Annotated in this window: 42 protein-coding genes (2 of these 42 only partly in view); 8 read left to right on the top strand and 34 right to left on the bottom strand. The window is 51.2% G+C overall.

What is annotated here, in order from left to right; genetic code table 11:
- Together D568_RS0105795 and D568_RS0105790 are read right to left on the bottom strand one after the other, a co-directional pair.
- Positions 1-1807, bottom strand: partial view of an ArnT family glycosyltransferase gene (locus D568_RS0105795; protein ID WP_020208641.1) — the 5' portion only. The gene continues 35 nt to the left of window position 1, outside the view; the window shows 1807 of its 1842 coding nt (coding positions 1-1807); the start codon lies at positions 1805-1807; its stop codon lies beyond the left edge, outside the window.
- Between the two features lie 76 nt (positions 1808-1883).
- Entirely contained in the window at positions 1884-3371 is a 1488-nt protein-coding gene (locus D568_RS0105790) for an MATE family efflux transporter (RefSeq protein ID WP_020208640.1), read from the bottom strand.
- Between D568_RS0105790 and D568_RS0105785 the strand changes: the two genes are divergently transcribed.
- Positions 3348-6350, top strand: a complete 3003-nt coding sequence (locus tag D568_RS0105785) for a DUF748 domain-containing protein (protein ID WP_020208639.1) — start codon at positions 3348-3350, stop codon at positions 6348-6350. The genes D568_RS0105790 and D568_RS0105785 overlap by 24 nt on opposite strands.
- 247 nt (positions 6351-6597) lie before the next feature.
- Here D568_RS0105785 and D568_RS0105780 read toward each other — a convergent pair whose 3' ends face one another.
- Positions 6598-8067: an FG-GAP repeat domain-containing protein gene (locus D568_RS0105780; protein ID WP_020208638.1), complete on the bottom strand. Its 1470-nt coding sequence runs from the start codon at positions 8065-8067 to the stop codon at positions 6598-6600.
- A gap of 522 nt (positions 8068-8589) precedes the next feature.
- Positions 8590-8829 (bottom strand): TIGR02647 family protein, encoded by a 240-nt coding sequence (locus D568_RS0105775; RefSeq protein ID WP_020208637.1) that lies wholly within the window; start codon positions 8827-8829, stop codon positions 8590-8592.
- A 374-nt stretch (positions 8830-9203) separates the two neighbouring features.
- Here D568_RS0105775 and D568_RS0105770 point away from each other — a divergent pair, with 374 nt between their 5' ends.
- Entirely contained in the window at positions 9204-10817 is a 1614-nt protein-coding gene (locus D568_RS0105770; RefSeq protein WP_020208636.1) for an FAD/NAD(P)-binding protein, read from the top strand.
- A gap of 114 nt (positions 10818-10931) precedes the next feature.
- Here D568_RS0105770 and D568_RS0105765 read toward each other — a convergent pair whose 3' ends face one another.
- The 3 genes from D568_RS0105765 to D568_RS0105755 form a co-directional block, all read right to left on the bottom strand.
- Positions 10932-13187: a TonB-dependent receptor gene (locus D568_RS0105765; protein ID WP_020208635.1), complete on the bottom strand. Its 2256-nt coding sequence runs from the start codon at positions 13185-13187 to the stop codon at positions 10932-10934.
- An 827-nt stretch (positions 13188-14014) separates the two neighbouring features.
- Positions 14015-15688, bottom strand: coding sequence for a dihydroxy-acid dehydratase (gene ilvD, locus D568_RS0105760; RefSeq protein ID WP_020208634.1), 1674 nt, complete (start codon positions 15686-15688; stop codon positions 14015-14017).
- Between the two features lie 209 nt (positions 15689-15897).
- Positions 15898-18273 (bottom strand): glycosyl hydrolase family 18 protein, encoded by a 2376-nt coding sequence (locus D568_RS0105755; protein ID WP_020208633.1) that lies wholly within the window; start codon positions 18271-18273, stop codon positions 15898-15900.
- A 340-nt stretch (positions 18274-18613) separates the two neighbouring features.
- On the opposite strand from D568_RS0105755, the gene D568_RS0105740 reads away from it, so the two are divergent.
- Positions 18614-19117 carry a protease complex subunit PrcB family protein gene (locus tag D568_RS0105740; RefSeq protein ID WP_020208630.1) on the top strand — a complete coding sequence of 168 codons (504 nt, stop codon included), beginning with the start codon at positions 18614-18616 and terminating at the stop codon, positions 19115-19117.
- Positions 19118-19174: 57 nt separating this feature from the next.
- Here D568_RS0105740 and D568_RS0105735 read toward each other — a convergent pair whose 3' ends face one another.
- Both D568_RS0105735 and D568_RS0105730 read right to left on the bottom strand, forming a co-directional pair.
- Positions 19175-19987: a glycoside hydrolase family 11 protein gene (locus tag D568_RS0105735; RefSeq protein ID WP_020208629.1), complete on the bottom strand. Its 813-nt coding sequence runs from the start codon at positions 19985-19987 to the stop codon at positions 19175-19177.
- Positions 19988-20057: 70 nt separating this feature from the next.
- Entirely contained in the window at positions 20058-20390 is a 333-nt protein-coding gene (locus D568_RS0105730; protein WP_020208628.1) for a zinc ribbon domain-containing protein YjdM, read from the bottom strand.
- Positions 20391-20849: 459 nt separating this feature from the next.
- On the opposite strand from D568_RS0105730, the gene D568_RS0105720 reads away from it, so the two are divergent.
- The 3 genes from D568_RS0105720 (at position 20850) to D568_RS19405 (ending at position 23849) form a co-directional block, all read left to right on the top strand.
- The gene (locus D568_RS0105720; RefSeq protein WP_020208626.1) at positions 20850-21446 is read left to right on the top strand and encodes a gluconate 2-dehydrogenase subunit 3 family protein; all 597 of its coding nucleotides are present in this window, start codon (positions 20850-20852) and stop codon (positions 21444-21446) included.
- A gap of 22 nt (positions 21447-21468) precedes the next feature.
- Entirely contained in the window at positions 21469-23184 is a 1716-nt protein-coding gene (locus D568_RS0105715) for a GMC oxidoreductase (protein ID WP_020208625.1), read from the top strand.
- Between the two features lie 260 nt (positions 23185-23444).
- Positions 23445-23849, top strand: a complete 405-nt coding sequence (locus D568_RS19405; RefSeq protein ID WP_020208624.1) for an SRPBCC family protein — start codon at positions 23445-23447, stop codon at positions 23847-23849.
- Between the two features lie 72 nt (positions 23850-23921).
- On the opposite strand, the gene D568_RS0105705 is transcribed toward D568_RS19405, so the two are convergent.
- The 25 genes from D568_RS0105705 to mnmG all read right to left on the bottom strand — a co-directional run bounded on the left by D568_RS0105705 (position 23922) and on the right by mnmG (position 55900).
- A complete protein-coding gene (locus tag D568_RS0105705; protein ID WP_020208623.1) occupies positions 23922-24440 on the bottom strand; it encodes a cytochrome c oxidase assembly factor Coa1 family protein in 519 nt (172 codons plus the stop codon).
- A gap of 108 nt (positions 24441-24548) precedes the next feature.
- The gene (locus D568_RS0105700) at positions 24549-24842 is read right to left on the bottom strand and encodes a hypothetical protein (RefSeq protein ID WP_020208622.1); all 294 of its coding nucleotides are present in this window, start codon (positions 24840-24842) and stop codon (positions 24549-24551) included.
- Between the two features lie 37 nt (positions 24843-24879).
- Complete coding sequence (locus D568_RS0105695; protein WP_020208621.1) at positions 24880-26412, bottom strand: methyl-accepting chemotaxis protein; 1533 nt, start codon at positions 26410-26412, stop codon at positions 24880-24882.
- 333 nt (positions 26413-26745) lie between these two features.
- Positions 26746-28476, bottom strand: a complete 1731-nt coding sequence (locus D568_RS0105685) for a ShlB/FhaC/HecB family hemolysin secretion/activation protein (RefSeq protein WP_020208619.1) — start codon at positions 28474-28476, stop codon at positions 26746-26748.
- Positions 28466-34648, bottom strand: coding sequence for an MBG domain-containing protein (locus D568_RS20995; RefSeq protein ID WP_020208618.1), 6183 nt, complete (start codon positions 34646-34648; stop codon positions 28466-28468). Before D568_RS20995 ends, D568_RS0105685 begins: the two co-directional genes overlap by 11 nt.
- Before the next feature lie 110 nt (positions 34649-34758).
- Positions 34759-35349: a DUF4136 domain-containing protein gene (locus D568_RS0105675; protein ID WP_020208617.1), complete on the bottom strand. Its 591-nt coding sequence runs from the start codon at positions 35347-35349 to the stop codon at positions 34759-34761.
- A 16-nt stretch (positions 35350-35365) separates the two neighbouring features.
- Positions 35366-36124: a TlyA family RNA methyltransferase gene (locus D568_RS0105670; protein WP_020208616.1), complete on the bottom strand. Its 759-nt coding sequence runs from the start codon at positions 36122-36124 to the stop codon at positions 35366-35368.
- Positions 36124-37953 carry a glutamine--fructose-6-phosphate transaminase (isomerizing) gene (gene glmS / locus D568_RS0105665; protein ID WP_020208615.1) on the bottom strand — a complete coding sequence of 610 codons (1830 nt, stop codon included), beginning with the start codon at positions 37951-37953 and terminating at the stop codon, positions 36124-36126. Before glmS ends, D568_RS0105670 begins: the two co-directional genes overlap by 1 nt.
- A gap of 45 nt (positions 37954-37998) precedes the next feature.
- Complete coding sequence (locus D568_RS0105660) at positions 37999-38766, bottom strand: DeoR/GlpR family DNA-binding transcription regulator (protein WP_020208614.1); 768 nt, start codon at positions 38764-38766, stop codon at positions 37999-38001.
- A gap of 93 nt (positions 38767-38859) precedes the next feature.
- On the bottom strand, positions 38860-41688 hold the full coding sequence (locus D568_RS19395; RefSeq protein WP_020208613.1) for an insulinase family protein: 2829 nt from the start codon (positions 41686-41688) through the stop codon (positions 38860-38862).
- Between the two features lie 18 nt (positions 41689-41706).
- Positions 41707-42540 (bottom strand): undecaprenyl-diphosphate phosphatase, encoded by an 834-nt coding sequence (locus tag D568_RS0105650; RefSeq protein WP_020208612.1) that lies wholly within the window; start codon positions 42538-42540, stop codon positions 41707-41709.
- Between the two features lie 10 nt (positions 42541-42550).
- On the bottom strand, positions 42551-43915 hold the full coding sequence (gene glmU, locus D568_RS0105645; protein ID WP_020208611.1) for a bifunctional UDP-N-acetylglucosamine diphosphorylase/glucosamine-1-phosphate N-acetyltransferase GlmU: 1365 nt from the start codon (positions 43913-43915) through the stop codon (positions 42551-42553).
- Between the two features lie 133 nt (positions 43916-44048).
- The gene (locus D568_RS0105640; protein WP_020208610.1) at positions 44049-44474 is read right to left on the bottom strand and encodes a F0F1 ATP synthase subunit epsilon; all 426 of its coding nucleotides are present in this window, start codon (positions 44472-44474) and stop codon (positions 44049-44051) included.
- Between the two features lie 49 nt (positions 44475-44523).
- On the bottom strand, positions 44524-45903 hold the full coding sequence (gene atpD, locus D568_RS0105635) for a F0F1 ATP synthase subunit beta (protein ID WP_020208609.1): 1380 nt from the start codon (positions 45901-45903) through the stop codon (positions 44524-44526).
- Positions 45904-45973: 70 nt separating this feature from the next.
- Complete coding sequence (gene atpG, locus D568_RS0105630) at positions 45974-46837, bottom strand: F0F1 ATP synthase subunit gamma (protein ID WP_020208608.1); 864 nt, start codon at positions 46835-46837, stop codon at positions 45974-45976.
- A gap of 51 nt (positions 46838-46888) precedes the next feature.
- Positions 46889-48433 carry a F0F1 ATP synthase subunit alpha gene (atpA, locus tag D568_RS0105625; protein ID WP_020208607.1) on the bottom strand — a complete coding sequence of 515 codons (1545 nt, stop codon included), beginning with the start codon at positions 48431-48433 and terminating at the stop codon, positions 46889-46891.
- A 16-nt stretch (positions 48434-48449) separates the two neighbouring features.
- Complete coding sequence (locus D568_RS0105620; RefSeq protein ID WP_020208606.1) at positions 48450-48986, bottom strand: F0F1 ATP synthase subunit delta; 537 nt, start codon at positions 48984-48986, stop codon at positions 48450-48452.
- A 12-nt stretch (positions 48987-48998) separates the two neighbouring features.
- Complete coding sequence (locus tag D568_RS0105615) at positions 48999-49469, bottom strand: F0F1 ATP synthase subunit B (protein ID WP_026286877.1); 471 nt, start codon at positions 49467-49469, stop codon at positions 48999-49001.
- Positions 49470-49519: 50 nt separating this feature from the next.
- Positions 49520-49756, bottom strand: coding sequence for a F0F1 ATP synthase subunit C (gene atpE / locus D568_RS0105610; RefSeq protein ID WP_020208604.1), 237 nt, complete (start codon positions 49754-49756; stop codon positions 49520-49522).
- Between the two features lie 50 nt (positions 49757-49806).
- Positions 49807-50751 carry a F0F1 ATP synthase subunit A gene (atpB, locus tag D568_RS0105605; protein ID WP_020208603.1) on the bottom strand — a complete coding sequence of 315 codons (945 nt, stop codon included), beginning with the start codon at positions 50749-50751 and terminating at the stop codon, positions 49807-49809.
- A gap of 51 nt (positions 50752-50802) precedes the next feature.
- On the bottom strand, positions 50803-51201 hold the full coding sequence (locus D568_RS19390) for an ATP synthase subunit I (RefSeq protein WP_020208602.1): 399 nt from the start codon (positions 51199-51201) through the stop codon (positions 50803-50805).
- 332 nt (positions 51202-51533) lie between these two features.
- On the bottom strand, positions 51534-52445 hold the full coding sequence (locus D568_RS0105595) for a ParB/RepB/Spo0J family partition protein (protein WP_020208601.1): 912 nt from the start codon (positions 52443-52445) through the stop codon (positions 51534-51536).
- 29 nt (positions 52446-52474) lie between these two features.
- Complete coding sequence (locus tag D568_RS0105590) at positions 52475-53281, bottom strand: ParA family protein (RefSeq protein ID WP_020208600.1); 807 nt, start codon at positions 53279-53281, stop codon at positions 52475-52477.
- Positions 53282-53363: 82 nt separating this feature from the next.
- Positions 53364-54005, bottom strand: coding sequence for a 16S rRNA (guanine(527)-N(7))-methyltransferase RsmG (rsmG, locus tag D568_RS0105585; protein WP_020208599.1), 642 nt, complete (start codon positions 54003-54005; stop codon positions 53364-53366).
- The gene (gene mnmG / locus D568_RS0105580; protein WP_020208598.1) at positions 54005-55900 is read right to left on the bottom strand and encodes a tRNA uridine-5-carboxymethylaminomethyl(34) synthesis enzyme MnmG; all 1896 of its coding nucleotides are present in this window, start codon (positions 55898-55900) and stop codon (positions 54005-54007) included. Before mnmG ends, rsmG begins: the two co-directional genes overlap by 1 nt.
- A 552-nt stretch (positions 55901-56452) precedes the next feature.
- Here mnmG and D568_RS19385 point away from each other — a divergent pair.
- Together D568_RS19385 and D568_RS0105570 are read left to right on the top strand one after the other, a co-directional pair.
- Entirely contained in the window at positions 56453-57319 is an 867-nt protein-coding gene (locus D568_RS19385; protein ID WP_020208597.1) for a fructosamine kinase family protein, read from the top strand.
- Positions 57320-57508: 189 nt separating this feature from the next.
- A protein-coding gene (locus D568_RS0105570) for a 2TM domain-containing protein (RefSeq protein WP_020208596.1) crosses the window boundary here: on the top strand, positions 57509-57671 show its 5' portion. Its footprint extends 317 nt past the window's final position; 163 of the gene's 480 nt are visible here — the first part of the coding sequence; its start codon is at positions 57509-57511; the stop codon falls past the right edge of the window.

Raw genomic sequence — 57671 nt, 5'->3', positions numbered from 1 at the left:
ATAGTCCGATCGCCGCTGGGGTCAATGCCAAAAACCTTGCCAGAAACCCTTCGCGGGTAAGCGCATGGGCGGACCAATACAGCAGCGGTACCAGCATCATATACACATAACGAAAATCGGTATTACAGGACAACGGTACTTTGATGCGATACGCCAGGAGCAACAACAGTGGAAACACAATGGTCAGCAACCAGGGCATGGCGCGATATAAGCCGCGAATTCTGGCGCGATTATCCAAAACCGCATTGTGAGTAACGCTGTAATACACCTGTCCGGCCAGCATCAGTAACAGCAAGACACCGTTCACCTTGCCCCAAAGCTTGAAAGAGTCGCCGCTAAAAAAGAACTCGGATGACAAACTGGAGCGCAACACGTAATTCCAAAAATACTGGCGCCCGTAAATATCTTGCCAACTGCTCATAAAGGGCTGCTGAATAAACGTGGCCAGATCAAACACCAAATAATTCGCCGGCCTGTTGGCCACCTGTAAACCCGAATTAATCGTGTTGCTGACATTCGACAGCAGCCAGTCTTCCGACTGACCTTTTGCGTAATACCACAGGTTATCACCCAGGTTGATCCCTACCGCCACGACAAAAAACGCACCCAAGACAAAGGCCGCACCTACTGCCTGACGCCGCCGCCATGGCGACAACAAAAGCCCCTTACCGTGGCGCACAGATCGCAGCCACCACAAACCGCCCAATACCGCCCACAGGGCGAGCGCGTTGGATTTCGTCAACAGCGCACAGGCCGCCCAAAAAGCGGCCCACATTAAGCATTGCCGTGCCCCGGTGCGCCACCAGCGCAAAGTAAAGAAAAAGCCCAACGCGTAGAAGGCGTACAAAGGCACATCATTGCCAATGCGAATACTGTGCACGATGCCCGAGGGCCAGAAACAAAGCGCCACACTGGCCAACAATAGCGCCCACGGATGCACCCGAAACGCGATGCGCAAAGCAGCGAGCGAAGCCCACAAAAAAATGGCCCACAGCCATAAAGCCAGCCATTGGGCCCAGCGATCGTCACCACCGCTGGCATCCACCAGCAGCACTTTTGTGAGCGCAGTAACCATGTAATACAACGGCGGCTGATGGTACTCCCACCCCTCAGAGGCCAAGGGAAAACTCTGATGCTCAATCAGGTAATGAATGTAATCGCGATGGCCGCCGCCCTCGTACACATCAAACGTGCGAGTGAAAGAATCGGTTTGCGATAAATACACGGTGCAGGCAACAAGCCCCGCAGCCACTATGACCCCCTGCCCCCGGCTGATGGGCAAGTGGCGCAACAAGGCAAGCGCCAACAACGCTAAAGCCACAGCCAGCAACACCATCTGCTGGCCGCTCAAGCTTGCGACCGGGCGCACATCAAAGCCCGCGGGGTTACTGGCGTTGCTCAACTCAAATTGCACAATATTGGCAGCGTCGGGCCGCAAATCCCGCAAAGGCAGCACCAGGCCTTTACTGTAATCGCGCCGTTGGCTGCGGGAAAAGCCTTGCAGAGAAACAGGCTGACCATTCACCAGCACCCGGTGCAGTTCATCGTCTGGAATTACCCGTAACGAAAGCGCGCTTTTACCATGAGTGTCCAGGCTAAGTTGCACGGCATAGCGGCCGATTAAAGCGCGGGAAAGCGGCAGGTCAGCGACAGGCAAGTCGCGATTGTCGTAGGTGAGCCGGATGTCGGAAATGCTTAAGTTGCCCAGATTGGCGGCGCTCATTAAACTCCACAAACTGGCAAATAACAGCGCGAGAGTTAAGGCTAAGCGGCCCCAAAAGGTGGTGATAGGGTGCAGTTTTTTCATCCCAACAATCCGTGTAAACCCTTAATCGCTCGCGATTCTACGCCTAAAGTGCGACAAAAAAGTGTTTAAACGCACATTAGGTTAAATTTTTCACCCACACGCCGCGCTTCACCCGCGCGCGAATGGGCAGCCATTTGAGCGCGTCCTCAATGTACATCAGCGCGTAGAGCGCAGCGAAGCTCCAATCGGTAAAAAAGACGCCCGCCATGTACAAGGGCACACCAAAAACCCACATCACAATCACATCCACCACCAGGCAGTAGTGGGTGTCGCCACCGGCACGCAAAATACCCAGAATACGCAGCATGTTCAGCACTTTTACCCACACGCCCAGGCAAAATACCGCCAGAGTTTGATACAGCAGCGCGCTAGTGGCCGGGTCGATATGAGCAAACGCCTGCAGTACCCAGGGCCGGGCCAGCCACAGCACCACCGACATTGCCAGCACCAGCGCGAGGGTTAAGCGATTAAAAAAGCGGTACAGCTGCCAGGCCGCGTCGGGGCGATTTGCGCCTAAACTTTGCCCCACCATCACCGAAGCGGCATTCGCCAAGCCCACAAACAGCGAGAAAAACAAACTTTCAATAGGCACCAGCACGCCCATCACCGCCAGGGCATCGGTACCGGCAAAGCCAGAGGCCACGTGATAAGCGCAGTTACCCACCGCCCAGACAATATGATTGACCAACAGCGGCAGGGCAAACCATAAAAAGCGTTTTAATTCCGGTGTGGTCACCTCCCTCCACCAGCGTTTCATTTTGGGGGCAAACTCGTGTTTGACCGCGTACAACCACGCGAGGGTAAACAGCAATTGCAGCACGCGCGCCAGCAGGGTACCCCAGGCTGCCCCAGCGACCCCCAGCTCGGGAAACCCCCAGTGGCCAAAAATCAGAATGTAGTTAAAAAGGATATTCAGTAGCGCCGCCACTGCGCCCATGGCCAAGGGCACCAGGGTATTGCCAATGGCCCGCAGCGCCGCCTCAAAGACCGTAATAATCTGCGCAATCAGCAAAACCGGTGCGGTAATCCATAAAAATTCGGCGGTTAAGGCCACCACCTGAGTATCGGGGTTAATCAGCCCCAGCCAGCCGCCGGCACTGAAAAATACAGCGGTAAAAGGCAGCATAAAGCACACCCCCACCAGCAGCGCCATGGCCAGTGAACGCTCGGCGCCCCTTGCGTCTTCGGCCCCGGCGTACTGCGCCACCAAAATAGCGCAGGCTGTGGCTACGCCCATCATGGTCACCAGCATCAAAAAGTGCAGCTTGGCCGCCAGGCCCACGGCCGCCACCGCCTCGGCGCCCAGACCGCCCACCATCAGCACATCGGCCATACCGAGAAACGACTGCAACACCATTTGCAGCGCCACAGGTAAAGCCAGCACCGCAACCCGGCGCCACATTGAAGTTTGAGTCTGGGGTAACATCACATGTCCTTCATTCGGGTGCTCTATAATACAGCGCAGCTCACGCAAATCCGTCTGCGCATTGATCGCACCGCGCACATTTTGCGTAAAGAAACGTTTTAACAAAGGTGGAATATGGACACGTCCCGCATCGCGCACTGGGCTAAACGCTCGATGATCCTTTTGCTTGGCCTGCTGGCGTTGTGCTATTGCCTTTATCTGATGCTGGGTTACTGGTATTTGCCAGGCAAATTAAAGCAAGTGGCCGAAGAGCAGGGCAGTGAATACTTGGGGCGTCAGGTCAGTGTGGCGTCTTTTGCCTACAACCCGTTTACCTTGGAGCTGCAAGCGAAAAACTTCTCCATTGCCGACCGCCCCGACACACCTCTGGCCTATTGGGATCACCTAAGCGTCAACGTGGACTTTTGGCCCTCGCTGTTTAACTGGCACTTGGTGGTAAAAGAGGTTCAGCTCGCTGGGCCGCAAATCAATATCCTGCAAACCGCCGATGGTTTTAACTTCGACTCGGTCATCGACTCAATCCATCAGGCAAGCGCCAAGAATACAGAATCCAAGCCTGAGCTCGATACATCAAGTGAACCTATCGGCGTTGAAGTGCAGCTGATTCAAATCAGCGGCGGCGCGTTTCACTATCGCGATACCGCAGGCCGTATACCCGCCGATGCGGGAATAGAAGACTTTAACCTGGTGTTTAACGATTTATACATCGACACGGGCGCCAGTAACAGTAATCCGTTTAATATTGCGGCCGATCTGGCCGATGGCGGCACCGTAACCCTTGACGGCGATTACCGCCTGCAGCCCTTGCTGTTTAATATCAACGTGCAAGCCCAGGCGATTAACCTCACAGGTTTTGCCGACTTTGTGCGCAATATCATCGATGCCGAAGTCCACAACGGCGAGCTGAACGCCAGCGCCTCGGTACAGATTTTTAAACAGGAAGCTGGCGAGGCCACGCAAATTACGTTAAGCCAAAGCCGCATCGCACTCACCAAACTAGCCGTTAACGACGCCACAGCCGAGCCGCCGCTGCTGCGCTTGGACAGCCTGGCAATAGACGATATTAAGCTGGATTTTCTTGCACGCAATGTGTCTGTGGAAGCCGTTGATATTGACGGTTTAACCACCAACCAATGGCTGGATAAAACCGGTGAAACTCGCTTTCACTCGTTAATGCTGCAGGCGCATGAGCAAGTTACTAATGCCGATAACAGCGCGGCCAACGACGCGCAAGCAACCACCGCAGTGGCCGAGCCCGAAGCCGACCCATGGGGCTTTACCCTGGGTGCCTTGCGCATAAAAAATTCGCAATCACAGTTTACCGACAAAACCGTTTCACCACCGGTAACCTGGAACCTGGAGCAACTTGAAGCCTCCCTCGCACCCATTGAGCTGAACAGTACGCAACCAAGTCAGTTGAGCATCAGCGCACTGATCAACCAAGCACCATTAACAGCCGAAGGGCAAATGACCCTTGCGCCAGTTACCGCTACCTTGGATGCTTCTGTGCAAGGTTTGGCAACCGCGGCCGTCACGCCGTACCTTAGCGGTGCCACCAACATTGCAATTACCGATGGCACTTTAACCACCCACGCAAGCATTCATCTGAATACCGAGCCCGAGCTTAGCCTGAACATCAAGGCCGATACTGATCTGGCAAGTGCAGCGTTTATCAACACCACCGATAATAAAAAGTTTTTAAGCTGGGACAATCTCAGTATTGAAAGCACCGAATTTCAATACCCGGAAATGAAACTGGCGATTAACGCCATTGAACTCAGTGCACCCTGGGCTAGTATGTCGCGCGGCACACCCTCCACCTGGGAAACGCTGGTCAAAACGACCGAGCAAGCCGATGCCGATGCCGATGCCGATGCCGATGCCGATGCCGATGCCGATGCCGATGCCAGCGAGTCTAACGCGCTGGCACTGAGCATTGCGCGCCTTACCGTTAACCAAGGCAATGTCTATTTTAAAGATACGCTGATTCAACCCGAATTTGCATCATCCATTAACGATATCAAACTATCGCTGACTGACTTTGATAGTGCGGATATGCAGAATCTTTCAGTCACGTTAGAAGCCAGCATTAATAAACACGCTCCTCTGAGTATAAAAGCCGAGACCAGCAAAAATAAAAAAGAAGTTGAGGGCTCAATCAAAGCGCTTAACTTAAAAGGCTTATCACCCTACACCGGAACCTACATTGGTTATAACGTCGACAAAGGCGATTTAAATTATCATTTTGATTACACCCTTGAGGGCACAAAGATCATCGGCGCTAATGACATTATTGCCGAAAAGTTTGAACTGGGTGGTGCTGTTAACAGTGAGCAAGCCATCGATGCACCCATCAAACTGGGCCTGACTCTGCTAAAAGATTTAGATGGCAACATCAATTTGGATTTAGGCATTAGCGGCGATCAAAGCGACCCCGGCTTTAATATTCCGGGGCTTATTACCAAAACCTTTATCAACATTTTGGTAAAAGCCGTGGCATCGCCCTTTACCTTATTGGGCTCAATTGTCAGCTCGGATGAAAACCTAGGCGAGGTGAGCTTTACCACCGGCAGCGCCAGTGTCGGTAAAGACCAGCACGACAATTTACAAAAACTGGCGAACGCCTTAAACAAAAAGCCTGAGCTTACTCTGGTGGTGCAGGGCAATGCGGACCGCAACGACGATAAGCGAGCACTGCAAATCAATCAACTTATGGCCCAGCTAACCGACGCCGACCCGGAACAAGAGCCTGTAGTTTACGATGAAACAACCATTGCTAATGCCTTGCAAAACAGCGGTGTACAACGGCAGCTGCACAAACGCTACCGGGACTTAAACGGTGAGAGCTTTAGCACCTTGGTCGAACGAATCGCCACCGAACAAACCCTGGAAACAGAAGCGGCGGCCAAGTTAGCCGAACAACAAGCGCTTGAGCAAATCAGCAATACGGTGCAAATAACCGATGCCGCGTTGGAGCAGTTAGCGGACCAGCGCGCCGATAATGTCATCACCCAGCTGCTTGATGCCGGGCTGGCGGAAAATCGATTGCTTAAAGAAGACGCCTATATTGCAGCACTCACAGGCACCACATTAACATTTGAAGTAAAAGCGCAATAAGATCGCACGAGGCAGGGCTAATTCATCGTATAAAAGCCCATTGGGAGAAGTACCGGCTTTACCGCCGTTAAGCAGAAGGGAATTTTTGAAAGTTACAGCGCGATTAAAGCCCTTGAGGTTGAACTCTCGACCCAGTCCATAGGTAGCTATGAGTACGGGCCGAATATAAGTGTGTGTGTTTCAGATAAAAAATGAGCGCGCGAGAATTCATATTTTAAAGTATGGACCCCAGCGCGCTTATGGCGATTTACAAACTTCCTTCGGTAAAGGTTCCATCACCATTATTAAGCCATAAACGACTCACTGCTGGTGCGGCATCGGCATGGGTGGACTCGATCTGGATATCATTATTAATCAATAAATCTGGATACCCGTCGCCATTAATATCGCCCACACTCGCACCGTGGGAAAAACTGTTTTGGCTTTCCAGCGCGCTCGATGTGGTGTTTTCCAATCCAGCGTCCGTGTTCATAAGCAGCAGGTTAGGGTAGCCGCTAAAAGGAGGGAAATCATAGCCATGGTCGGCGACGAAAAGATCATCGAAGCCATCTTGATTAAAGTCTGCCACTGACCAGGATCTGGCGTGCTGTACACTCGGAACCTCAGCAGCAAAATAGTCTGTTGTGGCCTGAGCAAAAATTCCATCTCCCGTATTAATACTGACGTACACAGGCACTGTCATGGTTTCCGGATCACCGTCTTCACTACCGTTAAAAATCGCGGATGATGAAACCAAATCTGGTAAAGCATCGCGATTTACATCAACCAAGGCGCCATCGGCTTGATTAGTGAGAGTGTTCGAGTACACGACGGAGAACTGTAGGCTACCGGGCAGGCTGTTATTAATGAAGGTGGGAGTCATCCTGTCACCGAAGGTTGGGGCCACCAAATCTACCGTACCATCACCATTAACGTCGTCAGCCAATAAGGACCATACATTCAGATCGGGCTGATCGGGAATAAAGACCGCTCCAGAATGGGCGTCAATAGCTTGTAATTTATCCACTGAAGTCGTGGAGTTGAGCAACGAGTCAGTCAGCGAAATTTCTTTTGCAAGGAAATTGCCACTGCCGTCATTTAAGTAAATATGACCGCCCCAGCAAATATCTTCGGCAGGATTACCGCTGCACTGACCCATAGGATTTTGCGTAAGGACAAAGTCAGTGTTTCCGTCACCGTCAAAATCAGCAACCCGGAACTCGCCCCAACCACTCAGCGGAGAAGACGTAATGGTGGCTCCAGTAGTAAACGTTCCATCGCCTTGACCGAGGTACACATTTAACACGCTGCTTTCGTACGAGTCGTTAATCAGCAGAGCGAGTACATCTTTATTTCCATCATTGTTGGCATCTAATGTTCTAATGTGTGCCGCGGAAGTAAAGGTTGCAGGAAATTCAGGAAAGGCACCAGACAGTAAATCGAACGTGCCGCCGCTGTTCAGAAAGAGCTGTATCTCGGATGTACTCTCGGAAGAGTAGGGGGATACAATTACATCCCCATCTCCATCAGCGTCTATATCGGCAATGTGAGAGCTAAGAATTTTAGCTGGAAAATTGGAGTTTGAATTCGCAACGGAGCTACTGGACGAGGTCTCACCCGACGAAGAACCGCCACTTTGACTGCCGCCGGAGTCAGACGAACCGCCCCCACACGCCGTTAACCCCAACACTGCCAGAGCGACAGCTCCCCCATACAAACTATTCTTAATTAAAATCATTAATTTATCCTTGAACGGTTATCAATAGAGCCAAAATTCTATATATGGATGAATATTATTCCACGTAAAAAGCACAGGAAGGGGTTGAGCAAACCTTTTTGCCATATTGCACGGATTGAATCGGTGAGAATTAAAATTTCCGAAACTGAGGGGAAGAAACAATCAATAGATTACTGACTTTAAAAGTGGCTAAGCAATCTCGTCCACCACGGGTTCATGCTGGTTTATCGTATGCCACGATAAACCTTATACGCTAAACCAGAGGCACCACTCTACCAAGATGATGTGGCCATTTTAAAAATCTTGCCAGCCGCTTAAACGCGCTTGCTTGTACTGCGTGGAAGCCTGGCAGCGCCACAAAAGATAGCCGCGTAAAATGAGAGCCTACTGACAAAATCCAAAATGGAGTATTTTTTATCTGTCGAGTTTGCAGCCACGCATAACGGTACATCGACGACTATACAGGGAGGGCGTAACCACCGCTGTCATTAATCAGCGACAACAGTGGTTGGCTTCAAAGCATCATTCACTACGTAATACCGATAACACTTTATGCACATGCTCGGTCATCTCGCTACCAAGAGGAGTGAGGTAACCGCCATCGGGTTGAGTAACCAGGCCTTTTTTATGCAGCCGCTCGGCCGCTGCCACTGTGGCCGGGTCAGCAGAGTGTTGATGCACCTTGATACCCTCTTGAGTGGATGACGATGAGAACAGGGTGAGTAAATTCAATTCACTGAGCTGATCTTGAGAGAACGGCATGATGTACCTCTTATTGTTGTAAAAGACCGCTAAGGCTTGGAAAACCTGGGATGTCTTGGATAACAGTATACATTGGCACAACCAGTGCCACGAATGACTAGCATAGCCTGTTTTGGTTACTCGTGTTACGGATTAACGAAATCAGATCTGGATTTCGTCTGGGCGCAAGCTCACCCTAAACCTCCACACCAAACAAACCGCGACTTTAGGCCTTACCCTGTAAAAGTCCGATTTTCTCTCGGCTAACAACCGGCCCACACCTCCACTTTCACCCAGGCAGATGAACTCAATAACTGGGAAAAAAAGGGGCATAGGCAAAGAAATTGCTAAATAAATGCCCCAAGTAATGATTAACCAAAGAATGGTCACACACTATGCAGCGCATTGCCATTATTGGTACTGGCCCAACGGGTATTTACACCTTGGCGGGGCTGATCAAATGCCGCCGTCCTTTAGCCATTACTCTCTACGAATCTCGTGCACAAGCCGGCGTGGGTATGCCTTTTGACGACAAGGTAAACCATCCAATCATGTTGGCCAACATCGCAAGTATCGAGATACCTGCGCCAGATTCTACGTATTTGCAGTGGCTAAAAGCTCAAGGTGCCGAATTTTTAGAGCGTCATGGGGTGTGTAAAGATGACCTGCACGATAGGCAATTTTTACCACGCGTATTACTAGGTCACTACTTTGCGGCGCAGCTTCACGCTATTGTTAGCCAAGGCATCGCGGCTGGCCACGATATCCAAATAAAGGTTAATACCACCGTCAACGATATTACCGCAGGCCAACCTCTCAGACTGTGGCTTTCGACATCCAGTGAGCCAAAAGCCTACGATTATGTAGCCATTGCAACGGGCCACGAGTGGCCAAAGGCGCGTGAAAAAAAGCCTTGCTACTTTCCAAGCCCTTGGTCTGGGTTAATTCACACACCAATACCCGCAACCGATGTTGGCATTATGGGTACCTCGCTCAGCGGTATTGATGCGGCCATGGCCGTTGCTATTCAACACGGCCGTTTTGTCGAGTCAAACGAGGGCAAAACTTTAGCATTCGAGTTAAAAGAGTCGAGCAGAAACCTGAGAATATCTATGTTATCCAGGTCCGGTTTACTCCCCGAGGCCGACTTCTATTGTCCTATTCCCCACGAGCCACTGGCCGTTGCCACACCCGAGGCCATCCAAGAAGCTATTGATCAAGGCCCAGAAGGCCTTCTCAATCGCGTATTCAGCTTGATGGTAAGAGAACTGACGTTCAATGACCCTGCGTGGAGTTCTCATATCAATTTGCACACGCTAACCCCAGACAGTTTCACCGATGCGTATTATGAAAGCCGTAAGAAACACAACCCTTTTTATTGGGCCAGTCACAACCTGGAAGAGGTGGAACGCAATAAGAAAAACCGCCATACCATTGCGTGGCGGTATACCTTATTAAGGTTGCACGAAGCCATTGAACCCATAGTGCCGCACCTGAATCATTCAGACCTGACACGGTTTAACCAAAGCTTAAAACGTGTTTTTATCGACAACTATGCGGCTGTTCCGTCTGAGTCTATCCGCAGGCTACTCGCATTACGCCAGGCAGGTGTCATTGAGCTGAAGGCTTTGGGGCATAATTACGAGCTGACAATAAAGGAAACCAAAACCTATATTTCCACCGAAAGTGGTACTTTGAACTTTGACATATTCATCGACGCGAGAGGGCAAAGATCTCGTCGGATTGATGATTTGCCTTTTCCCAGCCTGAAGCATCTACTGGTAGCGTGTGAAGGACTCCAACCTCCTATCGACACGGACTATACTCTCCAGGCCAAAAGCGACGGGGCGCATCGTATCGCTCTGGCTGCACTGCCTTATCTAATGCCGATTAAACCTTTTGTGCAGGGGATTACCGTGTGCGCCGAAATTGGAGACGCCGTTAGCAAAGGTTTTATACGCTCGGTGGAATGTTATGAACAGGCATTATCGGCGGAGCATGAGGTCTAGCATTGCAAGTTTTGATAGAGAGCTTGGCCCTCTGGTCCGCTCTGTTTATCAAGGGGGCAGGTAAAGGAGCGGCAAGCCGCTCCTTGTTTGCAGTGCTAAGGTCGTTAGAGTTAATTAATAAAAGCTGTAATTGACCTTCACATACGCCGTTTGTGGCGCGCCCCATACAGCGTAACCCCAGTCGTCGCCACCGGTGTTTTGGTAGGTGAAGTACTCTTCATCGAGCAGATTCTTTACCGCCCCGGTGACTGTCCAGGCGCCCGAATTCCAAGACACTTGGGCGTTGGTAATGCCGTAAGCGTCTTGCTTGGACCAGGGATCGTTTTCCAGCTGCAGCTCGTGTTCGTCTACCCAGGTGTAGTCGGCTTGCAGGGTCCAATTGTTCAGGTAGTAACGTGCCACAATGTTGGCAGAAATACCGGGCGCCGAGGGCATTTCATTGCCGTCTATCGCAATCTCCTGACCACCAACGTTGGTTACCAGTTCTGAATCAATTTCAGTATCCAGCAAACCCAGACCCGAAATAATTTCAAAGTTGTCGGTCAGCAAATAAGTTAGTTCGGCCTCAAGCCCGCGACCGCTCACGTCACCCAGGTTAGCGATATCCGCCGAACCTGTGGATGAGTCCCACAACTGCGCCTGAAAGTCTTCCAGCTCGTAAGCAAACACGGCCAGATTTAAACGGGCACGGCCGCCGGCAAGGGTGGCTTTGTAGCCCGCCTCAAGACTGGTCATGGTTTCTTTTTCCACTGGCCCAAAGGCGCCCTGGCTGCCGACGTAAGAGCCGTTAAAACCGCCGGACTTTAAACCACTGGATAGGCTGGCGTAGTAAAGCGTGTTGTCTGTAGGCGTGTAATCCAAGCCCAGGCGACCACTGAAACCGTCTTCTTTAATGGTGTCGGTAAAATGCTGGTCGCCGTAATAGCTGGGTTCGCCTCGGTTGCTGAGGTCGGCGTTTTTCTCTTCCCAGGTGTATCGGCCCCCGACGGTCAACGACAGGGTATTGGTCAGGGCTTTGTCTATTTGCGCGAAGATCGCGTAAGACTCAGTGTCCTGATCCATATACTCGTTGTGCCAGTAGCCGCCAAAATTTTCGGCGTCCGTGGTGGTAGGCGCTTGAGTGATTAGGTCTCGATCGTCTTTAAAATAATAAAGGCCGGACACCCAGTCCATAGTGTCGGTGGCACCGCTGATACGAAGCTCCTGACTGAACTGTTCGGTATCCGCTTTGTATTGCTCGTCAAACCACACAACGGCGGTCGCATCAAAGTCGTCCTCCAGCAGCTTATCCATTTGCTCAATGGCGGTAATGGAAGTGATGTCAAAATTATCGGCCGCGATAACCAGCTTGGCCGAGGCGCCGAAAGTTTCAATTTCTGTTTTCAGGCCGTCCGCCGCGCCAGACGACACATGCTCGGGGCCCCAGCCGCCGGCCTCTTCACGGCCGGTTCCCGCTCCGCCAATACTGCTGATGCACTCGCCGTTTTGAATACGCGACACCGAGCAAAAAGTCGCGGTATCCGCCGGATCAAGGTAGCCCATGTGCACAAAACCAACGGTTTGCTGATCAGCCTCGCTGCCGTGAACATCCAGCAGCAAATTGACTCGGTCGGTAAAGTCGATGGCCAGTTTGGCGCGATAACCCAGGGTGTCAGTTGTACCCAAATCCTGGCCATCTACGCCGTTGGTTTGCCAGCCATCGCTGTCGTTTTTCTTAACCGCCAAACGGCCGCGCACGCTATCGCTCAGCGGCCCACTGACGGCACCTTCGAAGATGCGCTGGTTATAACTGCCCAACTGCACGCTGGCATCAGCTTCAAATGTTTCGGTAGGGTCATTGGTAATGTGGTGCACCAAACCCGCAGACGTATTGCGGCCAAACAGCGTACCCTGGGGGCCACGCAGCACCTCAACACGTTCTACATCAAATAACTGCATGCCTGAACCGGCGGGATTACCGCGATACACTTCATCCACATACAAGCCAACGGGTGCCTCCCAGGTGTCGGCGAAGTTAGACAAGCCAATGCCGCGCAACGTCATTGAGGGGCTGGACGCCTCACCAAAGATGGCAAAGTAATTCATGTTCGGCACACGCTGGGTAATTTCAATACCAGCTTCTACCCCCATGTTTTCTAAATCCTGCCCGCTAAATGCAGAGATCGCGATGGCGACATCCTGCGCGCTCTCAGCACGCTTTTGCGCGGTGACCATAACTTCTTCGATGGCTCTGGGGGTTTTACGAGGTTCTTGCGGTGGATCTTGCTGATTTTGTGCGGCGGTGGTGCTTGCGTAACTTACGGCGGCTACAGAGGCCACTGTAATGAATGACTTAGACGCATAGCTGCGTTTAGTCTTCAAGATATTCATAACCCATCCCTTTAAGTTTCCAACTCGTTCAGCCTTTATTTTCAAGACATTAAAGCGGTTAATTGATTTTAGTCCGTGCTTTAAGCAGTTTTGATCACACATAGGTTTAGTACGCTTTGCATGTAATATCCAACTTCTGCTGCAGATATTCGAAAACGCCCCTAGTATTCACCCAGCGGATAGATAGATCTTGCTTATCTATTCGTCCTTTATCCTTCGCCTGAACCATTAGATGAATGGCGATGTATCCATGCACTACTTATAAACCCGACATAAACCACCCTCGGGTTAATAAAATATTTGGAATGAAAAGCCAAAACACAGCACCGACATGACCAAGCCGATAACGCATATATCACGCCAATACATTTTTATAGTTTTCGTTGAAAGGGTTTTAACGTTTGATTTATCGCTGCGCTACCACTCTGTGATACCGAAGAAAAGCGTTATATATAGTGTTATTTACAGATGCTTGAACTTATTAGCTAATAAATTTTTAGCTGTAACTGATCTTTCTTGCTATCGAAACTGATCATAAATCGAATAATTTATTTAACTTTAAATGCCCACCATTGGGGCAAAAAATTCGACTTTGCCTTTAAGTGTTACAGCCATTGAGAAGTTATTAATATTTTTTCTTTTTGTATTTCGTTATTTTCAGCCTCTGCTCGCACGTTATTCCTAACCTCAAAAACACACTTCCCCTAAATACAACTACGCGATACAACTAAGCGCTGAAAAAACCAGCGCCAATTTTACCCGCTCGGATACGATGCTATTGCCACTGACTTTGAGTTGATGATGAAGGCACGTGAGCTCTATTACTATCAAAGATCCTTATCCGTCACCGCACCCTCCGATGCGGAAGAGACAGTCTTGGCAAATTTAGCCAACACCCCTCGCGTGTAGCGCGGCGCGGGCCGTTGCCATTTTTCCAGGCGCGCCCGGATTTCCGCGTCGGGAATATTCAGGCGCATCTGAGCGTTTTCAGCATCGATGGTGATTTCATCGCCGTTTTCGATAATGGCAATGGGGCCGCCGTCCATCGCCTCGGGGGTAATGTGCCCCACCACAAAACCGTGGCTGCCGCCGGAGAAGCGCCCGTCGGTAATCAGAGCAACGTCATTGCCAAGACCTTTACCCATAACCGCCGAGGTGGGGCTGAGCATTTCGCGCATACCTGGGCCACCGCGCGGGCCTTCGTAGCGAATAACAATCACATCGCCTTTGACTACCGCACCGCCCAAGATGGCTTCTAACGCCTCCTCCTCAGAGTGGAACACCCTCGCGCTGCCGGTAAACACTAAACCCTCTTTGCCGGTGATTTTCGCCACCGCGCCCTCGGGAGCCAAATTGCCTTTAAGGATAACCAGATGGCTGGTCGCTTTAATGGCGTTATCAAAATCTTTAATAATCTCCTGCTCCGCCGGGTAGAGCTTAACACCGGCCAGGTTCTCGGCCAGGGTTTTACCGGTGACGGTGAGGCAATCGCCGTGCAGCAGGCCTTTGTCCAGCAACATTTTCATTAGCGGCTGAATGCCGCCCACGGCAATTAACTCGGACATCATGTACTGTCCGCTGGGGCGCAGGTCGGCCAGCACGGGCACACGTTGACCAATGCGCACAAAATCATCCAGCGTGAGCGGTACATCCACCGCGTGAGCCATAGCCAGCAGATGCAGCACGGCGTTAGTCGAGCCGCCCAGGGCGATGGTGACAGTAATGGCGTTTTCAAACGCCTTGGGGGTCATGATATCGGTGGGCTTGATGTCCTGCGCCAAAAGTTCGAGCACTGCAGCACCGGCGCGGCGGCAGTCTTCGGCTTTGGAGGATGACACCGCCTCTTGCGCGGAACTGTCCGGCAGGCTCATGCCCAGCGCCTCAATGGCCGAAGCCATGGTGTTGGCGGTGTACATCCCGCCGCAAGAGCCGGGGCCGGGGATGGCGGTTTCTTCAATCTGCTTGACGGCAATGGTCGAGAGGTCGCCCCGGGCGTGCTGCCCCACCGCCTCAAACACCGAGACAATATCGGTGTGATTGGCGCCTGGCTTAATGGTGCCGCCATAGACAAACACCGAGGGACGATTGAGCCGCGCCAAACCAATCATGCAGCCGGGCATGTTTTTATCGCAGCCGCCAATAGCCACCAGCCCGTCAAAGCCCTCGCACCCGGCGACGGTTTCGATAGAATCAGCAATCACCTCGCGCGAGACCAGCGAGTACTTCATGCCTTCCGTGCCATTGGAAATCCCGTCGGAAATGGTAATGGTGTTAAATACTACGCCTTTGCCGCCCGCCTGGTCGGCGCCGGCGCAGGCTTCATCCGCTAGTTTATCAATATGCATATTGCAGGGCGTGACCATGCTCCAGGTAGAGGCAATACCCACCTGCGGCTTTTTAAAATCGTCGTCATTAAATCCCACCGCTCGCAGCATGGCACGGGCAGGTGTCTTTTCAATACCGTCGACCACTTTGGATGAGTATTTGCGCTTATCGGTCATGGCTACTCCATTAACATTGAGCAAGAATTTAGAAAGCCTTGTGAGCATAGCTTACAGGACTTGAGCTTTCGCGAAACAGGGGACAGGTTTACGTCTATATTGAGGTGCCTGAGAAGACAGCCTGTAGCACCACACACGTTGAGATGACATTAAAAAAGCGGCCCCATAAGAGGCCGCTTAGGTTGCAGTGAACTAGCACTTGCCGACGATCAATTACCCAGGCCTGAGTCTATGGCCTGGATCAATTCGCCGTTGGCGGTATCGCCAGACAGCTCCCAGAAGAAGGCGCCGCCCAGACCTTGCTGCTCGGCGTAGTTCATCTTGCTGATAATGGTCGCCGGTGTGTCGTAGCTCCACCAGTTGTTGCCACAGTGGGCGTAAGCGGTGCCTGCAAAGGTGCCAGTAACGGGGCAGGTATTTTTCAAGACTTTGTAGTCCTCAATACCGTCTTCGTAGGTGCCATTGGCAGGGCCTGTGGCAGTACCACCCGGAGCGGACTGAGTGACGCCCGTCCAGCCGCGACCGTAAAAGCCGATACCCAACAGAATTTTCTCGGCGGGGACGCCCAGGCTTTTCAGGGTTTGCACACCGTTATTGCTGGTAAAGCCCTGCTGTGGAATACCGTCGTAGGTGTACAGTGCCGAATGCGGAGCGGTGGGACCTTCCGCTGCCCAGGCACCAAAAAAGTCGTAGGTCATCAGCATATAAAAATCCAGATACTGAGCTGCACCGCCGTAGTCCGCTGCCACCAACTTGGCCTCACCGGCACCAATGGCAGAGGTCACCAGCTTGTTGCCAAACTCGGCGCGCAAGGCAGCCATCAACTCACGATAGGCGTCGAAACCGCTGTTGTCGCACTCAAGACCACAGGCGTTGGGGTACTCCCAATCGATGTCGATGCCATCAAACACACCTTCCCAGCGCGGATCGAACACCAGGTCGTAGCAGGATTTGGCAAACTGCTGCGGGTTTTGCGCCGCTTGGCCAAAACCGCTGGAGTAGGTCCAGCCGCCGAATGACCACACTACTTTCAGGTTGGGGTGCATTTGCTTGAGGCGCTTAATTTGGCCGAAGTTACCGCGCACCGCGTCAGACTCCCAGGAGTCAGCCACACCGTCCACGCTGCCCGCGGCATCGTAGGCTTTGTCGATAGCCGCGTAGGAGTCGTCCATAACACACTGGCCGTTTTTAACATTACCAAAGGCGTAGACTAAGTGAGTCAGCTTATCGGCGCTGCCACTCGTTTCTATGTCTTTAACATGATAATCGCGGCCGTAAATTCCCCACTCCACGAAGTAACCCACAACTTTGTCGCCCCCGCTACCATTGCCACCACTGCCCACATTGGCACTGGTAACGGCACTGTCGGTAGCGCCTTCATCATCGGTGACGGTGAGGGTAATGGTATAAAAGCCATCGGCGCTGTAGCTATGGCTGGGGTTGGCTAACGTGCTGCTATTACCATCGCCAAAATCCCACGCGTAACTAACGATACTACCGTCGGCATCGGCCGAACCCGCACTGGATAATGCAATGCTCACATTGGCATCCACGGTGAAGGGGCCATTCACCTGCGCCACGGGCGGCTGGTTTTGATTAGCCGGTACAACTTCCACCTGAGTAGTGGCCGTGCTGCTGGCGCCGTCATCATCGGTCACCGTTAGACTTACCTCGTAGCTACCGGCACTGGTATAGCTATGAGAGACACTGGCGCCGGTAGCGCTGGCACCGTCGCCAAAGCTCCAGCTATAGCTGACTACTGTGCCGTCGGCATCGCTGCCACTGCCGGCAAAGCCGATGGCGGTATTCACAGTACCCGAGTAGGGGCCGCCGGCATCGGCACTTGGGGCCTGATTAGTCGGTGCAGTGCCATCGCATACACCGTTATCGCTCCAGGCCTGCTGCCAGGCGCTGCCCACACCCGGCTCGTAAGCCCAAGCGCTGCTGGACGAGCACCAGCCAGCAATGTCACAGGTGTAGGTATGGCCCACGTTGGTGACGACATCACCCGCGCTGTAGGCGGTGCCCGCCTGATAGACAGGCGCATTGCAGTCACCGCTGCCACCTCCGGCTTCGCTTACAGTAGCTGTAGCGGAGGCGGTGTCAGTAGCGCCGTCGTTGTCGGTAATCGTCAGCGAGACACTAAAGCTTCCAGTACTGGCATAGGTGTAAGAGGGGCTGGCCTGGGTGCTGGTATTACCGTCGCCGAAGTCCCAGCTGTAGCTTGCGATATTGCCGTCGCTATCGCTGGAGGCAGAGCTGTCGAAGGCGATCGCATTGCCCAAAGTGGCACTATAGGGGCCGCCAGCGTTCGCGGTGGGGGCCGTGTTGGTGTCACCACCCGGGTTGCCGTCACAGGTGCCTAGATCGCTCCAGGGTTGGTACTGACCAGAGTTGTCAGCCGGGTTGTCGCCCCGACTCCACCAGTTGGCCTGGTAGGCAGCGCCGCTGTATTTAACCTGCGCACCGCCAGTGTAAGAAGTGTTGCTGTCCCAGCTATTCAGACTGGAGCAGTCCGCGGCCTGTGTGGCCTGCACCGTAAAAACGGATGCCGCGCAAAGGGAGAGGAAACCAATTGATCGCATAGTAATTCCTTGATGTTTTTATTGATCGATGCCGAAAGGCCAGATAAACCCCGCTGCCACCTTTCAGTACTGCCGCCGGTTGCCATTTTCTATGGTTGGTATCAAACCATAAATGACAACGTTGTCTAATTATGGCGGTAAGGAAGGTGAAGTGGTCAAGGTTTGATCATTAAAAACCCGGCAGAGCGCACAAAATATAACCAGCGCCGTGATAGCGATCACAGCCTTGCTAACCTGCGCAGGGATAAACACATCGAAAATTAAGATTATTAACACCTCATCCACCTGGGTTTTGTTAGTCTGGCAGCCGCCGATCACGGACCGATATCAAGGAGTTGAGATGAAACCTGTCTATTTGCTCGCCCCCCTGGCTTTTATTGGCTGCAGCGGTAGTGACAACGAGACGCACAACAGTGGCCATGAAAATACGGGCACGTCTTACGCGTATGAGGTGATTGAATGCGGCAACAGCTGGCACACCACCATTGGCGAGCCAAGCCGTGAGGTTATTACCGATGAGCATCGCTTTCGCGAGGTGTATGGAGTATCAGATTTAAACAATCAGGATGATATTCCCACTATCGATTTTGATACTCAGCAAGTGGTGGCCATGCACGCCGGGCAGAAACCCGACCCAGGCTACGGTCTGCGCATCGATCAGGTAGTCACAGAAAACGGTGCCATTGAAGTTCGCTATACCGATATATTGCCCGACTCCAGTGGCGACTGCGCCTACCCAAGCGTTGTTGCTTATCCTTATTGTTTTGTCTCGATGGTAAAAAGTGACTTAGCAGTCACTTATTCTGGAATAAAAGAAGAGGGGCGTTGCGGTGGAGAAGAATAGCCCGCTCTTATCCATTAAGGGGTAAAAAGGCCGCTGCATGCGGCCTTGGAATAATAACTATTGCTCGGATGCATCCCACACTTGCCCCGAGGCGGTGCCGTCCTTCGGCGGGTTAAATACCTCTACCGCCATCACCTGATAGGTCGGGTCATCACTGGCGTTAAAGTTGTTCATATCCGGAATGATCCAGCCGGTATCGGCCCAGGCTTTGACGTGGTCAGCGAACACAATTTTATAGTCTTTGCCCAGCTCGCGCTGCTCGGTAGGAATGCTCCAGTACTGATAAAACGTTGACGTACTGTTGATAGAGGGCTTTTGTTCGCGCACGGTGCGGTAGGTCGAGTATTCCACGCCGTCACTGACAAAAGTTTTACCGAAAATACCGTCTTTACTGGGGTTATAGGTAAAGCGCTGCAGAATATAGTATTCCACCAAATGCGCCGGATCGCTGGTGGGCATAGACTCGTCGTAACCCCAGCCGTAGAGGGTAATAAAGTTGGCGCCACTGTCTTCGTCAAAGCGGTAGCCGATCACTCTGTCTTTATCGCCATAGTGCCAACCGGGGCCGCCCACATAGTTATAACCGCCGCCTTCCCAATTGACGGTAAAGCTGCCTTGGTTATCTAAGCTCAACGAGGCCGCGCCGCCATCTTTCCAGTGGGTAAAGAAAAAATCGCCCACATGGCCTGTGGCGTGGTTTTGCGTTAGGTGGACTTGTTCTGGGTAGGTTTGGGTATACGCCTGGAACTTATCAATACCCGCAACGGCCACGCTATCGGTGGTTGCGGCTTGTTGCTCGGGCATCACACAGCCTGCCAAGCCGCAGGCGGCCAGCAAAGCAACGGCTTTGAAAGGAATAAAGGTTTTCACGATATGGCTCCCCTGTTATGGTTTTGCTGACTATAACAAGCTCGGAGCGTAAGAGCCAGACCGTAAAATGCTAAGCCTTCTTTACAAACTTAGCGGTGATCATAATCTCGCCAGCGCCATCCACCTTGCAATCCAGCTGGTGGTCTTTGGCTTCAACAATACGTCGAATACGCGCTTTGGTACCAATCTTTATCGGTTGTGAACTGCCTTTGACTTTTAAATCTTTAATGCAGGTAACCGTATCGCCCTCGGCCAGCAAGTTGCCATTGGCATCCTGCACCGTGAAAGCGGCCTCTGCCACCTCATCCGGGTTCCATTCGTAGGCGCATTCGGGGCAAATCAATAGGTTTTGATCTTGATAAGTGTATTCAGACTGACAACTGGGGCAGGGAGGTAATGACATAATATTCGCCGCTAAAAATGAGGCGTCATGGTAGCGCTTGGGCGGTAACTTGGCGAGACCTTACCCCACAACTGCTTGTTTTAATGGCCATTAAAATAAATAAGGCGCCATCCTATAGCGCCTTATTTGTCGGAATTAAAGCCATTAAGGGTTTTACCGATCAGCACCACACAATAATACCCCAGAGTACTGAGGTAATTGATTAGCACTTGGATGATATTCATCATCTTACCCCCAGCGTGGGTTTGTATTTATTGTGGCCAGCCTAGAGAAAGTCATTTACAAAAATACTGCTTCATTAAAACGCTAGCCTAGGTTAGTAAAATGATTAAATTGACTCTCGAAACTTTATAAAGAATCTCGACAAGATTTGTTAATCTGTATAAAGGCTGTTGCTACACGGAAAATCCCTTTGGTTTAATCGGTTACATTATATAAAACCATTAAGAGACTTCCGTGATGACCCACCCGCAACCTGTGACGGACGCAAGCAAACGCCACTCCTTAAAAACCTTTGCCGGGCTGCTAGGGCTCAGCTTAAGCGCCAGCGCAATCGATGCACTGGCTGAGTACAAAGCACCTGCTACTGATACCAAACCCCAATTATTTAACCCGAAGCAACTGCTGTGCACTGCGGCATTGGCTGAGATTATTATTCCCACCACTGAAACCGCCGGCGCGAAAACGGTGGGCGCTCATAATTACATTGATTACCATTTGCGCCTGTGTGCCACTGAATCAGAGCAGAAATCCGTTACCAACCTTTTAGATAAACTCAACGCTATTGCATCAAAAGAATACAGCCAGCATTTTGAAAGCTGCTCAAACGAGCAGCAGCAAGAGCTTGTGGATAAATTGCACCGTTCAGAGAGCCCCTTCAGCGCCGCCGAAACTGGTACTTGGCGATTTCTGATTTCACTGGTGGTATTTGCTTACTACACCAGTGAGCAAGGTGCTACAAAAGAATTGAACTACCTCCCCATACCCGGCGGCTATAACGGTGATGTACCGTTTTCTGAAGTTGGCCGTGCCTGGTCTTTGCAACCTTTCGTTTGATGTGTCTGGAGTTTAAGCAACCATGAGTTATCCCTATATTTCAGTGGCTAAAGAGCCCTTCGATGCAATTGTGGTGGGCTCCGGTGTAACCGGGGGTTGGGCCGCAAAAGAGCTAACCGAGAAAGGCTTGAAAACGCTGATGATCGAGCGAGGCCAGGCGGTAGAGCATCGCAAAGATTATGTCGGCGAGGGCGTTAGAGCCTGGGAAATGCCCCTGCGTGGTAGGCTTGATCGAGAAACCCTTGAGCAAGATTTCTACATTCAGAAAAAATGCTACGCCTTTAACGACGCCACCAAACAATTTTTTGGTAACGACCGCGAATACCCCTACCAACAGGAGAAACCATTTGATTGGATTCGAGGTAATGCATTGGGTGGGAAGTCGCTGCTATGGCATCGCCAGAGCTACCGTTTCAGCGATTTAGATTTTGCAGCCAACGGCAAAGAAGGTATCGGTGTTGATTGGCCCATCCGCTACGCAGATTTAGCACCTTGGTACAGCTATGTGGAAAAACACGTGGGCATCAGTGGCTCAAAAGAAAACCTAGCCGTATTGCCCGACAGTGAATACCTGCCCGCGTTTGAAATGAACCAGGTAGAAAAGTCGGTAAAACAGCGTTTAGAAAAGCGCTACAAAGATCGTAAAATGATTATCGGTCGCTGCGCTCACTTGTCTAAACCCACTCCCGAACATATTGCTCAGGGTCGTGTGCAATGCATGGCGCGTAACGAGTGTCAAAAGGGGTGTTCTTTTGGTGCTTACTTCTCGACGCAAAGCTCTACATTACCTGCCGCATTAAAAACCGGTAATCTGAGCATTGCCACCGACAGCATAGTACACAGTGTCATTTACGACGATAAAGAAAATCGTGTTACCGGGGTTCGCATTATTGATGCAGAAACCAAAGAGGTACGTGAGTACTACGCTAAGGTTGTGTTCCTCTGCGCATCCACTCTCGGCACCACACAGATAATGCTGAACTCCACCAGCGACGCCTTCCCTACCGGGCTTGCGAACTCATCCGGCGCTTTAGGCCATTACCTGATGGACCATATTTATGGCCCCGGTGCTACAGCCGATGTGGAAGGCTTTCTGGACAGCTACTATAAAGGCAGACGCCCCACCGGTATTTACATTCCTCGCTTCCGCAATGTCAACAAAAAAGACACCGACTTTTTACGTGGCTATGCCTACGGAGGTAGTGCACAGCGTGACAGTTGGCAGTCGCTGGCCCACAGCGGTTTATATGGCACGGCCCTGAAAGAAAAAATCCACGACGCAGGTGAGTGGAGCTTTTACTTAGGCGGTCAGGGTGAAATGCTGCCCGATTACGATAACTACGTCCGCCTGGATAAAACGAAAACGGATAAGTGGGGTATCCCGCAGTTATCGATTCACTGTGAATACCGCGATAACGATAAAAAAATGATGGCAGATATGGGTGAAAGCGCTGGAGAAATGTTAGAAGCCTGTGGCCTGAAAAACATTAAGACCAGAAAAGAACCACGCACTCCAGGCCTTGCTATTCATGAAGTAGGCACTGCGCGCATGGGGCGCGATGCTAAGACTTCAGTGTTAAACGGCTTTAACCAAAGTCACGACATTCCTAACTTATTTGTTACCGATGGATCATCTTTTGCTTCCAGTGCCTGTCAGAACCCATCGCTGACATTTATGGCGTTAACTGCGCGGGCTTGTGACTATGCTGTTGATCAATTAAAGCAAAGGAAAATCTGACGGTTAAGATCCAAAAATCAATATTTCCGGTGCACTTTTAATCTCAAAGTCATACCGGTAAAAGCCCCCTCCCAGGCATCTATAACTGAGAGGGGGCTTTTTTTCTCTTGCACCCTATGAGCCTGATACGTCTTAATAGATTATAGAAGAGTGATTTACCAGCACCCCTGTTTGAATATTACTTCAACGACAGTTGATTTTTTAAACAATTAGCGGTCATTATAGATAACCGACATGACCAGCAGCGACGGGATGATCGCATGAAAATCGAAACTTTATCTGTAGCTATTCAAGCACCCGCTAATCAGGTGTATCAGTTCATCCGCAACGCACACAACCTACCACGCTGGGTGCCATTTTTTACGTCGGTTATAGAATCAGATAAACAAGGGGTGTGGCTTGTCGATACTCCGGATGGTCCAGCAGAATTTCAATTTGTAGAAGATAACACCCTCGGAGTGCTTGATCACACTATTCGCTTTGCTTCTGGGGCCTCACTGACCAACCCCATGCGAGTTTTAAAAAGCGGCAACAACAGCGCGCTGACCTTCACTTTATTTCAGCTAAACGCCATGTCGGAGTTACAGTTCAAGGAAGATGTGCGTCTGGTGCAAAAAGATTTAGCCACCATTAGTCGTTTAATTGAAACCAGCACTGAAACTTAGAACGAATAATGACTCTGCCCATAACCTATGGTTTGCAAAGGCTAATATTTTTATTTGCACAGAATTGTTTATTTACGGAGTCGCTATTGAATCATCATTAAGCAACACACTGTCTGTCGGTAGGGGCTCTTCGCCCTCTTTGGTATAGCCTTGGTAATCCAAGGGTGCCTCGCAGCTACCGCTTGAATCATCAACCGTTTTATCTTGATACTCATCTGCATCAAAGCTATAGGATTCAGGCTCGATCACTGTAATATATTCTTCTTCGCCGGTGTGTACCCACAACCTGTCCAAGTGCCAATCACCTTCATTTTTTTGCGCAATCATCACAACCCACCCGTTACCTTGAGCGCCTGTGATTTCATACTGCATAAATAGCGAGTTAACAAAGTAATTGCCGCTAAATAACAAGCTGGGCTCGAAGGGTACACCAATATTCTTTTTAATCTCCGGGTGTTGTTCTAATGCCACTAACGACTGCTCGTAAAGGTCGCCGCGAAAAAGTTTATAACCATTATATAAAAGAAAGAGAAAACCAAAAAAAACAAGAAGAGATAAACTGGTGAGTGCTATTTTTCCATTTTTTGTCATACACGGTCCTTGTTAATATAGGTATTTAACGTTCTATTCTAAGCATAGGCTGCAATAGCAAAAACTACCAACAAGGAGAATGCAGGCAATCCTTCGCCTTATAGAGCATTAACCGTTTCGTGATTTAAATTCACGAATCAGTTTATTAAAGCTTTCCGCATAATCTTCCAACTCTTTAACCGCTTTACCTTGCTCTGTGCGCGACATACCTGAGCAACCTAAGTACTCTTCCATCGCCTTTACATAGGCTTTGACTTCGTTATTAGCCTTAACCATTTGCGCCGTCACCGCAGTGGCTGGATCGGGAAATTCGGCGGGTTTGGCGGGCTCTGAGCAGGCCAAGCTTACACCAGGCATACAAACCACCGCCAATAATGTAAAGGTGACTATATTTTTTCTCATACTTGTAACCTCACAGTTTAATAAGGGGAGATGCCAATTAAATTTTAAAACGGCCAACCAATTCAGACATTTGCTTCGCCATTTTCGCCAGGTTTACACTGTTGGCGGTAATACGGCTGGAGCTTTCAGCAGTGCTTTGAGCCACCCCCGAAACGCTATCGATATTCACTTCAATTTGCTGAGTGGCTGCACTTTGCTGTTCTGAGGCAGCTGCGATCTGATTGGTACGGTCGCGAATTTCACCTACATAATTAGTAATTTCTTCCAGTGCATCGGTCGCTTCACTCGCACGAGTAACAGAGGCATCCGCTTGGCTGGTGCCAGCGGTCATCATTTCTACCGCTTCGGCCGAGCCCGTTTGCAAACGCTCAATCATTTCCTGAATTTCGGTGGTGGAGCTTTGTGTGCGAGAGGCGAGGGTACGTACTTCATCGGCAACCACAGCAAACCCACGGCCCTGCTCACCGGCCCGCGCCGCTTCAATGGCAGCATTCAATGCCAGCAGGTTCGTTTGTTCGGCGATGCCGCGAATCACATCCAGTACAGTTCCAATTGCTACCGTTTCCTGGCGCAGGCGATCAATTACCTCAGAGGCGGTTTTAATGTCCGCTGATAAACTTTGGATCTGACTCATAGTGCCCTGCACTATGTCCTTACCACCCATAGCTACCTTGTCCGCCTGCAACGAATTATCGGCAGTCTCAGCCACGCGCTGGGTCACATCAGCCACCACACTGGCCATCTCTTTAATTGCCGTTACGATCTGCTGAATATCCGACTGCTGTGAAGTGATAGAGCGTTCATTTTCCTGCGACAGGTTTGAAAGAATATTCGCACTTTCATCCACCTCAACAGCGGTTTCAGCAACGCTGGAAATAATATCCTGCAGGCGCTCCACGAAGCGGTTAAAATTGGCCGCTAATTCACTGATTTCATCAGTGCCTTCAACGGGCAGACGACGGGTTAAATCCCCTTCACCCTCAGAGATATCGCGCAGTGCTCGCACAACGTTATTAACTGGTTTAACCACACTGGCCTGGACCAAATAGGCCAAAGCAGCCGCGATAACGCTGATAATGATAACCACCCAGATTGCATCGACAACCGCCTCAGAAATAACCGCATCCAGTTCGGCCAAGTCAACGTGCATAGAAATCACACCCACTTGCGAGCCATCCGACTGAATGGTTTCGGTAATAACCATCGCGTTTTCAAGCTCCACAATACCTTCACCGTTGGGCCGCGACGGTAGATTAGCAGGCATGCCCTCGCCTGAGCGTGAAAACCAGGCAAAGGGTTTATTGTTGGTATAAATAACCGCACCTAAAACACGATCGCTAATTTTTAACGCTTGCAGCGATGCAGTGACGGTCATGTCATCTTCAAAGGTAATGGCGCCTACACTGGCCTCACCCAGTACATCCGCGAGAGTGCGGGTATCTTTAATGATGGTTTCTTCGACGGTGGCGATACCTGAGCGTACGGTCACAAACGTTGTAACCACTACCGCGGCTATACAAGTCAGGGTGACACTGAGCAGGATTTTCCACTTAAGCGATAAATTTTTCACAGCGGCCTCTTAAATTTTCTATGGCTGATGATTTCTTACTCCGATAACGATCACAATTCGGGCAAAAGCTGACATCAGCTAATTTTTATATCAGTAGTATAATGCGCCAATCCGCATTTTCCGAGAGCCTTCCTGGCTTGGTTTACAAGTAATTTGCTATATCAGAATTTGAAACACGGAAAATTATATATAAACCGTCGTTTGGCGTGCGACGGCCATCCCTTTCATGATGGGTTTCGGCCACTGTGGCGCTTTCTTTACTTTTATCGTTATTACTTACATAAAAAATAAATGAACCCCGCCAAGGGTTCATTTATTTATGGGTTGAACCCATCAAAACTTCCAGGCGACTCGGGCAAACAGACGCACATCATCGTCATCGCCCACCGTGTCTTTGTTGTCCAAAGGCGCGGCAGCGGTGGCGCTCAGGTGCCAATGCCTGCTGTTAAAGCGCGCACCCAGGCCCGCACCGGACAGCTCGCGGTCGTCGTCGGTAATACCCTCCCAGGGGGTTTTGTTGATCATTACCCGGCCGTAATCCGCTAAACCAAACACCTGCCACTGGCTATTGAGGCTGTAGCGCAACTCCAGGTTGGCAATGTAGCCCTCATCCCCTGTGGCTTCACCCTGAGCGTAGGCGCGCACGCCGTAGGCTCCCCCCAGGCTGATTTTCTCTGAGGAGTCGAGGTTTTTATCCGCAAACTGACCGTGGATTTGCCCGTGCAAACTCCAATTACCACCGAGGTTTTGCAAACGCATAATCGAGGGCATCCAGCGCTCAAAATCACCGGCGGTTTGCGCGGTGACCGAGTCGATGACTTGGTCGAGGTAGGAGTTAAGGGTTAACTCACCCCAGGTATAAGCCAGCGCCCACTGAGTCACACCGCCGCCCAGGAACTGATCGCGCCAGTCGCCGTTCAGCGTCAGGGTGTAAAGCTCAGATTCTTTTTGGCTGTCCGAACCAAAGGCGTCGATTTCATCCTGCAGCTCTTTGCTGTCGTACTGAAGCTGTACGTTGAGGTTCAGTTCGCGCGTGCGGATTAAGGATTGATCGGCAAACACGGTGGTGATCTGCGCGTTCCCGGTGGCGTCCAGCTCTTCAAAGTTGCCACCCAGCTCGTAGTCCATATCTGAGTAGGCGGCACCAATGTTGGTGGCCCAGGGGCCTACCGGCATTTGGTACTGCGCGCGGAAGAACACCTGCTCTTCATCGCTGCCCAGGGCGCGAAGGTCGAAGCGATCCCCAAGCCCGAGGGGGCTGTTGACCTGCAAGCTACCGCCCAAACGGTACTCGCCGATGGATTCGTTGCCGTAGTTATCCAGCTCGACGGTGCCGTTCACCCACGGCCCCTGTGCCACATCCACTTTTAAGTCGCTGGTGCCCACTTCTTCACCGGGCACCAGGGTCGTGTTAACAGCAAGGCCGGGCAGGTCTGACAAGCGCAGCAGTGGGGTTTCCAGAGTGTCGGCGGTCAGCATGGTGTCCGCCTCCAGTGAGCGGAAGGGGCGCTTGACCACAAAATCTGCGGTGTGTGAGCTGTTGCTTAAATCGACTTTACCCAGGCGACCTTCCAACACATCAATGGTAACGGTTCCGTTACTGACGTCCTGCTGCGGTAAATAAGCGCGGGCGAGAAAATACCCGCGCTCGCGGTAATAGGTAGTGATTTTTGCGGCCTGCTCACGCAGCTGGCCGAGGGTGAGCGATTGCCCCTGCTGCCCCTCCACCAACGCCAGCAGCTCGGCACTCTCAATGGCGCGATTACCGGTGATGACAAAGCGCTCTACCGACACGCTAGGGCCACCCTCGTCGCTGGCCGAGGCGGGCGTTTGTTCGGGAAGCTCTACCTCCAGGGTGCTGCTTTGCACCTCGGGCGCGGGTTCGGTTTCTAACTCGCGGATAAAGGTACCGGCATTAGGCACCACTTGGGCCAATACCTGCGCACTGGCCAGCGTCCCTGCCAAGGTAAGCATTGAAACTGAGCTGATCCGTTTTACCGTCATGGAAATGCCTTGTGTTGTTTTACTGGTCAATGTGCTATCGGTAATTGTGTTACTGATCATTGTTTTGCTCCCCGTCGTTGCGCGGCTGATCGGGGGTTATTTCGGCGCGGCGGTTCAATGCCCGTCCCTCAAGGGTGCTGTTGTCTCCAATCGGGTGCCGCCAATCAAACCCTTTAGTGCCCAATCGACCGGGATCGATACCCAGCTCAATCAAATAGTTATACACCGCCATAGCACGCTGGCGTGCCAACTTCTGGTTAAGCAACAAAGGGCCAGTTTTGGAGGTATGCCCCTCAATCAGTAGGGTTAAGTCGGGATAATTCGCTAACTTGTTCACGAACGCCTGTAGCATGTCGGCATACATGGGTTCGATCTCAGCGCTGTTGATCGCGAACAAAACCGCGCGCGGCATGGGTAAGCCGATATCCATCAACTCTTGTTCGTTCATGCGAGTGCCGCCGCTCATGACGCCAAGAGAAATCTCATCCTGCGCACCATCGAGCAAGGCGCGACCTTCATAGATGTTGGCACGATCTTCACGGCCTAAGGATTCACGAGCAGGCAGCTGGGTGCTGGTCAAACCATCGCCATAGCCCGTACCCGGGTTTGAGCTCAGTAACGTCAAAACGCCATCCACAAAGCTGACGGTGTAGTTATTACTCGCCAGAGTGGCGATGGGCGTCAGGGTGTAGTCACCGGGGATCGGCAGGGTTAAATCCGTTTCCACGGTCAAGCTATTGCCAAACACGTCTTGTTCGGTATCGCCATTGGTTAAGCCGTCGATTAAGGTTGGAAACTCATCCGGTAATAAATCCCAATAGGTTTCTACATCTTCAGCTGTGACCGTTAGTTGGGCCGGGGTAATCTGCAGCGCACCATTCGTCACGCTCAGGGCGTAGTTGTCGGATTGAACATCGCCGCTCACCGTTGGGGTAATGGTGTAAACACCCACATCGGAGCCCTCAGCCCGTTGCAGCGCCACGGTCATGGTGTCATCGAACGCGAGATTGCCAGTTTGTGTGTAGGTGAGCTCCGGGTCCTGCTGGCCGTAAATTTTCGCCAGGTCATCGGCGCTGATGATAATGGGCCGCGGGTTAATCGTGAGCATGCCGTCGTTTAACGTAACCGCGTAGTTGTCACTGGCTACAGCACCACTCAGTTCGCCGTTAATGGCATAACCACCTACGTTTTCACCCTCAGCGCGGCTAAGGGTACCCTGCAGAGTTTCACCGGGGGCGAGGCTGCCTTCAGTCACAGCCCAGGTCAGTTCCGGGTCATCATCGCCGTAAATTTTTTCCAATTCGCTGATGCTGATGGTAACGGCGCGCGGCGTAATGGTGAACAAACCATCGCTAAAGGTGACGCTGTAATTATCGCCTGCGGCATCGCCACTCACCTCACCGGTAATGGCGTAATCGCCAACGTTTTCACCGGCCTCGCGCGTGAGCGACACCGCCAGCGTATCTCCGCTTACCGCCGAACCATTAACAGAGTAGGTGAGCTCTGGGTCCAACTCGCCGTAGACTTTGCTTAAATCATCAATACTGATGGTGATAGCGCGTGGTGTAATGGTAAACACGCCTTCGTTAAGGGTCACGATGTAATTAGATGAAGCAAGGTCACCGGTGATGTTGCCGTGGATATCGTAGGTGCCGACATTTTCACCTGGGTCACGGTACAAAGAGCCGGTCAGAGTATCCCCCTCACCCAATGAGCCCGAAGTAACTCGCCAACTAAAATTAGGGTCGGCATCGCCGTACTCTTTACTGGCATCATCAATGGTTACCGTAACGCTCACCACCGCCTGATCGATAGTGAGCACACCGTCGGTGACAACTATGTCGTAACCGCTTTGGTTGGACCAAAGCTCAGTTGGAGTAATGCTGTAAGTGCCGGCATCCACCGCACCCTGGGAATCACCTGTGTATTCCAGATCGGCGCTGTTGATATCATCCGAGCTGTAAGGTGTGCCGTTCTCACCAAACACAGAAACAAACTCGGCGTAGCTATTGCCGTAACGAACACCGGCACCGGTAGTGGCGTTGATATCGTGAAGACCATCGTAGGGATTGCCGTCGTAGACTTTGTAATCGTCGTAAGCAATGACATCGATTTCGGTTAAGAAGGAGCGCAACAGCGGAGCGCTGTGACCTTCGTAGATACGCCACACTGAACCTGTGCCGCCCTCGGCGTCAATGTCTGCCCCCCAAGCGGCGAATGATGTAGGCTCTGTAAACTCGGTTAACGTCAAACCTGCACTCTCAGCGTCGACGGTACCTGTATTTGAGCCAAACCCACTGGCGTTTGCGCTGTTCCAGAAGCTAGTGGTGATGTTTGCACTGTTGGTACCGACTAAACCACCAACATCAGTGCCCCCGGTCACACTACCTATGGCATAGCTGTTACTTAGCGTGCCCGAGAAGTACAAACCTGCCAACCCACCGGCGCTGCCGGTGGCCGCGGTTACATTGGCAACGGAGTAGCTATTGCTGATATCTGAATTGCTGTCGCCAATGACCCCGCCAACACGGTTATCGCCATTAATTGTCCCAGTCACAAAACTGTTACTGATGCTACTGCCGGCAAAACTCCAACCAACTAAACCGCCTACGACATCACCGCCAGTAATATCGGCGTTGACCAAACCCACATTCTGTATTTGACCGGTAGTGTCCATCAGACCGATCAACCCAACCAAAAACTGATCAGGCCGGTTGATGGTCAGATCATTCACAACAAGGTTCTGCCCATTAACAGAACCCTGAAAATTCACAGAGTTATTGGCGATAGGTGCAAAACCACGGCCGCCCCATACATCGGAATAATCACCGCTATTACCGGCTGCCACACTGACGGCCGTAGCCGAGGCGTCGATGTCGGACATCAGGGAGTAACTGGCCCCCATATCGGCAGCCATACCCTGCAAGTCGTAAAGGTTATGGATTTCGCCGCCGCCAGAAAGGAAGGCCCGCAGCATAGGACGGGATGAGCCCTCGGCGATAAACCAGTCGTTGGTAAAATCAAAGCCGGTGTAGGAAGCTTCGTTGTAGGCATCCGGAGCGGCGGCCCAATCGCCATTTACCGCTATTGCGCCATAATCGCCTGTAGAGGAAGCATCATTTTGGCCTGTGGTTTCACTATCCCAATAGTTACCCGTTAGTGATTCAAGAGCGTCATTTAGACCAACTAACCCCCCAGTTGACCCAGGAATGGCAGTAACTTCCCCACTGGCCCAACTACGGCTGATTGAGCCACTAAACAATGTACCAACCAATCCGCCTGCATAATCAGTAAGGGCGTTGACAGCGCCCGTAGCATAGCTATCGGTAATGCTGCCAATATCCATCCATCCAACTAAACCGCCGACACTTCCCGCACCATCTACCGAACCCGTAGCGTAGCTCGTTTGAATCGAACCGAGAGATTGACCTACCAAACCTCCCACGAAAAAGCGAAAGCTAGTAACATCGACTGCAGCGTAGCTTTGCTGAATGGAGCCGCTACCGCCATTAACTCCAGCTAAGTAGCCAACAAGCCCGCCTATTCGATTTGCAGAGCCGGTAACCGAGCCTTCGGCAAAAACATTGCTAAGAATAAGGCTGCCGCTATTGCCCACAGCAGATCCCGCTATACCACCTACAAAGCCTTGACCTTCAACATTAACATTGGTCAAACCTAAGTTTTGGATAGTAGAGGCGGCGCTCTCAATCCTGCCAAACAAGCCCACATAACTTTGGTCGGGCCGGGCGATGGTGAGGCCGTCGATCACAAAACCCTGACCATCGAGATTACCGCTAAATTCACCACCTAAAGTACCCACAGGCGCAAAACCCCGCCCACCCCATACATCAGCATTATCGGTAGAGGCCGTGTCCGAGGCGTCGATATCGTTGAGAAGGGTATAAGTACCTGCTAAGTCAGCAGCCATACCTTGCAGTTGGTAAAGATTGGAGATATTGCCGCCATCCAAAAAGGCGCGCAGCATAGGGCGAGAGCTGCCCTCGGCGATAAACCAATCGGTGGTAAAATCCAAATTTGCGTAGGTGGCTTCACTGTAGGCATCTTCTGCACCACTCCAGTCGCCATTCACTTCTGTTGCGGTAAACGTCGCAGTGTTACTACCAACACCAGTGCTTCCCTGGGTAGAGGTAAAACCATCCCAGTAACTGTCCGATACATCCCCCAAGTTATAATTAAGGCCTACAAGCCCGCCAGTATCGGTTGTACCCGATACAGCGCCTGAGGCGTAGCTATCGGTTATGGTCAACAGGTTTTCACCCACCAACCCGCCGACATAGGTATCGCCTGAGACCGATGCGGTCGAGTACACATGGGTTACAGTTCCAAGGTTTAAACCAACCACACCACCGACTGAACCGACACCGGACACAGAACCTGTAATAAAACTGTGTTCAACCGTACCGTTGTTTTGCCCGGTTAAGCCAGCAACCCTAGCTTGACCGGTGATATTTACGCTCTCCAACCCAAGGTTTGAGACAGTCGACGCGGCGCCAAGATAGCCGAAAAGCCCAACGTAGTTTTCACCCGGCCGGTTGATCGTCAGGCCATCTATCGTATGGCCTTGGCCATCAAAAGTGCCTGAATATTGGACGATATCGTCGCCAATTGGGTTAAAACCCGCACCGCCATTCCAGCCGGCGGTGCCGGAAGCATCAATATCGTTCGTCAAAACGGCATCGGCAGTCGGTGTGGTATCCAGGCCCTGTAACCCATATATATCGGTAATTTGCAGCGTCGCGCCGCCCACACTACCGCCGGTGGCACGGGTAAAGGTGCCGCCGTTAATGACAAAGTCATCAGCCATAAAGGTGGGCAGGGTGGCGGCAATTTGCTCGAAGTTACCTGAATCAAGAGTAAAGGTACCTACATTGATATGACCTTCGGCGCCGGTTGAGATGTCGCCCACTGCGTTGAGGCTGAGCCCGCCACTGGGGGCATGCAGATAATCGTTAAAGGCGATACCGCCGTCGGCGTCCAGAGTCAAAGTGTTGCTACTCGCCCAGACAATAGGGTCAACCACTGTGATATCACCGGCGCCACCGCCAGCGTCGGCAGTTTCCAGAATCACGTTGCCGGATTCCAGGGCGTTTTGCAGCGCCTGGGTGTGAGTGTGGCTGACATCGTCATCGGCGCCCATAGCATCGTAGCTGATCTCTAGGTCCGTAGGATCAAGCAGCCAGGTGCCAGCCGCGCCATTGGCGCTGGCGGTGTTTATCTGGGCATCGGCGCCAACTTTGACAATAGCGCCGGAGGTGTCAATAAAGCCGCCATCACCCTCGGTGGGTGCGCTGGCATCCAGAGTGCCCGAGACGCGCACGATGCCACCGGTCTCTGGCGTCATACCGCCCAGCAGCATGATTTTGCCGTCTTTTTCTTGCAGGGTTTGCGCTTCAATTACGCCAGTGTTGTTGACCACGGTTTGCAGTAGGGCATCGCTGGCATGAGCGGTCATCAATACCTGACCGCCGTCAGCTTTTATCAGGCCGTGGTTTTCCGCCAGAGCGCCCAGCGCCGCTTCGTCCACCTGAACGTTCAATAAGCCATCGCCGGCAAAATCCAGTGTCACTTGCTGACCCGCCGCCAGGGCGACGTTGCCAAGCTTGGCTTGAATCACGCCATAGTTACTGACCCGACCACCCAGCAGCGCCACCGCGCCGGTGTCGGCTGCTGTTATCGTTCCGAGGTTAGTGACTGCGGCGGGGGTGTCGCCACCGGCGAAGGTAAAGGTGTTGGTGTCATAGTCGCTGTGGCTAAGATCCAGCGTAGAGGCCACTAAGCTGCCCACGTTTACCTGGGCGTCTTGCCCAAACAGAACACCATTGGCATCCAACACAAACACCCGGCCGTTCGCGTTTAACTGACCATTAATTTGCGTACCGTCCGCGCTTAACACTCGGTTCAACGCCAGAGACTGGCTGTTGGGCTGCAGGAAGTTAACCACCTCATTCACATCGATATCGAAGTTATCCCACACCACGGTAATGTTCTGGCTGTGTTGAGAGATGTCGGTGATATTGCCACTGTGAATAATATTCGCGCTACCGTCGGTAACCACGCCGCCATCGGGACCCGCCACAACCCCCTGACTTATGGCAGCCACTGCCATTGCGAGCGCTAACGGACGAAGCGTTGCGCGCGAGTTTGAGGGCTTAATGACTTGACTTGGGTTGGCTGAGTCAGCGCTCAGTAACGGCTTTTGAAGGCGGTTCATGGTTATCCTCTTATTAGGGCCGTCTATCGGACACCTAGATACGCTTAAAATTAAGGTGTGACTCACATCACAGGAATCAATTGTAACGACTAAAAAAGGGAAGGTAACCCCTATTTGGGGTGCAAATGCCGGGTAAACGTATCCACCGCACTGTCTACGCGGCGCTGCCTTTCACCGATATTTTGATTCGGGTCGGTAAATATCTCGATGGCACCCCGCCATTGTGTGCGTAAACTACCAGGTGATAATAAGCGCAGAACCAATGTACCCGCATCATATTCACCGCTACCCGACAAAGAAGGGGCGATATCAAACTTTTCCACCAGCTCTCGCTCAGTAATGGGATTCCCGAGAATGATCGCGGCGCTGATCAAATAGTTGGCGCTGTTTTTTGAGGGTGTGATTTGGTACCCCTGGGCACGCATATTCTGTTCAAACCGGTTGCGCAAGTGCTTCAGGGTTTCAGGTTTTATATTATGGTCAGCATCAGCGATAATTTCTGCCTTGCCCAGCCAAGCAAAACTGTCACCTTTCCTGGGCTTAAAGCCGGGTTCACTCACCGAAATAAAAGAGCTGGTATAGGGTGAATCGAGCGGCGTTTGCGTCTGAGAGGTGCAAGCCCCCAGTATTAAAATGCTCAGCGCTAAAAATCCCACGCCTAAAAGGGAAAAACGCCCAGACAGTGATCTGCCAATATCCATATTCCTTCCTTAAGTTTTAATTTTGTTTTTCCGCCCACATAAAAAATTCCCGGTTTCCATCGCCACCGGTTATCGGGCTGTCGAAATAATCCATTAACGTTAACTCTAGTTCGTGGCAACACTCACGTATTTTATTTTCAACATCGTTATAGTAACGCTGATTGCGAACAATACCACCCTTGCCAATACCCTCACGGCCTACCTCAAACTGGGGCTTAACCAAACTTAAAAGCGTCCCCCCGGTTTTTAACAAGGGTACCAGAGAGGGAAGAATAAGCGTTTGCGATATAAATGACACATCCATAACCGCAAGATCAAATCCGCTCGGAGCGTGATCTTCACGAAGGCTTATGGGTAGGGCACGTGCATTGACGCCCTCGTAAAAAATTACCCGATTATCTTCGCGGATTTTTTTTGCCAATTGATCATGGCCAACATCAACCCCAATTACTTTCGAAACTCCAGCTTGCAATAAGCAATCGCTGAAACCGCCAGTTGATTGGCCAACATCCAGTGCAGTCATGCCTTCTACCGAAACTCGGCTCTGAGCCAAAGCACCGGCAAGCTTTAGCCCACCTCGAGATACATACCGATCTTCATCACTGGCGATGACTCGCAGCTCGCAATCGGCAGCAACCTTAAGACTGGGTTTTGTTATGACTTGCCACAACCCAGCCTGGCACTGCTCGACCCTCGCAGCTTTAATCACCCGCTGCGCGTGGGCTCGGCTATCCACTAAGCCGCGGGCGACCAATTCGGCATCCAGACGGTTCACTATTCCACCGTTACCGATTTAGCCAGGTTGCGCGGCTGGTCTACATCCGTGCCTTTAATAATGGCAACGTAATAAGACAACAATTGTAATGGTATAGCGTAAACAATGGGTGCCATCCAGGGATGCGTGTGGGGCAGGTTAATCACGCGCATCGTCTCATCAGACTCAAAGTGCGCATCTTTATCGGCAAACACATACAGTATGCCGCCACGGGCACGCACCTCTTCAACGTTGGACTTGAGTTTTTCCAGCAGTTCGTTGTTGGGGGCGACCACAACAATCGGCATATCTTCATCAATCAACGCCAGAGGGCCGTGTTTTAATTCACCGGCGGCGTAGGCTTCGGCGTGAATGTAAGAAATTTCTTTTAACTTTAACGCGCCTTCCATAGCGATTGGGTATTGGTCGCCACGGCCTAAAAAGAGCGTGTGATGTTTATCGGCGAACTCTTCAGCTAGCTTTTCGATTTCTGGGGCCAGGTGAAGAGTTTGCTCCAACTGTTCCGGCAGGGTTTTTAACGCACCGACCATTTCGGCCAATAACAGCGGATTCATATCATTGTGCTGCCCAAGCGCCAACACCAAAATCCCCAAACCTACCAGCTGGGTGGTAAATGCTTTGGTAGAGGCAACACCAATTTCGACGCCCGCGCGGGTCATAAACGCAAGTTCTGACTCGCGAACCAACGACGACGCCCCTACATTACAAATGGCCAGGGTGGATAAATAACCCATGTGCCTTGCCATGCGCAGTGCCGCCAGCGTATCGGCGGTTTCACCCGACTGGGAAATGGTTACCAACAAACTGCCCGGCAATACCACCGGTTTGCGATAGCGATACTCTGAGGCAATTTCCACCGAGCAGGAGATGCCCGCGAGTGACTCAAACCAGTAACGTGCCACCATGGCCGAGTGGTAGCTGGTGCCACAGGCAACGATTTGCACGTGTTTTACCTTGGAAAACACATCCGCCGCTTGAGTACCAAACGCCTGATCCAATACGTGATCTTCTGCCAGGCGAGACTCCAGCGCATTGCGCACTGCCTGTGGCTGATCGTGGATTTCTTTAAGCATAAAGTGGCGATACTCACCCTTATTGCCAGCATCGTAACTGGCTGTAGACTCTTGCGCAGGGCGGTCAGCCTGATGACCACTGCTGTCTTCAATGTACAGACTGGTCCGACTGATTTCGGCTATGTCACCTTCTTCTAAATAGATAAACTGACGAGTCACCGGCAACAGCGCCAGCGAGTCAGAGGCAACAAAATTCTCACCAATGCCTAAACCTATGACCAATGGGCTGCCTGAGCGCGCCACCACCATTTTGTCTGGGTTATCGCAGTCGATCACCACTGTGCCATAGGCACCGCGCAACTGCTTTACCGCCACTCGCACAGCCGACATTAACGTATCTTTTTGCTGTAGCTCACGATGCACTAAGTGAGCGATGACTTCGGTATCCGTTTGCGATTCAAACTCATAGCCATCCGCTTGCAAGCTCTTTTTAAGCTCGGCGTGATTTTCGATAATGCCGTTGTGCACCACGGCAATTCGCTCGCGACTGATGTGTGGATGCGCATTTTTCTCTGAAGGCTCACCGTGAGTCGCCCAACGGGTGTGGGCGATACCTAAGCCGCCCGCCAGGGGCTCTAGCATTGCGTCAGACAACGCCTGCACCTTACCTAAACGGCGCACGCGCTGTAATTGGCCCGGCTCTTTCACCACCGTTAGGCCCGCCGAATCGTAACCGCGGTATTCCAAACGTTTTAAACCTTCAATTAAAATTTGTGCCACATCGCGCTGGGCAATGGCGCCCACTATTCCACACATAATATTGTCCTTAGTTTTGGAAAGCCGAGAATGATCGCTTTCCTGTTAAATCAGTTTTGGCGCACAGAGAACCTGTACACCGTATTGTTCAATTCTGTGTTGTTGCTCGGGGCTTATACCTTCATCGGTAATTAACCGATCCACCGTCGACCAGGGAAGCTCAAGGTTATGCATTTTCCGACCGAGCTTTTCTGATTCCGCCATAACAATAACTTCACGTGCTACTTCGGCCATTACCCGGCTTAACCCGTAAAGCTCATTAAATGTCGTCGTACCTCGCTCAACATCAAGACCATCGGCACCGATAAACAGCTGATCAAAATCATACGAGCGCAGCATCTGTTCGGCCAATTGCCCCTGAAACGCTTCAGAGCGGGCATCCCAGGTTCCTCCAGGCATGAGTAAAGTGGGTTCGTTTTCCAGCTCAAGCAGGGTTTGAGCGATACCTAATGAGTTGGTCATCACCACCAAACCATGCAAGCTTCCAAGCTCCGGTAACAATGCGGCCGTGGTGTTACCACTATCAATAATAATTCGGTGGTGGTCGCGAATTTGTTGTGCGGCCAAACGCGCAATTTGCTGCTTAACCGGCGATAAAACCGCGCTATCGCGCAGTAAATCTTGGGGTAGGGGAACGGCACCGCCATGGCGGCGCAGTAACAGGCCGTTGCTTTCCAGGGCGGTTAGATCTTTGCGAATAGTGACTTCAGAGGTTTGAAACTCTTGTGCCAGGGCCTCAACAACCACTTCGCCCGACTCGTCCAAACGATCGAGAATTTGGCGTCGGCGCCACTGTGTATTTCGTTTCGCCATATAGGAACGACTTTAAGTTTCGAAGCGAAACAAATTGTAGCAAAACGAAAGAAAACAACCAAGCTGGAAGAAGGGGCCTGTGGCCCCTACGGGTTACTCTTTTCCACTGAGAGAGATTGTGACTGTCTCAGCTTCAGCACTCAAAATAAGCGACTGATACAAAGCTTGCACCTGAGATTTATCCGTTGCCGCAATCGCCGCGGTGAGCTTTTCGCGACTATCAAACTGATTGTTCCCACGATAGAAATCGTTGAGAAAACGCGGGTAATCGTCAAAGAAGTTGCCCGGGGGTTGATTGATCTGCGCAATCACACTGTCGCGCAGTGTCTCAAACACCGATGGCTCGATAGCGGCCAACTGCTCGGGGTAGGCGTTTACAAACTCGGTGAAACGCTGTGTTAAATCTGCAAGCTCCGTGTTGGTGGTTTGCGCGTAGAGAATAAACCCCCAATAGTCTCCAATGCGGTCAATGCTGGAACCTACGATATACCCCACTTGATCTTCGGTACGCAGTTTATTGTAAAAAGCCTGATGAAATACGGAATTTAACAGAAGCAGTTGCGCCCCTGTATTCAACTCATCCACCGGTGAGTAGTAGGCCCGCAGCAACGCATTATCCGAGTGCAGTGTGGTGCTTGAGAGGTTTTGCTCTTGCCCAACTTCGGGCGTGTGATAACGGCCGAGGTATCGATCGCGTTTTTGCCATGCATCAGGTAGTTGCGATTCGGTAATAGCAACAAACTCATTAACCATTGCCTCGTTATAATTACCAAAAGCAAAGAGTCGAATGCGGTTTTTACTTAACAGTTCTTTTTGGTACTGGTTTATTTTATCCAGAGTGATCGCTTCACTGGCCTCGCGCAGCTCGGCATCTGTCCAACTGGGCGTGGACATAAGTCGATCCAGCTCAGTAAATAGCTGGCGATTAGGGTCTGCTTTAGCCCGTCCATCCAGCCAATCACGATAACCTTCCATCGCGATGGTAAAATCTTGTGGCTCAACCTCCATTTCCACCCAGCGCTTGAGTAAACGTTCATACAATAACGGGTGTTTTTCACTGTACCCAGACAACGTCAGGGCGTGATTGTCTCGAGGCCGTTCTATACCGATGCCAATACCGGCGCGGCCCGCTTTATCGCGCAAAGCGGTGGTTTGCAGTGAGAATATTCGATTAATCAAATCACTCATGACACGATTTTCCGCGCTCAATTGAGGCAGATCGGTATTGAACATAACCTGCAAGTAACCGTGCTCGGACTGATGGTGCATACTGTGAGCAAGCCACGCCTCAATACCCTTGTCCTCGGTAACGAGCACAGGTTTTTCGATTGTGGGTTCGACGACGGTGGCGTTCACTGAGCTGAAAAGATCATTTTCTTCAGGAAGCTCCAACTTCATAGCAGATGCCTTTTTCTGCCATTTATCGAGTTCTTCTTTAGTGAATTTTTTCGTTTTGTATTGCCCGGCATAAAAAGGAATATCCGTATCAACCTCTGCCTGTGGATGAATATGCCAGATACGAGCATTCTGAGGCCTTAACTGTTGTAAAACCTGATTAATGGCCTCGGGATCAAACTTTTCGTAAACATAATGCAAATCAATCAGATGCTCGACAGGTGTCTCAAACATCGAGCTCGAAAAACCAATGGCTTGGTTCAGCGGGTTTGGCATCTGCAAATCCGCAAACTGTTTTTCTACCATCGCTTTGTATTCGCGAAAGTAACTTTCATCGACACCATTGCGACTGATTTCATTTAGGTACGCAAAGACTGTGGCAATAATGTCATCCTGATGAGACAACCCCGACTCGGTAAGCCCGACATTGACCATAAACATACCGTCGGAGCCGTAATAATCGGGGCTAATACTCGCGGTAAAATCATCAACCCAACCTTTCTTGCGCAAAATTTCCGCTGCCGTACCAGGCTCCTCAGAACTGATTAAATTTGCGAGGTAGCGGTTAGGTTTAAACGGCCATTGATCGGTATTATCGTTAAGAGAAAACTCTATCACCAGCTGACGAGTGGGTTTTTGCGGTTGATAAAAAATATGCTGACCTAACACACTTTTCGTCAATCCCTTCTGCTTAACTTGGGGGGCTTCAATGTTATTGTTTTCAATAGTCGAAAAATGTTTTTCCGCAAGTGCTTGCAGCTCGTCCAGAGGCTGCTTACCAAATAACACCAATTTCATGTTGTTCGCGGAATAGTAGCGCTGGTAGAAATTCAGCATGGTTTCGTACAGCGGCATATCCGGCTGATCCACCAGCGTCTCCAGGTTTCCAACACTCATGCGGTACGCTGGGTGCTTAGGGTCTGCCGTAATACCGCGCAAGCGGTTAATAATTCGCCCGTCCTGCTCACGCCCCATAGACCATTCACTGTTGACAGCGTGGCGCTCTTTATCACTGTATTGCCGATCAAAGGTCGGCGCCTTAAAGTAGTCACTGTAACGATCCAGCGCTTCATCAAAAGCGCCTTCGCCGATTTGGAAAAAATAGTTGGTGTGAGTGCTGGCTGTGTACGCATTACTAAAGCCGGCGTTCTGCTGCACAAATGTTTGAAAACTGTTGGGCTCGGGGTACTTTTCGGTACCTAGAAAGAGCATATGTTCCAGGTAGTGGGCGAGGCCGGGTATCTCTTCCGGGTTTTGATAGCTGCCTACGCCAACACTTAGCGACGCGCCTGACACTTCAATGGTTGAGTCAGAGACCAACACGACTTGCAAGGCATTGGGCAACGACAAAACCCGATATTCACGCGTATCGTTCGGGCTTTTACGAATAACATTGTCGCCAGATAGCGGTGCGTTGTTGTTAGGGGGCTGCACATCAGTAGGAGTGCATGCGGCTATAATTGAAATAAAAGACAGTAGCACTGTCTTATAAATCGCTGCACTCTGGAGATTATTAAAAACAGACATACGAGCGTCCTTTTTTCGTTAGCTGAATAAATAGATTAAATACGCACCGAGTAATAGTCGGTAAATCACGAAAGGCTGCATGCCCAACTTTTTGATCAACAGTAAAAACCAGTGAATACACGCATAGGCACTGATGGCCGACAACATGGTGGCAACCAATAGTTTATCGACGGCAATACCTTGTGGCTCTCCGATGAGCTCTACACTTTGCAGTAAAGCGGCTAGGGCAATGACGGGGATACTGAGCAAAAACGAAAAACGGGCGCTGGCTTCTCTTGTTAATCCCAGTAACAAGCCCGCGGTAATCGTAATGCCGGAGCGTGAGGTTCCGGGAATAAGCGCCAGAACTTGAGCCAAAGCAATACCAATAATTTGCTTTACACTCAAATCGTATTCACTGCCGCACAGCGACCTTTCACTCTCTGAACATTGTTTCAGCCGTTTGGAATAGCGCCAATCCGCCCACCCCAAGAGCAAGCCAAAAATAATCAGGCTATACCCCATATACACACCGGAGCGCATCTGGTGCTCAATATAACTTTTTGCCAACAGCCCCGCTAAACCTACCGGTACAGTAGCCCATAGTACCGCCCAGGCCAGACGCGCCTCGCCGCTCTTTTTACCTTGAAAAGTACTTGCACACCAGGCGAGGGTTAAGCCCGCTATATCTTTACGAAAGTAAGCTATGACGGCAAGTAAACTGCCAAAGTGTACAGCGATATCAAACGCTAACCCCTGATCCGGCCACTCGGTAAATATCGGTACCAGTAACAAATGTGCGCTGCTGGAAACCGGCAAAAATTCGGTCAACCCTTGAATTAACGCCAGTATCAGTACTTCAAGCCATTGCAAAATGTATCGCCTACTTTTTCGTCGGGCGCTGCCAGCCAGTAATATTACGCTGCTTGGCCCGCGCAATTGCCAGATCGTCGCTGGCGGTCGTTCGGGTTATAGTGCTGCCTGCACCAACCGTTGTACCTGAGGCAAGTGTCACCGGAGCAACCAATGCAGAGTTTGAACCGATAAATGAATTATCACCAATCTCGGTTTGGAATTTATTCACACCGTCGTAATTGCAGGTGATGGTACCGGCTCCCACATTAACGCCGCTGCCCATAGTACAGTCACCGATGTAGCTTAAGTGGTTCACTTTGCTACCCATGCCAATTACTGACTTTTTCACCTCGACGAAGTTTCCTATCTTCGCGCTTTTTTGCAGTACACTGCCTGGACGAAGCCGAGCGTAAGGACCCACCGTACAATTCTCACTCACTTGAGCGCCGTCAATAATGCTATTGGCTTCAACACAGGTTCCAGCCGCAAGAGAAGAGTTGCGAATAATACAGTTGGGGCCGATCCGCACGCCTTCTCCCAGATGTACCTGGCCTTCAATCAGCACGTTGATATCAATTTCTACATCTTGCTCGAAAGATAATTCGCCACGACAATCAAAACGGGCAGGGTCCACTAACATCAAACCATCTGCCAAAAACTGTTCGGCTTGATGTCTTTGATACGCCCGCTCTAACGCAGCCTGTTGACGGCGATCGTTAATACCTTCTACCTCCCAGGCAAACTCAGGTTGAGCACTATTAATCGACACGCCTGCACCACTGGCTTTAGCGATTATGTCTGTTAAATAGTATTCACCCTGAGCGTTATCGCAGGACAACTCCGGTAGCCATTTTTTTAGCAATCGTACCGGCACGGCCATGATGCCAGTGTTGATTTCGTTAATGTTTCGCTGCTGCTCATCAGCGTCTTTTTCTTCCACAATGGCGATGATATCTCCACTGTCATTCCGTAACATACGGCCGTAGCCTTTGGGATTGGGCAAGTTCACAGTGAGCACGGCGAGTGTATTAGCACCGGTTTTAGCTACCAATGCCTGTAATGTTTGCTGGCGGATCAGCGGAACATCACCGTAAAGAATCAGTGCGACAGCATCGTCCTGTAATTTATCTAGCGCTTGCGCCACGGCGTGGCCTGTCCCTAGCTGTTCAGTTTGCTCTACCGCCACTATTTCATCTGTGTCAAAGCCCGCCATCACATGCTCTTTGCCAAAACCAACAACGACAGTCGGTTTAGTACCTGCCGGAAGTAGGGGGCTTGCGGTATCCACAACATGACGCAGCAAAGGCTTACCAGCTATGGTTTGCATTACTTTGGGTTTACTCGAACGCATGCGGGTGCCTTTGCCCGCTGCCAGTATCACTATTTCCAACATAACTCGCTCTTGGTATTTGTTAGCAGTCACGATAGCGCATAATAGCAACTCAATGATTCGCTGACTGTGCTTTTCTTTTACGCAATAAAAAAGGGTGGCCTAGGCCACCCTTTTAAACGATTACGCGACACGGTTACGAGCGCGTTTTACGTCTTACAGCTTGCAGTGCACGCAGCTGCGCAGAGGCTTCTGCCAACTGGATCGCCGCCTTGGAATAATCGATATTCCCGGCCTGGCTCAGCAGTTTGCTCGCCGCTTCTTTCTTGGCTTCTTCGGCCGCCGCTTCGTCCATATCACCTGCACGTAGTGCAGTGTCTGCCAAAATGGTGACATGGTTGGGCTGAACCTCAAGGAAACCGCCAGAAACGTAGTAAACCTCTTCTTCGCCACCTTGCTTTTTGATACGCACAGGGCCTGGCTCCAGTGCGGTTAGCAATGGGGCGTGGCCGTAGTTAACGCCCAAGTCACCCTGAGAACCAGTGGCAACCAGCATTTCTACCAGACCAGAAAAGATTTCGGTTTCTGCACTGACGATATCGCAGTGGAGTGTCATGGCCATAATCCCGCCTCTTAAGCTTGTGGGATGAACGCGGCTAAGCCGCGCTCAATCACTTCATTTTCTCAGCTTTCTCGATGGCTTCGTCAATGGTACCTACCATGTAGAAAGCCTGCTCGGGCATGTGGTCGTAATCACCGGCCAAAATGCCCTGGAAACCACGAATGGTTTCTTTCAGAGAAACGTAAGTACCAGGAGAACCGGTAAACACTTCCGCTACGTGGAAAGGCTGAGACAGGAAGCGCTCAATCTTACGGGCGCGGGCAACGGTCTGCTTATCTTCCTCAGACAGTTCATCCATACCCAGAATCGCAATAATGTCTTTCAACTCTTTATAGCGCTGCAATACGGTTTGAACACCACGGGCACAGTCGTAGTGCTCTTGACCAATTACCAGAGGGTCCAGCTGGCGTGAACTTGAGTCCAGTGGGTCAATGGCCGGATAAATACCTTTTGCCGCAATATCACGAGACAGTACAACGGTAGAGTCCAAGTGAGCAAAGGTGGTCGCAGGAGACGGGTCAGTCAAGTCATCCGCGGGAACGTATACGGCCTGTACCGAAGTAATAGAGCCAGTCTTAGTAGAAGTAATACGCTCTTGCAGTACACCCATCTCTTCGGCCAGAGTTGGCTGATAACCTACCGCAGAAGGCATACGACCCAACAGTGCCGATACTTCGGTACCCGCCAGGGTGTAACGGTAGATGTTATCGACGAACAACAGTACGTCTTTACCTTCGTCACGGAATTTCTCGGCCATAGTCAGGCCAGTCAGAGCAACGCGCAAACGGTTACCCGGTGGCTCGTTCATCTGACCGTACACCATGGCAACTTTGTCCAGTACGTTGGACTCTTTCATCTCGTAGTAGAAATCGTTACCTTCACGAGTACGCTCACCCACACCGGCGAATACAGACAAACCGCTGTGCTCTTTGGCGATATTGTTGATCAGCTCCATCATGTTTACGGTTTTACCTACACCGGCACCACCGAACAGACCAACCTTACCACCCTTGGCGAACGGGCAAACCAGGTCGATAACTTTAATACCGGTTTCCAGCAGTTCTTCAGAGGCAGCCAGCTCTTCGTAAGCAGGCGCTTCGCGGTGAATTTTCATCCGCTCTTGCTCGCCGATGGGGCCCGCTTCATCGATGGGGTTACCCAGCACATCCATGATACGACCCAGGGTTTCTTTACCCACAGGTACTTTGATCGCGTCCTTGGTATTTTCTACCGCCAGGCCGCGACGCAAACCTTCAGACGAGCCCAGGGCAATGGTGCGTACCACACCGTCGCCTAATTGCTGCTGCACTTCCAAGGTCAGGTTGTTATCGGTGATGGTCAGTGCGTCATATACCTGAGGCACAGCATCGCGCGGGAATTCCACGTCGATCACGGCGCCGATAATCTGTACGATACGTCCGCTACTCATTTCCGGTTCCTCTTTATTTCAGGCTCAGGCCTGAAGGTTTAAGCTAAATTCTTTACTCGCGGCAGGGCAATTAAGAAATTGCCGCAGCACCGCCCACAATTTCAGACAGCTCTTGGGTAATAGCCGCTTGACGCGCTTTGTTGTAAACAAGTTGCAGCCCATCAATAAGCTCACCGGCGTTATCGGTTGCGGATTTCATCGCAATCATACGCGCCGCTTGTTCACAAGCGCCGTTTTCGACCACGGCCTGATAGACCTGTGTTTCGATATAGCGCTTCAACAACACATCCAGCAATGACTCTGCATCGGGCTCGTAGATGTAATCCCAATGGTGCTGAATGGCGTCGTCTTGTTTAGGCTCAAGTGGTAACAACTGCGACACATAAGGATCGTGTGTCATAGTGTTCACAAACTCGTTACCCACCAAGTACAGCTTGTCGATATTTTCCTCGGCATAGGCATCCAGCATCACTTTGATTGAACCGATCAAATCGGTCAGTGAAGGGGCTTCACCAATGTCGCGGGTGCTGGCTAAAACTTTGCCACCAAACTTGTTAAAAAACGCCTGAGCTTTAGCACCAATCAAACACAGATCTATCTCTATGTTTTGATCCGAATAGCTCTTCATTTTTTTCAGAGCAGCCTTGAACATATTGATGTTCAAGCCGCCACACAAACCCCGGTCGGTAGACACAATTACAAAGCCTACGCGCTTAACTTCACGCTGCTCCATAAAGCTGTGCTTGTACTCAGGGTTGGCGTTTGCCAGATGCCCGATCACTTCACGCATACGGGAGGCGTAAGGTTTGCCTCTTTGCATACGCTCTTGAGCCTTACGCATTTTACTGGCCGCGACCATGTTCATCGCGCTGGTAATTTTCTGCGTGCTCTTAATGCTCGAAATCTGTGTGCGTATTTCTTTTGCGCCTGCCATTACTCCGGCCCTCGAGATTTCTTTAGGTGGTGCGCAAAGCGCACCACACCATTACCAGGTTTGGCTGGACTTGAATTTCTCAACCAAGGCTTTGAATTGCTCTTCTAACTCACCGTTCCAATTACCGGTTTCGTTGATTTGCTTCATCAACTCACCGTGTTCGGCATCGGCGTAAGACAGCAGCGCAGCTTCGAAGTCCAAAATTTTCTTAACTTCGATATCTTTCAAGTAACCTTCGTTAGCGCAGTACAGAACCAGACCCATTTGCGCGATGCTCATAGGAGAGTACTGCTTTTGCTTCATCAACTCGGTAACACGCTCACCGTGCTCAAGCTGAGATTTAGTCGCTTCATCCAAGTCAGAGGCAAACTGAGCGAAAGCAGCCAGCTCGCGGTACTGAGCCAGAGCGGTACGAATACCACCGGACAGCTTTTTGATGATCTTGGTCTGCGCCGAGCCACCCACACGAGATACCGAAATACCGGCGTTCATGGCGGGGCGAATGCCCGAGTTGAACATGTCAGCTTCAAGGAAGATCTGACCGTCGGTAATCGAGATCACGTTGGTCGGTACGAACGCCGATACGTCACCAGCCTGGGTTTCAATAATCGGCAGCGCGGTCAAAGAACCGGTTTTACCTTTTACTTCACCATTGGTGAACTTTTCTACGTAGTCTGGGTTTACGCGAGCGGCGCGCTCCAGCAGACGAGAGTGCAAGTAGAATACGTCACCAGGGTAAGCTTCACGGCCCGGTGGGCGACGCAGAAGCAGAGAGATTTGACGATACGCCCAGGCTTGTTTGGTCAAGTCATCGTAAATGATCAATGCGTCTTGACCGCGGTCGCGGTAGTACTCACCAATGGTACAACCGGCAAAAGCAGCCAGATACTGCATGGAAGCAGGGTCTGAAGCAGTCGCGGCAACCACAACGGTGTGATCCATTGCGCCGTGCTCTTCCAGCTTGCGAACCACACTGGCAATAGAAGACGCTTTCTGGCCAATGGCGACGTAGACACATTTAATACCAGAATCTTTCTGGTTAATGATGGCGTCGACAGCAATGGCAGATTTACCGATTTGACGGTCACCAATGATCAGCTCACGCTGTCCGCGACCAATTGGCACCATAGAGTCAACGGCTTTCAAACCAATTTGTACCGGCTCGTCTACCGACTGACGCCAAATTACACCCGGCGCTACTTTTTCAATGGCGTCGGTTTCTTTCGCATCGATAGGGCCTTTACCGTCAATCGGGTTACCCAGGGCATCAACCACGCGACCTTCAAGCTCAGGGCCTACAGGTACTTCCAGAATACGGCCGGTGCACTTACAGGTTTGACCTTCAGCAATGCTGAAGTAGTCACCCAGAATTACGGCACCTACGGAATCTTGTTCAAGGTTAAGCGCCATACCATAAACGCCACCTTCAAACTCAATCATTTCCCCGTACATCACGTCCATCAGGCCGTGGATACGAACAATACCGTCAGAAACCGATACGACCGTGCCCTCGTTGCGGGCTTCGGATGACACATCGAGGCTTTCGATGCGCTGTTTAATAATTTCGCTAATCTCGGATGGATTCAGCTGCTGCATGCTTTGTTCCTCAATCCTACGAATTGATTGCTTTGGCGAGTTTCTCTAACCGACCGCGCATGGAGCCGTCGATGACTAAATCACCTGCCTTGATAATCGCGCCAGCGAGCAAGTCGGAATCGACTGCGGTGCTGACTTTAACCTTGCGTGCCAGCTTGGCACTGAGAGCATCCGCCAGTTTTTTCTCGCTGGCATCATCCAACTCAAAGGCAGTCGTCAGTTCAACATCGACAGCTTGCTCTTCGGCGGTTTTCAGCGCATCAAAAAGGGTGAATACCTCGGGCAACAACGCCAAGCGCTTGTTCTCGGCCAACAGCTCGACAAAGTTTTTCACTTTAGCGTCAAGCTCTTCGCCGCAAACACTTAGCAGGGTGCTCGCCTGCTGTTCGGGAGTCATGGCAGGTGAAGAGATAACCTCTTTCAACTTGCCGTACTCGCTGACAATCGCCAGGGTTTTCAGTTGTGTTGCCCAACTCGCCAGATCCCCATGGTCGCGGGCAAATGCAAACGCTGCCTTGGCGTAGGGTCTTGCGAGGGTAGTCAGTTCAGCCACAATTCACCTCGCTTACAAACTGGCGGCCAGTTTGTCGATCATGTTTTTGTGTGCGGACTGGTCGACAGAAGACTCGAGCACTTTCTCAGCACCAGCAAACGCCAGGGTCGCTACTTGTGAACGCAACTGTTCTTTCGCACGGTTCACTTCTTGCTCTACCTCAGCCTGGGCCGCCGCTTTGATGCGGTTACCCTCTTCGCGGGCCTGCTCTTTCGCTTCTTCCACAATCTGAGTTGCGCGCTTGTTAGCCGATTCCAGAATGCTGGCAGCTTCGGCTTTCGCATCGCGCAATTCGTGCTTTGCTTTTTCCTGAGCCAGTTCTAAATCTTTACTTGCGCGATCTGCTGCGGCCAGACCATCGGCAATTTTCTTTTGACGCTCGGTCATGGCCGCAGTGATGTGGGGCCACACGTACTTCATGCAGATAAGCACGAAGATTACGAACGTTATGGACTGTCCAATGATGGTTAAATTAAGGTTCACGCCGACACCTCTGTTATGGGAAGTTTCTGTGCGTTAATACAAGCGTTAGCTTATGCCAGGCCCGGTACGGTAACGAACAGAATGTACATAGCGATACCCACACCAATCATCGGTACGGCGTCAAGCAGACCGGCGATCAGGAACATTTTACCTTGTAGCATAGGAGCTAATTCAGGCTGACGGGCAGAACCTTCCAGCAGCTTGCCACCCAAAATGGCGAAACCGATAGCGGTACCCAGTGCACCCAAACCAATCAACAGCGCTACAGCGATCAGTGCTAAACCCATGGTAAATCTCCTCGATTTTTAAAGATAAAGGTAATAGTTAAGTTAAATAATTAATGCGTAAACTGGTCTTCATCGTCGTTATGGAAAGCCATTGCCATGTACACAATGGTCAGCACCATAAACACAAACGCCTGAAGGGTAATCACAATAATATGGAACAGTGCCCAACCCAGCTGCAGTACACCAGCAAACAGGCCAAGGATCAGACCAGCACCAAACATGGTGGCAATCAGAATAAAGATCATTTCACCCGCATAGAGGTTACCGAACAGTCGCAAGCCCAGTGAAATAGGGCGAGCCAGCAAGGTTACAGACTCCAGCGCAAAGTTAATTACGATAATCAACGGTGCGAGAATAATACCGGCACCTTTGGTGGGCGGATGGAATGGGTGGAAGGTCAGCTCTTTTACGAAGCCAACAAAACCTTTCTCGCGAATACTGAACGCAATCATCAAGAAGAAGACCGTAAAGCCCATACCCAGAGTAATATTGGGATCGGTGGTCGGGACTATCTTGAAATAGAAGTGAGGATCGCCCGCTACCCAGGCCGCCAGCTGTGGAATCAGATCCACCGGCACCAAATCCATCAGGTTCATCAGGAAAATCCAGACAAAAATGGTCAGTGCTAAAGGCGCGACAAAACGACTTTTGTATTGGAAAGCGTCTTTTACGGTTTTGTCGATAAATTCGATAATCGCTTCAACGAAGTTGAGCATGCCGGTGGGAACACCCGCGTGGGCTTTTGAGGCGCCCCAGCGGAACAGGGCCAAAAATATAATCCCCAGCCCAATGGACCATAACATTGAGTCCAGGTGGATGGCATTGAATCCCATGGCCGACATTTCTTCGGAGCAATGGGCCACAGTCCAACCGGTAGTTTCCTGCACACTTTTGCCATCGCAATAGGTGCCGGCGGGTAATTTACCGTAAGTCCAGTTGGTTAAGTGGTGCTGGATATATTCGGTGGTCGTAGGTGCGTTACCGTCCGCTGCCATCTGCAATCTCTCAACTTGTGTATAAATCGTTTGTTGCCAGCAGAGCTGGCACTAACGGCGATTGATTACCACCGCCGTCACAATCATTTGTATGACTTGCGCCGTAATAAAAGCGCATAAAAAAACCGGTAGGCTGATAGGCACATCCCGGGTAAACACCACCGCAAATAAAACGGCGGTTAGCAATAATTTGGCTGACTCTGCTCGGTAAAACCGGTTGACACTCTGACGTACTTCACGAGCGCCGCGAACTTGCCCGGCAAGCCTGGCAAACACCATGGCTGGAACCAAGCAGACGGAAAATCCCCAGAGTAAAGAAATCCCCCACAGCGGTTGCCAGTACAGAACCGGCCCACTTAAAACACACAGCGCTAACCACAGCCATACCAGGCATTTAAAAACCGGAAGCTTGGCTAAAACAGCCGATGTCTGACGGCGCGCCCAGGGCATCGATTCTCTCTTGTTGTTGCCTTTTGCTGGCAATCGGTCGATTTCGCCGTTACTGGCTTTACGGCAGCTTACACATCAGCTGCAAAGCCGCCGCATTATAGGGGTTTTATTACAGGCCTTTCAACAGCAACCGCGCCATTTTCGCTCAGTTAGGTGTAGATGCGCCCCGTATTTGGGCAAATAACAGCAAATCAACTGTTAACAGTTCTTAACCGGCCTGACCAATCCTGTGGATAACCCCAAAATGGGAGCGCAAATGCTAGCAGGGTATAAGGGAAAAGTTAAGGTGGACAAATGACGCAGACGCAATAATTTAGCGCCCAACGTCCACATCACTTGATGTGCGCCAGAATACCGTCCAACTCATCCAGGTTGTTGTAGCTGATGACCAGCTTGCCCTTGCCCTTAGCGGAGTGCTGAATATTTACCCCAGCCCCCAAGGTCTCGGAAAGCTCGTTTTGCAGGCGCTTTATATCCGCTGAAACCTCAAGGCTTGGTGTCGGGGGGGTATCTTTTTCTTCCTGTAATTTCCGTGCCAGGGCTTCCGTTTGCCGAACTGTAAGCCCTTTGGCTACAACAATTCGACCCGCCTCACGCTGCAGCTCGGGAGACAGAGTCAAAAGGGCGCGGGCATGGCCCATTTCCAGATCGCCGTGCTCCAATAACTTTTTCACCTCATCGTCCAGCGCAATCAAGCGCAGAAGGTTGGTCACTGTAGTGCGGGATTTGCCTACCGCTTGCGCCACTTCCTGCTGGGTGAGTTCAAACTCATCCTGCAAACGCTTTAGAGCCACCGCTTCCTCGATGGGGTTTAGATCTTCACGTTGAATATTTTCAATCAGCGCCATGGCGATGGCGGCTTCGTCGGCCACCTCACGCACAACGGCGGGTATTTTATCCAGGCCCGCCAGCTGGGTAGCGCGCCAGCGTCGTTCACCGGCAATGATTTCGTATCTCTCATCGCCAATCGGACGCACCACAATCGGTTGCATAACCCCTTGCGCCTTGATGGAGTCGGATAACTCCTCCAAAGCCTCAGGATGCATATCGCGCCTGGGCTGGTATTTGCCGCGCTGAATCAACTCCACCGGCAGCTGCATCAACTTGCCATCGGCGGGGGTACTCGGTGCTGGGGCGGGCACGTCAGTGTTGTTATCTTGGGGGGGGGCTGCTTTGGGTACACTGACGCCAGCGCCCAAGAGCGCATCCAAGCCTTTGCCCAAACCTTTGCGTTTTCCTGCCATGGGGTTACCTGCTTAAAAACTTCCGGCGCTTAGTGCGCAATTTCGGGTTGAATAGAATCAGCCGCTTCGTTTTGATCGTTGCGGCGTAAGATTTCGCCCGCCAGCGCAAGATAAGCCATGGCACCCTTGGATTGACGATCGTACACCAACACCGGCTGACCATAACTGGGCGCTTCGGCGAGACGCACATTGCGAGGAATGCAAGTGCGGTAAACCCGATCGCCGAAATGCTCGTGCAACTGAGCGGATACATCGTTGGTCAGGCTGTTGCGTGGGTCGTACATGGTGCGCAAGATTCCCTCGATTTTTAACTCGGGGTTAAGCACCTGTTGAATTTGACCAATGGTTCCCATCAACGCCGACAGTCCCTCCAGTGCGTAGTATTCACACTGCATAGGGATAATCACGCCATGGCAGGCCGCAAGAGCGTTTAGGGTCAACATATTCAGAGAGGGCGGACAATCGATCAGAATGTAGTCGTACTGACCGGCCACTTGTTTCAAAACCACATCCAAACGGCGCTCTTTGTTCGACAGCGACAGCATTTCCACCTCGGCGGCGGTGAGGTCGCCGTTGGCGGGCAGTACGTGATACTTCCCCTCTTCGGAGACCACCAGGCAGTCGGCTACTGGCGCACGATCGGTCAAAACATCGTAAACGGTTTGGTCCAGCTCGGACTTATTGACTCCACTGCCCATAGTGGCGTTGCCCTGCGGGTCTAAATCCACCAGCAGTACTCGCTTTTTGGTGGCCACCAGCGATGCCGCCAGATTGACGCAGGAGGTGGTTTTGCCGACCCCGCCTTTTTGATTTGCAATGGCGTAAATCTTGGTCAAGTGGGTATCCTTTTTCGTAGCCTTCGCGCAAAAGGTCTCTATTGTGTGGCAGTTGTGAACGCCGGGCAAGCACTGCCCGCACTCAGTCTGAAATTGGGCGAATAAACAGCAGGTGACGCTCGCCTTCTTCGCCCGGCACGTTTAGCTCGACACTGCGCTGTAAAACGTGAGTCGTGGCAATAGACTCCAACTCGGCCTGTGGAAACTGTCCTTTCATGGCCAAAAAGCATCCATCGGCAGACAGCAAGTGCTGGCACCAGTGTGTCATATCAGCCAGGCTGGCAAATGCACGGCTGATGACCGCGTCAAAAGGCGCTTGCGGGGCGAGTGACTCCACGCGACAGTTTTCCACACTGACATTGTCCAAGCCCAGCAAAGTTTTCACGTGAAATAAAAACCGGGTTTTCTTACCGTTGCTGTCCAGCAGAGTGAATTGTTTCTCCGGATAGCAGATAGCTAACACCATACCGGGCAGGCCACCGCCCGTGCCCACATCAATCAGATTGTGCCCCTCAATGTGTGGCGCCACCGCAAGCGAATCAAGCAGGTGACGCCCCAGCATTTGCTCAATGTCGCGCACCGCCGAGAGATTATAGGCTTTGTTCCACTTGGCGAACTCTTGCAAGTAATCCAGCAGTTGCTCTTGTTGGTGTGGCGTTAACACCACACCAAGACGATCAGCACCGGCTTGTAGCTGGTGCTGCAATGCGTTGCGATTGCTCATTAACTGGCCTCGGCCTGACGACGATTCAGCAACCCGCGTTTTTTCAGGTAAATCAGAAGCAGCGATACAGCCGCTGGCGTCACACCGGGAATACGCTGCGCACGGGCCAGAGTGTCCGGCCGCGCCTCGCTCAATTTTTGTTTCACCTCGTTGGATAAACCATCCACCGCGTTGAAGTCGAAATCCTCCGGGAACAAGGTATTCTCGTGAGCGCGCAGGCGATCGATTTCCTCTTGCTGGCGCGAGATGTAACCCGAGTATTTGGCATCAATTTCGATTTGCTCCGCAACCGCTTCACTTTCGCTGACCTCACCTTTCAGGTTGGCCACATCGGCGTAGTGAAGTTCGGGGCGCTTGAGCAAATCAAACAAGCTGTATTCGCGGGTCAGTTTACTTTTTACTTTGCCTTCGAGCGCTTGCGCCTCAGCTGAGCCCGCCTGCACCCAGGTGTCTTTCAGACGTGCGCGCTCACGCTCAACCGCCTCGCTTTTTTCACAAAAAGCCTGCCACTGGGCATCACCCACCAAGCCCATGGTGCGACCGATTTCGGTTAATCGCTGATCGGCGTTGTCCTCGCGCAGCAGTAATCGGTATTCGGCGCGGCTGGTAAACATGCGGTAGGGCTCGCGCGTTCCCATGGTAATCAGGTCATCCACCAATACGCCCACATAGGCCTCATCGCGACGGGGGCACCAGGCCTCCTGTTCCCGAGCGCGGCGTGCGGCATTCAAGCCGGCCAGGAGTCCCTGCGCACCCGCTTCTTCGTAACCGGTGGTGCCGTTGATTTGCCCGGCAAAGTAGAGTCCGCCAATGATTTTGGTCTCCAGCGAGTATTTCAAATCCTGCGGATTGAAATAATCGTACTCGATGGCGTATCCGGGGCGGGTGATATGGGCGTTTTCAAACCCTTTGATTGAGCGCACCAAGTTCATTTGCACGTCAAACGGCAAACTCGTGGAAATTCCATTGGGGTATAGCTCGTGAGTGGTTAATCCCTCGGGCTCGATAAACACCTGATGGCTGTCTTTATCGGCAAAGCGGTGAATCTTATCCTCGATGGACGGACAGTAGCGCGGGCCAACGCCCTCAATCACTCCCGAGTACATGGGCGAGCGATCCAGACCGCCGCGAATCACCTCGTGGGTTTTTTCGTTGGTATGGGTTATCCAGCAGCAGACTTGCTGCGGTTGCATCTCGCGATTACCGCGCACCGACATGACAGGACGAGGCTCATCACCCCACTGCTCCTGCAGGCCGGAAAAGTCCACCGATTTGGCATCAATACGGGGCGGGGTACCGGTTTTTAAGCGATCGACGCGCAGCGGATATTCCCGTAAACGCTTGGCAAGGGCCTGAGCGGGCGGGTCGCCAGCACGACCACCGCTGTGATTTTGTAAACCAATGTGGATAACGCCCCCAAGAAACGTACCCGTGGTCAACACCACCTGGTTGGCCTGAAATTTCAACCCCATCTGGGTGACTACACCACGAACCTCATCGTTTTCTACGATCAGGTCATCCACCGCCTGCTGAAAAATCCACAAATTAGGCTGGTTTTCGAGGGTGTGGCGTATAGCGGCTTTGTAGAGCACGCGATCGGCCTGCGCCCGCGTAGCTCGCACAGCGGGCCCTTTACGGGCATTAAGAATTCTAAATTGAATACCGCCTGCATCGGTTGCCAAAGCCATGGCGCCGCCGAGAGCGTCTATTTCTTTCACCAAGTGGCTTTTGCCAATACCACCAATGGCAGGGTTACAAGACATTTGGCCCAAGGTTTCGATGTTGTGAGACAGCAAGAGCGTCTTACACCCCATGCGGGCAGAGGCCAGACAGGCTTCGGTACCGGCATGGCCGCCGCCGACGACAATAACGTCAAAGTTTTCAGGATAAATCATAGCCTGCCTCGCGGCGTGTAGAAAAATGGGCGCACATTATAGAGCGGTTAATCCCGTTGTACAAAACATGTTCAATCTTTATTCATTCTTAAGTTATTCAAATAAATAGTTAATAAGTAAATAAATAAGAATTTATATATATAGATTGAATTTATAGTGATAGTAAGGGTTAACAATGTCTGTGGAAAACCCATTTTTTTATAATTAAATCATGGGATTATAAAAAGTGTAACCAGTCAAGAAAGATGCTCAGAAACTGCCTGAAGGCGGTTATTAACCTTTGGATGAAATGGCGACTTGTCCCCAGAAAAATGAAATGCTCAGTTATCCCCAATTTCATATTCAAGTTGTTCAGTCGAAGTTAACAGGGTTATTTGAAAAACCGCTTATTTATTAAGCAAAACAGTTGTTAAAACAACACTTTATGGGATAAACCTGTGAACAATTGTGGATAGTTTCTCTAAGTTAGCTAAATTAGCGTCTGAAAACTGTGGATAACCTTATTCAGCGGCTGTGATTAATCCTATCAAACCGAATAACGGGAGCAAACGGGTGGATATTTGGCAGAGAGTTAATGACGATATTTTTTTGGGGGCTTTGGACCTAAACACGCTTATACCGGTCGCGGGTGGTGATATTTGCAGCAGTTTTAAGGTGCAAAGCACAGTTGGTGAGTCATTTTTTATCAAAACTCACTCGAATCCTGGGGTGTTAGAGACGGAGTTTCAAAACCTGGGACATCTGGCGAAAGTGAAATTGGCCAGTCCTGAGGCCATAGGTGTGTGCTCGGTAGAGAACTGCGCCGCATTGGTTTTGCCGTTTTTATCCATGACGGCACACGGAGATGAAACCCTCTTAGGGCAGCAACTGGCCCTTATGCATCGCCACGTAAGTTCTGACGGCCGCTATGGGCTGGCGTACAATAATTACATTGGTGCCAATAAGCAGGTCAATACGTTGCACGAGCGCTGGGCTGACTTTTGGTGGCAATGTCGGTTACTGCCTCAACTAAGACTGGCAGAATCCAAGGGGGTCCCCGAAAAGGTTTGGCATGATCTGGAAAGTGCCTGTACGAATCTGTTATCGACTCACCAGCCACAAGCGTCTTTATTACACGGAGATTTGTGGTCGGGAAACAAGGCCTATCAGCAAGACGCTACGCCTGTCGTGTTTGATCCAGCCACCTATTATGGCGACCGGGAGACCGATATTGCTTTTACCAGAGTGTTCGGTGGCTTCTCAAAAGACTTTTACCAGGCTTATCAAAAAGAGTGGTCACTACCTGAGGGCTGGCAGCAACGGCAACACTTGTACAATCTTTACCATTTATTGAATCATCTCAATTTATTTGGTGAAGCTTATTTATCTGAGGTCTTAGGTTTAATTCAGCTGGTTTCCACCCCCTTTAATTTTAGGTGAGCTGCCTGATGAAAGGTTTGGCTGCCGTACTTTTGAGGGTTAACTCTTGAGTTTGATTTTAATTACTTCCAGTTTTAAATCTCTAAGTTATTGATTTTTATAGGTTGTCGCCCTACTGTCAGGTAAATGTCCTTACTCTGTCCCGGTTTTTTAGGGACTATCAACGCCGCATTATTGAAGGAGGCGAGTATGAATGTTCGAAAATTGAGGTTACAGCGTGGCTGGTCGCAGGAGGAGTTGGCCGAGATCAGCGCGTTGAGTATTCGAACCATTCAGCGGATCGAGCGCGGGCAGACGCCATCGCTTGAGTCGCGCAAAGCGCTTGCCAGTGCTTTCGATATAGATATTAGTC

Source organism: Gilvimarinus chinensis DSM 19667 (genome assembly GCF_000377745.1).
GTDB lineage: Bacteria > Pseudomonadota > Gammaproteobacteria > Pseudomonadales > Cellvibrionaceae > Gilvimarinus > Gilvimarinus chinensis.
Note: the sequence above shows the minus strand (reverse complement) of the source record. Positions and strands in the feature narration are given on the sequence as shown.

Bases quoted from the DNA above. Each gene is read 5' to 3' on its own strand.
- D568_RS0105785 (WP_020208639.1), top strand. From the start codon at position 3,348: ATGGACACGTCCCGCATCGCGCACTGGGCTAAACGCTCGATGATCCTT.
- D568_RS0105715 (WP_020208625.1), top strand. From the start codon at position 21,469: ATGAGTTATCCCTATATTTCAGTGGCTAAAGAGCCCTTCGATGCAATT.
- D568_RS19405 (WP_020208624.1), top strand. From the start codon at position 23,445: ATGAAAATCGAAACTTTATCTGTAGCTATTCAAGCACCCGCTAATCAG.
- D568_RS0105775 (WP_020208637.1), bottom strand. From the start codon at position 8,829: ATGCCGTTCTCTCAAGATCAGCTCAGTGAATTGAATTTACTCACCCTG.
- D568_RS20995 (WP_020208618.1), bottom strand. From the start codon at position 34,648: ATGAACCGCCTTCAAAAGCCGTTACTGAGCGCTGACTCAGCCAACCCA.
- atpD (WP_020208609.1), bottom strand. From the start codon at position 45,903: ATGAGTAGCGGACGTATCGTACAGATTATCGGCGCCGTGATCGACGTG.
- D568_RS0105730 (WP_020208628.1), bottom strand. From the start codon at position 20,390: ATGTCATTACCTCCCTGCCCCAGTTGTCAGTCTGAATACACTTATCAA.
- atpB (WP_020208603.1), bottom strand. From the start codon at position 50,751: ATGGCAGCGGACGGTAACGCACCTACGACCACCGAATATATCCAGCAC.
- glmS (WP_020208615.1), bottom strand. From the start codon at position 37,953: ATGTGTGGAATAGTGGGCGCCATTGCCCAGCGCGATGTGGCACAAATT.
- D568_RS0105700 (WP_020208622.1), bottom strand. From the start codon at position 24,842: ATGAGAAAAAATATAGTCACCTTTACATTATTGGCGGTGGTTTGTATG.
- glmU (WP_020208611.1), bottom strand. From the start codon at position 43,915: ATGTTGGAAATAGTGATACTGGCAGCGGGCAAAGGCACCCGCATGCGT.
- atpE (WP_020208604.1), bottom strand. From the start codon at position 49,756: ATGGGTTTAGCACTGATCGCTGTAGCGCTGTTGATTGGTTTGGGTGCA.
- mnmG (WP_020208598.1), bottom strand. From the start codon at position 55,900: ATGATTTATCCTGAAAACTTTGACGTTATTGTCGTCGGCGGCGGCCAT.
- atpA (WP_020208607.1), bottom strand. From the start codon at position 48,433: ATGCAGCAGCTGAATCCATCCGAGATTAGCGAAATTATTAAACAGCGC.
- atpG (WP_020208608.1), bottom strand. From the start codon at position 46,837: ATGGCAGGCGCAAAAGAAATACGCACACAGATTTCGAGCATTAAGAGC.
- D568_RS19395 (WP_020208613.1), bottom strand. From the start codon at position 41,688: ATGTCTGTTTTTAATAATCTCCAGAGTGCAGCGATTTATAAGACAGTG.
- D568_RS0105740 (WP_020208630.1), top strand. From the start codon at position 18,614: ATGAAACCTGTCTATTTGCTCGCCCCCCTGGCTTTTATTGGCTGCAGC.
- D568_RS0105660 (WP_020208614.1), bottom strand. From the start codon at position 38,766: ATGGCGAAACGAAATACACAGTGGCGCCGACGCCAAATTCTCGATCGT.
- D568_RS0105780 (WP_020208638.1), bottom strand. From the start codon at position 8,067: ATGATTTTAATTAAGAATAGTTTGTATGGGGGAGCTGTCGCTCTGGCA.
- D568_RS0105770 (WP_020208636.1), top strand. From the start codon at position 9,204: ATGCAGCGCATTGCCATTATTGGTACTGGCCCAACGGGTATTTACACC.
- D568_RS0105675 (WP_020208617.1), bottom strand. From the start codon at position 35,349: ATGGATATTGGCAGATCACTGTCTGGGCGTTTTTCCCTTTTAGGCGTG.
- D568_RS0105705 (WP_020208623.1), bottom strand. From the start codon at position 24,440: ATGACAAAAAATGGAAAAATAGCACTCACCAGTTTATCTCTTCTTGTT.
- D568_RS0105685 (WP_020208619.1), bottom strand. From the start codon at position 28,476: ATGATCAGTAACACAATTACCGATAGCACATTGACCAGTAAAACAACA.
- ilvD (WP_020208634.1), bottom strand. From the start codon at position 15,688: ATGACCGATAAGCGCAAATACTCATCCAAAGTGGTCGACGGTATTGAA.
- D568_RS0105640 (WP_020208610.1), bottom strand. From the start codon at position 44,474: ATGGCCATGACACTCCACTGCGATATCGTCAGTGCAGAAACCGAAATC.
- D568_RS0105755 (WP_020208633.1), bottom strand. From the start codon at position 18,273: ATGCGATCAATTGGTTTCCTCTCCCTTTGCGCGGCATCCGTTTTTACG.
- D568_RS0105595 (WP_020208601.1), bottom strand. From the start codon at position 52,445: ATGGCAGGAAAACGCAAAGGTTTGGGCAAAGGCTTGGATGCGCTCTTG.
- D568_RS0105720 (WP_020208626.1), top strand. From the start codon at position 20,850: ATGACCCACCCGCAACCTGTGACGGACGCAAGCAAACGCCACTCCTTA.
- rsmG (WP_020208599.1), bottom strand. From the start codon at position 54,005: ATGAGCAATCGCAACGCATTGCAGCACCAGCTACAAGCCGGTGCTGAT.
- D568_RS19390 (WP_020208602.1), bottom strand. From the start codon at position 51,201: ATGCCCTGGGCGCGCCGTCAGACATCGGCTGTTTTAGCCAAGCTTCCG.
- D568_RS0105765 (WP_020208635.1), bottom strand. From the start codon at position 13,187: ATGAATATCTTGAAGACTAAACGCAGCTATGCGTCTAAGTCATTCATT.